The sequence below is a fragment of the Pectobacterium peruviense genome (assembly GCF_002847345.1).
GTDB classification, from domain to species: Bacteria; Pseudomonadota; Gammaproteobacteria; order Enterobacterales; family Enterobacteriaceae; genus Pectobacterium; species Pectobacterium peruviense.
In genome coordinates this window covers 115,343-173,013 of record NZ_LXFV01000010.1, presented here as the reverse complement: position 1 = coordinate 173,013, position 57,671 = coordinate 115,343, and the positions used below count along the sequence as shown (strand labels likewise).

48 protein-coding genes (2 of these 48 running past the window's edge) are annotated in these 57,671 nt (G+C 53.2%); 37 read left to right on the top strand and 11 right to left on the bottom strand.

Annotated elements, in window-relative coordinates:
• Together A0G03_RS09315 and A0G03_RS09310 are read left to right on the top strand one after the other, a co-directional pair.
• Positions 1-1,591: the 3' portion of a class I adenylate cyclase gene (locus tag A0G03_RS09315; RefSeq protein ID WP_048262901.1), read on the top strand. It extends 965 nt beyond the left edge of the window; the window shows 1,591 of its 2,556 coding nt (coding positions 966-2,556); the start codon falls outside the window, past its left edge; it ends in the stop codon at positions 1,589-1,591.
• Between the two features lie 48 nt (positions 1,592-1,639).
• Positions 1,640-2,806 (top strand): MFS transporter, encoded by a 1,167-nt coding sequence (locus tag A0G03_RS09310; protein ID WP_048262899.1) that lies wholly within the window; start codon positions 1,640-1,642, stop codon positions 2,804-2,806.
• A gap of 52 nt (positions 2,807-2,858) precedes the next feature.
• Here A0G03_RS09310 and cyaY read toward each other — a convergent pair whose 3' ends face one another.
• Positions 2,859-3,179 carry an iron donor protein CyaY gene (gene cyaY / locus A0G03_RS09305; protein ID WP_048262897.1) on the bottom strand — a complete coding sequence of 107 codons (321 nt, stop codon included), beginning with the start codon at positions 3,177-3,179 and terminating at the stop codon, positions 2,859-2,861.
• Between the two features lie 59 nt (positions 3,180-3,238).
• Here cyaY and lptM point away from each other — a divergent pair, with 59 nt between their 5' ends.
• The 10 genes from lptM (at position 3,239) to A0G03_RS09260 (ending at position 12,399) form a co-directional block, all read left to right on the top strand.
• On the top strand, positions 3,239-3,424 hold the full coding sequence (lptM, locus tag A0G03_RS09300) for an LPS translocon maturation chaperone LptM (RefSeq protein ID WP_048262895.1): 186 nt from the start codon (positions 3,239-3,241) through the stop codon (positions 3,422-3,424).
• 77 nt (positions 3,425-3,501) lie between these two features.
• Positions 3,502-4,326: a diaminopimelate epimerase gene (gene dapF / locus A0G03_RS09295; RefSeq protein WP_048262893.1), complete on the top strand. Its 825-nt coding sequence runs from the start codon at positions 3,502-3,504 to the stop codon at positions 4,324-4,326.
• A complete protein-coding gene (locus A0G03_RS09290; RefSeq protein WP_048262891.1) occupies positions 4,323-5,027 on the top strand; it encodes a DUF484 domain-containing protein in 705 nt (234 codons plus the stop codon). Before dapF ends, A0G03_RS09290 begins: the two co-directional genes overlap by 4 nt.
• Positions 5,024-5,959: a tyrosine recombinase XerC gene (gene xerC, locus A0G03_RS09285; protein WP_048262890.1), complete on the top strand. Its 936-nt coding sequence runs from the start codon at positions 5,024-5,026 to the stop codon at positions 5,957-5,959. Before A0G03_RS09290 ends, xerC begins: the two co-directional genes overlap by 4 nt.
• On the top strand, positions 5,959-6,675 hold the full coding sequence (gene yigB / locus A0G03_RS09280) for a 5-amino-6-(5-phospho-D-ribitylamino)uracil phosphatase YigB (RefSeq protein WP_048262888.1): 717 nt from the start codon (positions 5,959-5,961) through the stop codon (positions 6,673-6,675). The genes xerC and yigB overlap by 1 nt, the downstream gene beginning before the upstream one ends.
• 82 nt (positions 6,676-6,757) lie before the next feature.
• Positions 6,758-8,920 (top strand): DNA helicase II, encoded by a 2,163-nt coding sequence (gene uvrD, locus A0G03_RS09275; protein ID WP_048262887.1) that lies wholly within the window; start codon positions 6,758-6,760, stop codon positions 8,918-8,920.
• A 128-nt stretch (positions 8,921-9,048) separates the two neighbouring features.
• Entirely contained in the window at positions 9,049-9,795 is a 747-nt protein-coding gene (locus A0G03_RS09270) for a cyclase family protein (RefSeq protein ID WP_048262885.1), read from the top strand.
• Between the two features lie 187 nt (positions 9,796-9,982).
• On the top strand, positions 9,983-10,039 hold the full coding sequence (gene ysgD / locus A0G03_RS22110; RefSeq protein ID WP_349814568.1) for a YsgD/CorL family protein: 57 nt from the start codon (positions 9,983-9,985) through the stop codon (positions 10,037-10,039).
• 166 nt (positions 10,040-10,205) lie between these two features.
• Complete coding sequence (gene corA / locus A0G03_RS09265) at positions 10,206-11,156, top strand: magnesium/cobalt transporter CorA (protein ID WP_048262883.1); 951 nt, start codon at positions 10,206-10,208, stop codon at positions 11,154-11,156.
• Positions 11,157-11,340: 184 nt separating this feature from the next.
• The gene (locus tag A0G03_RS09260; protein ID WP_011095647.1) at positions 11,341-12,399 is read left to right on the top strand and encodes an AbrB family transcriptional regulator; all 1,059 of its coding nucleotides are present in this window, start codon (positions 11,341-11,343) and stop codon (positions 12,397-12,399) included.
• On the opposite strand, the gene rarD is transcribed toward A0G03_RS09260, so the two are convergent.
• Both rarD and A0G03_RS09250 read right to left on the bottom strand, forming a co-directional pair.
• The gene (gene rarD / locus A0G03_RS09255; protein ID WP_048262882.1) at positions 12,365-13,294 is read right to left on the bottom strand and encodes an EamA family transporter RarD; all 930 of its coding nucleotides are present in this window, start codon (positions 13,292-13,294) and stop codon (positions 12,365-12,367) included. The genes A0G03_RS09260 and rarD overlap by 35 nt on opposite strands.
• A 133-nt stretch (positions 13,295-13,427) precedes the next feature.
• On the bottom strand, positions 13,428-13,916 hold the full coding sequence (locus tag A0G03_RS09250; RefSeq protein ID WP_048262880.1) for a thioesterase family protein: 489 nt from the start codon (positions 13,914-13,916) through the stop codon (positions 13,428-13,430).
• 251 nt (positions 13,917-14,167) lie between these two features.
• On the opposite strand from A0G03_RS09250, the gene pldA reads away from it, so the two are divergent.
• The 3 genes from pldA (at position 14,168) to rhtC (ending at position 17,625) form a co-directional block, all read left to right on the top strand.
• Complete coding sequence (pldA, locus tag A0G03_RS09245; RefSeq protein WP_048262878.1) at positions 14,168-15,034, top strand: phospholipase A; 867 nt, start codon at positions 14,168-14,170, stop codon at positions 15,032-15,034.
• Positions 15,035-15,132: 98 nt separating this feature from the next.
• Positions 15,133-16,959, top strand: coding sequence for an ATP-dependent DNA helicase RecQ (gene recQ / locus A0G03_RS09240; protein WP_048262876.1), 1,827 nt, complete (start codon positions 15,133-15,135; stop codon positions 16,957-16,959).
• 42 nt (positions 16,960-17,001) lie between these two features.
• Complete coding sequence (rhtC, locus tag A0G03_RS09235; protein WP_011095642.1) at positions 17,002-17,625, top strand: threonine export protein RhtC; 624 nt, start codon at positions 17,002-17,004, stop codon at positions 17,623-17,625.
• A gap of 71 nt (positions 17,626-17,696) precedes the next feature.
• On the opposite strand, the gene rhtB is transcribed toward rhtC, so the two are convergent.
• A complete protein-coding gene (gene rhtB, locus A0G03_RS09230) occupies positions 17,697-18,317 on the bottom strand; it encodes a homoserine/homoserine lactone efflux protein (protein WP_014701754.1) in 621 nt (206 codons plus the stop codon).
• A 132-nt stretch (positions 18,318-18,449) separates the two neighbouring features.
• Between rhtB and pldB the strand changes: the two genes are divergently transcribed.
• Both pldB and yigL read left to right on the top strand, forming a co-directional pair.
• Positions 18,450-19,487: a lysophospholipase L2 gene (gene pldB, locus A0G03_RS09225; protein ID WP_048262873.1), complete on the top strand. Its 1,038-nt coding sequence runs from the start codon at positions 18,450-18,452 to the stop codon at positions 19,485-19,487.
• A 100-nt stretch (positions 19,488-19,587) separates the two neighbouring features.
• Positions 19,588-20,388 (top strand): sugar/pyridoxal phosphate phosphatase YigL, encoded by an 801-nt coding sequence (gene yigL, locus A0G03_RS09220; RefSeq protein ID WP_048262871.1) that lies wholly within the window; start codon positions 19,588-19,590, stop codon positions 20,386-20,388.
• 178 nt (positions 20,389-20,566) lie between these two features.
• Here yigL and glpQ read toward each other — a convergent pair whose 3' ends face one another.
• Together glpQ and glpT are read right to left on the bottom strand one after the other, a co-directional pair.
• A complete protein-coding gene (gene glpQ / locus A0G03_RS09215) occupies positions 20,567-21,652 on the bottom strand; it encodes a glycerophosphodiester phosphodiesterase (protein ID WP_048262870.1) in 1,086 nt (361 codons plus the stop codon).
• Positions 21,653-21,727: 75 nt separating this feature from the next.
• Positions 21,728-23,077 (bottom strand): glycerol-3-phosphate transporter, encoded by a 1,350-nt coding sequence (glpT, locus tag A0G03_RS09210; protein ID WP_048262867.1) that lies wholly within the window; start codon positions 23,075-23,077, stop codon positions 21,728-21,730.
• A gap of 320 nt (positions 23,078-23,397) precedes the next feature.
• Between glpT and glpA the strand changes: the two genes are divergently transcribed.
• From glpA to gntR, 7 genes are all read left to right on the top strand, one after another.
• On the top strand, positions 23,398-25,068 hold the full coding sequence (gene glpA, locus A0G03_RS09205) for an anaerobic glycerol-3-phosphate dehydrogenase subunit A (RefSeq protein WP_048262866.1): 1,671 nt from the start codon (positions 23,398-23,400) through the stop codon (positions 25,066-25,068).
• Positions 25,058-26,320 (top strand): glycerol-3-phosphate dehydrogenase subunit GlpB, encoded by a 1,263-nt coding sequence (gene glpB / locus A0G03_RS09200; protein ID WP_048262864.1) that lies wholly within the window; start codon positions 25,058-25,060, stop codon positions 26,318-26,320. The genes glpA and glpB overlap by 11 nt, the downstream gene beginning before the upstream one ends.
• The gene (glpC, locus tag A0G03_RS09195; protein WP_048262862.1) at positions 26,317-27,528 is read left to right on the top strand and encodes an anaerobic glycerol-3-phosphate dehydrogenase subunit GlpC; all 1,212 of its coding nucleotides are present in this window, start codon (positions 26,317-26,319) and stop codon (positions 27,526-27,528) included. The genes glpB and glpC overlap by 4 nt, the downstream gene beginning before the upstream one ends.
• Before the next feature lie 628 nt (positions 27,529-28,156).
• Entirely contained in the window at positions 28,157-29,467 is a 1,311-nt protein-coding gene (locus tag A0G03_RS09185; protein WP_223250559.1) for an alginate lyase family protein, read from the top strand.
• Positions 29,464-29,802 carry a fascin domain-containing protein gene (locus tag A0G03_RS21970; RefSeq protein ID WP_223250558.1) on the top strand — a complete coding sequence of 113 codons (339 nt, stop codon included), beginning with the start codon at positions 29,464-29,466 and terminating at the stop codon, positions 29,800-29,802. The genes A0G03_RS09185 and A0G03_RS21970 overlap by 4 nt, the downstream gene beginning before the upstream one ends.
• Before the next feature lie 207 nt (positions 29,803-30,009).
• A complete protein-coding gene (locus A0G03_RS09180; protein WP_048262860.1) occupies positions 30,010-30,705 on the top strand; it encodes a pirin family protein in 696 nt (231 codons plus the stop codon).
• Between the two features lie 165 nt (positions 30,706-30,870).
• The gene (gene gntR / locus A0G03_RS09175) at positions 30,871-31,866 is read left to right on the top strand and encodes a gluconate operon transcriptional repressor GntR (protein WP_048263003.1); all 996 of its coding nucleotides are present in this window, start codon (positions 30,871-30,873) and stop codon (positions 31,864-31,866) included.
• Between the two features lie 9 nt (positions 31,867-31,875).
• On the opposite strand, the gene A0G03_RS09170 is transcribed toward gntR, so the two are convergent.
• A complete protein-coding gene (locus A0G03_RS09170) occupies positions 31,876-32,388 on the bottom strand; it encodes a gluconokinase (protein WP_039474158.1) in 513 nt (170 codons plus the stop codon).
• A gap of 158 nt (positions 32,389-32,546) precedes the next feature.
• On the opposite strand from A0G03_RS09170, the gene A0G03_RS09165 reads away from it, so the two are divergent.
• Positions 32,547-33,923: a GntP family permease gene (locus A0G03_RS09165; RefSeq protein WP_048262858.1), complete on the top strand. Its 1,377-nt coding sequence runs from the start codon at positions 32,547-32,549 to the stop codon at positions 33,921-33,923.
• A 378-nt stretch (positions 33,924-34,301) separates the two neighbouring features.
• Here A0G03_RS09165 and A0G03_RS09160 read toward each other — a convergent pair whose 3' ends face one another.
• Complete coding sequence (locus A0G03_RS09160) at positions 34,302-34,895, bottom strand: YhgN family NAAT transporter (protein ID WP_011095628.1); 594 nt, start codon at positions 34,893-34,895, stop codon at positions 34,302-34,304.
• Positions 34,896-35,192: 297 nt separating this feature from the next.
• On the opposite strand from A0G03_RS09160, the gene asd reads away from it, so the two are divergent.
• Both asd and A0G03_RS09150 read left to right on the top strand, forming a co-directional pair.
• Positions 35,193-36,296, top strand: coding sequence for an aspartate-semialdehyde dehydrogenase (gene asd / locus A0G03_RS09155; RefSeq protein WP_048262856.1), 1,104 nt, complete (start codon positions 35,193-35,195; stop codon positions 36,294-36,296).
• 104 nt (positions 36,297-36,400) lie between these two features.
• Positions 36,401-36,886, top strand: a complete 486-nt coding sequence (locus tag A0G03_RS09150) for a GNAT family N-acetyltransferase (RefSeq protein WP_080965272.1) — start codon at positions 36,401-36,403, stop codon at positions 36,884-36,886.
• A gap of 92 nt (positions 36,887-36,978) precedes the next feature.
• Here the strand turns inward: A0G03_RS09150 and A0G03_RS09145 are convergent, their stop codons facing one another.
• Entirely contained in the window at positions 36,979-38,697 is a 1,719-nt protein-coding gene (locus A0G03_RS09145) for a sensor histidine kinase (RefSeq protein ID WP_048262854.1), read from the bottom strand.
• Positions 38,698-39,068: 371 nt separating this feature from the next.
• On the opposite strand from A0G03_RS09145, the gene glgB reads away from it, so the two are divergent.
• The 5 genes from glgB (at position 39,069) to glgP (ending at position 48,527) form a co-directional block, all read left to right on the top strand.
• Positions 39,069-41,246: a 1,4-alpha-glucan branching enzyme gene (gene glgB / locus A0G03_RS09140; RefSeq protein ID WP_048262852.1), complete on the top strand. Its 2,178-nt coding sequence runs from the start codon at positions 39,069-39,071 to the stop codon at positions 41,244-41,246.
• Positions 41,247-43,223, top strand: a complete 1,977-nt coding sequence (gene glgX, locus A0G03_RS09135) for a glycogen debranching protein GlgX (RefSeq protein WP_048262850.1) — start codon at positions 41,247-41,249, stop codon at positions 43,221-43,223.
• A gap of 35 nt (positions 43,224-43,258) precedes the next feature.
• Positions 43,259-44,536 (top strand): glucose-1-phosphate adenylyltransferase, encoded by a 1,278-nt coding sequence (glgC, locus tag A0G03_RS09130; RefSeq protein WP_048262847.1) that lies wholly within the window; start codon positions 43,259-43,261, stop codon positions 44,534-44,536.
• 28 nt (positions 44,537-44,564) lie between these two features.
• On the top strand, positions 44,565-46,004 hold the full coding sequence (glgA, locus tag A0G03_RS09125; protein ID WP_048262845.1) for a glycogen synthase GlgA: 1,440 nt from the start codon (positions 44,565-44,567) through the stop codon (positions 46,002-46,004).
• Between the two features lie 75 nt (positions 46,005-46,079).
• Positions 46,080-48,527 (top strand): glycogen phosphorylase, encoded by a 2,448-nt coding sequence (gene glgP, locus A0G03_RS09120; protein WP_048262999.1) that lies wholly within the window; start codon positions 46,080-46,082, stop codon positions 48,525-48,527.
• An 86-nt stretch (positions 48,528-48,613) separates the two neighbouring features.
• Here the strand turns inward: glgP and glpD are convergent, their stop codons facing one another.
• Positions 48,614-50,116 carry a glycerol-3-phosphate dehydrogenase gene (gene glpD, locus A0G03_RS09115; protein ID WP_048262844.1) on the bottom strand — a complete coding sequence of 501 codons (1,503 nt, stop codon included), beginning with the start codon at positions 50,114-50,116 and terminating at the stop codon, positions 48,614-48,616.
• A 309-nt stretch (positions 50,117-50,425) separates the two neighbouring features.
• Between glpD and glpE the strand changes: the two genes are divergently transcribed.
• The 5 genes from glpE (at position 50,426) to malQ (ending at position 57,087) form a co-directional block, all read left to right on the top strand.
• Positions 50,426-50,743, top strand: coding sequence for a thiosulfate sulfurtransferase GlpE (gene glpE / locus A0G03_RS09110; RefSeq protein ID WP_048262841.1), 318 nt, complete (start codon positions 50,426-50,428; stop codon positions 50,741-50,743).
• Positions 50,744-50,817: 74 nt separating this feature from the next.
• Complete coding sequence (gene glpG, locus A0G03_RS09105) at positions 50,818-51,651, top strand: rhomboid family intramembrane serine protease GlpG (RefSeq protein WP_048262838.1); 834 nt, start codon at positions 50,818-50,820, stop codon at positions 51,649-51,651.
• Positions 51,652-51,675: 24 nt separating this feature from the next.
• Positions 51,676-52,434, top strand: coding sequence for a DeoR/GlpR family transcriptional regulator (locus A0G03_RS09100; protein ID WP_005969330.1), 759 nt, complete (start codon positions 51,676-51,678; stop codon positions 52,432-52,434).
• A gap of 42 nt (positions 52,435-52,476) precedes the next feature.
• Positions 52,477-54,999, top strand: a complete 2,523-nt coding sequence (gene malP, locus A0G03_RS09095; protein ID WP_080965271.1) for a maltodextrin phosphorylase — start codon at positions 52,477-52,479, stop codon at positions 54,997-54,999.
• A gap of 12 nt (positions 55,000-55,011) precedes the next feature.
• A complete protein-coding gene (malQ, locus tag A0G03_RS09090; RefSeq protein ID WP_048262836.1) occupies positions 55,012-57,087 on the top strand; it encodes a 4-alpha-glucanotransferase in 2,076 nt (691 codons plus the stop codon).
• 108 nt (positions 57,088-57,195) lie between these two features.
• Here malQ and nfuA read toward each other — a convergent pair whose 3' ends face one another.
• Positions 57,196-57,671, bottom strand: partial view of a Fe-S biogenesis protein NfuA gene (gene nfuA / locus A0G03_RS09085; RefSeq protein ID WP_048262834.1) — the 3' portion only. It continues 100 nt past the right edge of the window; 476 of the gene's 576 nt are visible here — the last part of the coding sequence; its start codon lies beyond the right edge, outside the window; the stop codon is at positions 57,196-57,198.

Sequence of the window (57,671 nt, the reverse complement as noted above, 5' to 3'; positions counted from 1 at the left end):
CGATCTGGCGCGTCGATGTTTCTATTTAAAAGTGTGTGAAAAGCTCTCCAGAGAACAAGCCTGCGTCGGCTGGCGTCGCCAGATTCTGAGCCAACTAGTACAAGAGTGGGGCTGGAGCGACGAACATCTGGCAATGCTGGATAACCGCGCTAACTGGAAAATCGAACAGGTACGCGAAGCGCATAATGAGCTGTTGGATGCGATGATGCAGACTTACCGCAACCTGATTCGCTTCGCTCGCCGTAATAATCTGAGCGTCAGCGCTAGCCCCCAGGATATCGGTGTGTTGACCCGTAAACTGTACGCCGCGTTTGAAGCACTGCCGGGTAAAGTTACCCTGCTGAACCCACAAATTTCGCCCGATTTGTCAGAGCCAAATTTAACCTTTATTTATGTTCCGCCTGGTCGAGCGAACCGTTCCGGCTGGTACCTGTACAATCAGGCTCCGTCGATGGATGCGATCATCAGCCATCAGCCGCTGGAATATAACCGTTACCTGAACAAGCTGGTGGCGTGGGCGTATTTTAATGGTTTGCTGACGCCGAGCACGCGTCTGTACATCAAAGGTAATGAACTGTGTGACATCACGCGCCTGCAAGCGCTGGTGGACGATGTCGCCAGCCACTTCCCACTACGCCTGCCTGCACCAACGCCGAAGGCGCTGTACAGCCCGTGTGAAATTCGTCATCTGGCGATTATCGTCAATCTGGAACACGATCCGACGGCAGCTTTCCGCAATCAGGTGGTGCATTTCGATTTCCGTCATCTGGACGTGTTCAGCTTCGGCCAACAGCAGCAGTGTCTGGTTGGCAGTATCGACCTGCTGTATCGCAACTCGTGGAACGAAGTGCGTACGCTACATTTCAGCGGCGAGCAGGCGGTGTTGGAAGCATTGAAAACCATTCTGGGCAAAATGCATCAGGATGCCGCGCTGCCGGAATCACTGGAAGTGTTCTGCTATAGCCAGCACCTACGTGGGTTGATCCGTACTCGCGTGCAGCAGCTGGTTTCCGAATGCATTGAGCTGCGTTTGACCAGTACACGTCAGGAGCCAGGTCGCTTCAAAGCGGTGAAAGTCGCAGGCCAAACCTGGGGGCTGTTCTTTGAGCGGCTGAGTGTGTCGGTACAGAAGCTGGAAAATGCCGTAGAATTTTATGGCGCGATTTCCAACAACAAGCTGCAAGGCCAGCCGGTTCAGGTTGAAACCAACCATGTGCATTTACCGCCAGTAGTCGATGGTGTTGCTAGCGAAGGGATCATCCAATTCTTCTTTGAAGATCTGACGGAAAATCAGGGCTTTAATATCTATATTCTGGATGAGTCGAATCGCGTCGAGGTGTATCACCATTGTGAAGGCAGTAAAGAAGAGCTGGTGCGCGATGTCAGCCGCTTCTATTCGTCTTCGCATGACCGCTTTACTTACGGTTCTAGCTTTATCAATTTCAACCTGCCGCAGTTCTACCAGATCGTACAGTTGGACGGCCGCACGCAGGTGATTCCGTTCCGCAGCAGCGCGCTTTCTCATCTGTGCATTACGCCCGTGGTGGATGATGAGGTGATGACGATGAAGCAGCGGCTACAAATCTTATAGTCACGTCCTGACACTCGGCTTTCAGCGCATTCAGAAAAGGATGTATTGATGGATTCGTTGCAACGCCGAAATCTGATACTGCTGGCGCTCGGACAAGGGCTGACCGGCAGTATTATTTCCCTGATGACGCTGTGTTCCACGCTGGTTGGCGTATCGATGACGCCAGTTCCGCTGCTGACTACATTACCGATTACTGCGACGGTATGTGGCGCGGCGCTGATGATTTACGCCGTTTCTTCATTGATGACGAAATATGGCAGGCGCAATACGTTCATCATCGGCACGCTACTGGGGCTGGCGGGGGCGCTTTTGGCGGCGCTGGCGATTGTGCTACACAGCTTCTCATTCTTTGTGTTTTCAACGTTTGTTCTGGGGATGTCCTGCGCCTTCAATCAATATTATCGTTTCGCGGCTGCCGAAATCTTTACTGAGAATCAGCAGAAAAACCGGGCGATATCATGGGTGATCAGCGGGGGTATCTTGGGCGGCTTCCTTGGCCCGTTCGCGGCCAGTCAGGCTTCTCAGCTTTGGACTTCATACCCGTTTCTCGGCAGTTTTATCGCTGCTGGGGTTATCTGCGTTATCACGTCATTGCTGCTGCTTGGCCTTAAGTTACCCCCGATGCCGATTGTTACGGCTAGTGCTCAGCGTAGTGAGTCGCTGGCGGCGATCCTGAAAAATCGGGCGTTTGTGTTAGGCACGGTAAGCTGTTCTGTCGGATTTGTGGTGATGACACTGCTCATGAACTCAGCGCCGCTAGCGATGCATCAGCACCATTTTTCCGTCAGCCATAGCGCGACGGTTTTGCAATGGCATTTTGTTGCGATGTATGCCCCCGCTCTGTTGCTCGTGCTGTTGGCGAAGCGGCTGACGCCGGTTCAGGTCGTGGCGATCGGCATGGTATGTAACGTTGTCGGTGTGGCGGTAGCGCTGAGTGGTTTAACGTTTTGGCACTTCCTTTTTGCGCTGGTGCTGTTTGGTATCGGGTGGGCGTTTATGTTCAACGGCGGGACATTTATGCTGAACGCCTTTACGCATTCAGTGCATAAATCCCGTTTGCAGGGCATTAACTCGCTGGTGGTGTATGTGCCTAACGCGTTGGCTTCGCTGTCTGCCGGTAGCATGATGGCGCTGGCCAGCGGCTGGCCGCTGGTGAATATGGTCGGTATCGGCATGCTGCTGGTACTGGCGCTGATAGTGCTGGGACGGCGCTGATGTTCGAGGCATCGCAATACCATGAGTTGCGGTGCCATGAAGACAGAGAAGGTTACTCGAAGTGGACGGTTTCCCCAGCCTGAGCCGAACAGGCTGATGACAGCAGCGCGATAAAATCCTCACCGCTGCGATCGCATATCCAGCGCGTTTCCTGAAGGCTAAAGTGATAACCGCCCGTTTTGGTCGCCAGCCAAATTTGGTGCAGAGGTTCCTGCCGATTAATCACGATTTTGCTGCCGTTCTCAAAACTCAGCGTCATCACGCCGCCGTTGATCTCGTAATCAATGTCGGCATCACCCTCAAATCGATCCAGCGTTTCTTCCAACTGAAGCATGAGTTCGTCGGCTAATTGGTGGAACTCGCTATCGTTCATTTTCGATTCCTATTGATTTTCATGATCCACCTGCGATTATAGAGAACATACGAGTATTAATGACAGGTCTTAACGTGATGAAGAACGTACTTCGCCCATTTTTTCTGGTGTTAGCAGTAGTGAGTTTATTGGGTTGTGGCCTGAAAGGTCCGCTGTATATGCCTGCCGACGGCAAATCCGGTGCGTCAACGACTCAGCAGAATGAGAACCAGCCGCCACAAAATAAAGCGTCAATACGTCCTTAATGCGTGACGGTAATAATAAATAACAGGTCACGTAGATGTTTATCGCGCCCGGTTAAGCAAGCGGGGGAGTCAGGATAATGCAGTTCGCTAAGATGCACGGGTTAGGCAACGATTTCATGGTTGTTGATGCCGTTACGCAAAACGTTTATTTTTCACCCGAATTGATTCGCCGCTTGGCGGATCGACACTGTGGTGTGGGATTCGATCAACTGTTGGTGGTTGAGCCGCCCTACGATCCTGAGCTGGATTTTCATTACCGTATTTTTAATGCGGATGGCAGCGAAGTGGCGCAGTGCGGTAATGGCGCGCGCTGCTTTGCTCGCTTTGTTCGCTTGAAAGGGTTAACCAACAAGCGTGATATCGCCGTCAGTACGCAGACTGGCCGAATGGTGCTGTCTGTGACCGACGATGAACTGGTTCGCGTCAACATGGGCGAACCGAATTTCGAGCCGCAACAGGTGCCTTTTCGCGCGGTCAAGGCGGAGAAAACCTACATCATGCGTGCCGACGAACACACGGTACTGTGTGGCGTGGTGTCGATGGGCAACCCGCACTGTGTGATTCAGGTTGAGGATGTGGCAACAGCGAAGGTGGAAACACTAGGGCCGCTGCTGGAAAGTCACGAGCGTTTTCCTGAGCGCGCCAATATCGGTTTTATGCAGATCGTCGATAGCCAGACTGTCCGTCTGCGTGTGTACGAGCGCGGTGCGGGAGAAACGCAGGCGTGTGGTAGCGGTGCGTGTGCGGCCGTGGCGGTTGGGATCCAGCAGGGGTTATTGTCCGCGAAAGTTCGCGTATCGCTGCCGGGCGGGGAGTTGGATATTCAGTGGGATGGGCCGGGACATCCGTTATTCATGACCGGGCCTGCAACGCATGTCTACGATGGATTTATTCATTTATGAAGAATGTCGAGGAACAGGCAGAACGCGAGATCGCACTCAGTGACGAGATGGTTTTGCAGTTCCTGCAACAAAATCCTGATTTTTTTATCCGCAATGCGCGTCCCGTCGAGCAGATGCGTGTTCCTCATCCTGTCAGGGGAACCGTGTCGCTGGTGGAATGGCAACTAGCACGCCAGCGTAACCACATCACTCAGCTTGAGGAAGAAATCACGCTGTTGATGGAGCAAGCGGGCGCAAACGAGGTGCTGTTCAATCGCCTGCTTGGGCTACAAACTGAATTGGCATCGGCGGAAAGCCTGACAGACATGTTGGACCGCTTGCAGCGCTGGGCGCGTCAGCTTGGTCTGGCGGGGGCAACGGTTCGTCTGTTTAGCGACAAATGGCGCATTGGTGCACCTTCCGGCTTTACCCACCTTGGGTTAAACCGTTCCACGTTTGAGCCGTTGCGCATTCAGCGCTTCGGACAACAGAACCACTACCTTGGCAGCCTGAATGGGCCGGAGCTGTTGCTTCTGCTACCGCAGGCTCGGCAGGTTGGTTCGGTTGCGCTGTCGCTGATGGGAAACTATCACGATTTGGGCGTGCTGATTTTCAGCAGCCGTGACAGCCATCATTATCAGGATGGCATGGGAACCGTACTGCTACAGCAAATGGCCATGATGCTACCAGCGATGCTGGCGCGCTGGGTTGAGCGGGTATGAGCCGACAGCCTGCATCATCGGAGGCACCTTCCTCTTCTCCTCTACAAACCGATGTTGATGCGTTCCTGCGCTATCTGAAAGTAGAACGCCAGTTAAGCCCGTTGACACTGACCAGCTATTCGCGCCAATTATCTGCGGTTATCACAATACTCTCCGCTGCAGGTGTCGCTGACTGGCGCAAGCTGGATGCTTCTGGCGTGCGCGCCGTGGTGTCCCGCAGTAAGCGCGATGGGTTACATTCAGGAAGTCTGGCGCTCCGTTTATCGGCGTTGCGCAGCTTTCTCGACTGGATGGTGTCACGCGGTGTACTGACGGCAAACCCAGCCAAAGGGGTATCCACGCCGAGAGCCGGACGTCCTTTGCCAAAGAATATGGATGTCGATGAGGTGAATCGCCTGCTGGAGATCGATCTGGACGATCCCCTTGCGGTGCGTGACCGTACGATGCTGGAAGTGATGTACGGCGCGGGCCTTCGTCTGGCAGAGCTGGTCGGCATGGATTATCAGCATATCGATCTGGCAAGCGGCGAAGTCTGGGTAATGGGGAAAGGCAGCAAAGAGCGAAAATTACCGATAGGAAAAACGGCAGTAACCTGGCTGGAACGCTGGCTGGCGCTGCGCGAACTGTTCGGTCCACAGGATGATGCCGTGTTTATCTCCAATCAGGGGCGACGCATTTCGATGCGCAACGTGCAAAAGCGTTTTGCCGAATGGGGCGTTAAGCAGGGTATCAATAGCCATGTTCACCCGCATAAGCTACGCCACTCCTTTGCGACGCACATGCTGGAATCCAGCGGTGATTTACGTGCAGTTCAAGAGCTGCTCGGTCATGCCAATCTGACTACGACGCAGATTTATACCCATCTTGATTTTCAACATTTAGCCTCCGTGTACGATGCTGCGCATCCACGCGCCAAACGAGGGAAACCCTGATGCATTTTTACCGATCTCTTGGCCCGATCCGTGCGATCACGTTCGATCTGGATGACACGCTGTACGATAACGCGGACGTCATTCGACGCACGGGGCAAGAGTCAATCCGCTTCTTGCAAGAGTACCATCCTGCGCTTCGTGATTTTCAGGCGGATGATTTCCAAAACTTACGCCAGACCTTGCTGGAACGCGAGCCGGACATCTATCACGACGTCACTGAATGGCGTCGCCGTGCGGCTGAGCTGGCAATGTTAGAACGTGGCCTGAGTGCCGCGGAGTCGAAGAGTGGCGCAAAAGCGGCAATGGAAAACTTTGCCCACTGGCGTAGTCAGATTACGATTACGGAAGAGACGCACCAGACGTTGGCAGCATTAGCCGAGAAAGTGCCGCTGGCGGCGATTACCAATGGCAATGCTGAGCCGCATCGGTTTGGTCTCGATCGCTATTTTTCTTTCATCCTGCGTGCCGGCCCGCACGGTCGCGCCAAGCCGTTTGACGATATGTACCATCTGGCGGCGGAAAAACTCAACCTGCCTTTGCATGAGATCCTGCATGTCGGCGACGATCTCACGACCGATGTCGCGGGGTCGATCCGCTGCGGTATGCAAGCCTGCTGGATTAACCTGCGTGAAGGCAGCCTGACACAGATTGGTGACGCTCGGCTGCTACCGCATATTGAAATTTCGCGGTTGGCATCGCTGTCGGCATTGCTATAATCACCGCATTAGTCTGTATAAATTACCAGTGGAAACGCCCCTTATGTGCGCGGTGTTTCCCGTCACCGGATAACCCGTACCTATGGACGTTTCTGATCTGCTCGATGGCCTCAACGACAAACAGCGTGACGCGGTAGCCGCGCCGCGCAGCAATTTATTGGTGCTGGCAGGGGCAGGCAGCGGCAAGACTCGGGTACTGGTTCATCGTATTGCCTGGCTATTGTCCGTCGAAAACTGTTCGCCGTACTCCATCATGGCGGTGACGTTTACCAACAAAGCCGCAGCGGAGATGCGTCATCGTATCAACCACTTGATCGGCACCAGTCAGGGTGGCATGTGGATTGGCACCTTCCATGGATTGGCACACCGTCTGCTGCGCGCGCACCATATGGATGCCAATCTGCCGCAGGATTTCCAGATTCTGGACAGCGACGATCAGCTGCGCCTGCTAAAACGGCTCATTCGGGCGCTGAATCTGGATGAGAAGCAGTGGCCGCCGCGTCAGGCGATGTGGTTCATCAACGGTAAGAAAGACGAAGGTTTACGTCCGCAGCACATTGAAAGCTACGGCAATCCCATAGAGCAAACGTGGCAGCGTGTCTATCAAGCCTATCAGGAAGCGTGCGATCGCGCCGGATTGGTGGACTTCGCCGAACTGCTGCTGCGTGCGCATGAACTGTGGCTGAACAAGCCGCATGTGCTGAATCACTATCGTGAGCGTTTTACCAATATTCTGGTGGACGAATTTCAGGATACCAACCGTATTCAATACGCCTGGATCCACATGCTGGCGGGTGATAGCGCCAAGGTCATGATCGTTGGAGATGACGATCAGTCGATTTACGGCTGGCGTGGAGCGCAGGTCGAAAATATTCAACTGTTCCTGAAAGATTTCGCTGGCGCAGAAACGATCCGTCTGGAGCAGAACTATCGCTCGACCAGCAATATCCTGAAAGCAGCGAATGCCCTGATTGCCCACAACGGCGGGCGGCTTGGCAAGAACCTATGGACGGATGGTGTCGAGGGTGAACTGATTTCGCTTTACTGCGCGTTCAATGAACTGGATGAGGCACGCTACGTCGTCAACCGGATTAAAGCCTGGCAGGAAAACGGTGGTGCGCTGCAAGATAACGCCATTCTGTATCGAAGCAACGCCCAGTCGCGCGTACTGGAAGAGGCGCTGTTGCAGCAGAGTATGCCGTACCGCATCTACGGCGGAATGCGCTTCTTCGAACGTCAGGAAATTAGAGATTCGCTATCTTATCTGCGCCTAATCGCCAATCGTAATGACGATGCGGCGTTCGAGCGTGTGGTGAATACGCCGACGCGCGGAATTGGCGATCGCACGCTCGACGTGGTGCGCCAGACGGCGCGCGATCGTCAACTGACGCTGTGGCAATCTACTCGCGTGCTGTTGCAGGAGAAGGTGCTGGCCGGACGTGCGGCGGCATCGCTGCAACGCTTTATCGAATTGATCGATGCGCTGGCCTATGAAACCTCTGAACTACCGCTGCATGTGCAAACCGACCGGGCGATTAAAGATTCTGGCCTGTGGAGCATGTACGAACAGGAAAAAGGCGAGAAAGGACAGGCGCGAGTAGAAAACCTGGAGGAACTGGTGACGGCTACGCGCCAGTTCAGCTATCAGGAAGAAGATCAGGATCTGATGCCGCTTCAGGCATTCCTGTCGCATGCTGCGCTGGAAGCGGGTGAGGGTCAGGCGGATGCCAATCAGGACGCGGTGCAGCTTATGACGTTGCACTCGGCGAAAGGGCTGGAGTTCCCGCAGGTGTTTATCGTCGGCATGGAAGAAGGCATGTTCCCTAGCCAGATGTCGCTGGATGAAGGCGGACGTCTGGAAGAAGAGCGTCGTCTGGCCTATGTTGGCGTCACGCGCGCGATGGAAAAGCTGACGATAACCTACGCTGAATCCCGCCGTTTATATGGCAAAGAAGTCTATCATCGGCCTTCCCGATTCGTCGGGGAACTGCCTGAAGAGTGTGTTGAAGAAGTGCGGTTACGCGCCAGCGTCTCCCGCCCGGTCAATCACCAGCGCCTTGGCACGCCGATAACGCAAAATGACAGCGGCTACAAATTGGGACAACGAGTTCGTCATGCGAAATTCGGCGAAGGTACCATCGTGAATCTGGAAGGCAGCGGCGATCACGCCCGTCTTCAGGTCGCGTTTCAGGGGCAGGGTATTAAATGGCTGGTTGCCGCCTACGCCAGACTGGAAACGATGTGATCGTCACGCGTGTGGCAGCATAACTTATAAAAATCCTGTATTAATCTTTCTCGTCATTTTCGACAATGCTAGGTGGCCTGCCGCGTATCCATGGATGTGTGGTATCACAATAAAAAAGGAGCATGCCCATGACGTTAGACCAGATTATTGCCGAGTTACAGAAGAAAAAATGGGTCGATCTTACGCATACGATTACAGAGTCGATCCCTATTTTTGGTGCGTTTGAAGGCGTGTTGCAGCGCAAGACCTTATTCAATGTTGAAGATCATGGGTTTTATGCACAGGCCGTGACGTTTGCCACACAGACAGGGACGCACATTGATGCGCCGGGGCATTTTGTGGCGGGCAAACGTTATTTGGATCGGATTGATAATAAAGAACTGTTGTTGCCGCTGGTGGTGATCCACAAACAAGACGCGGTCGCGCTCGATCCCGATTATCGCCTTTCTGTCGAAGACATTCTGACGTTTGAACGTGAGCACGGGGACATTCCGTCAGGAAGTTTTGTCGCGTTTGCCAGCGGCTGGAGTACGCGCTGGCCTGATATTGACGCCTTTGCGAATAAAGACGAACAGGGAAACAGTCATACGCCGGGGTGGTCACTTGAGGCGCTAACGTTCCTGTTTGAAGAGCGCGGTATTAGCGCGGTAGGGCACGAAACGCTGGATACAGATTCCGCTGCCGATTTCCGTCGTAACAATGGGCTTATTGGCGAGTTCTTCGTGCTGAACCAAAATGCCTGGCAGGTCGAGGTGCTGAATAATCTGCATCAACTGCCGCCTACTGGCGCTTATATTCATGTCAGCTACCCTAATTTCGCCGGTGCACCTGGCTTCCCCGTCCGTGCCATTGCCTATTTACCGGACAACGCTTAGTACATATACGCGGTTCCTTTTTGTTTTGGGGGACTGCGTTTTTACTGATTTCAGCGACGGATTTACTGGATAAAGCTCATCCATTTGACCAATATTTTACAGCGTGTTTCAGCCGCGGTTTTAAAGTTGAAGTCTTTTTCATCTCAGCGTAACATGCGCGCATCATTATTCTCGGAGGACTAACGCCTTGGACACACCCAGTCGATACTGGCTCACTAACCTGTTCATTAGGTACAACTTCTAAGGTTATCTTCCTCTGCTGATACCCTTCGTGGTTGTCAGCGATGCTGTTTTTGTCGCTATGAGTCAGATCCGTCGAACGGACTGAAACCTGCTGGTGACACCTCACCTCTGTTTCTGTGCTTCAATTGCGTTGTCCATCTCTGCTACTGAAAGGGGAGCTATGGCCCATGCTGAGCGCATTTAAACTGGATAATTGCCGTTTATCTCGTCTGGAATTGGATGACTCCGATGATCTCACCACGTCAATTTGGGTTGATTTGATCGAGCCGGAAGACGATGAGCGTGAGAAAGTACAAACCGAACTGGGACAAAGCCTGGCAACCCGTCCGGAACTGGAAGACATTGAAGCGTCGGCACGTTTTTTTGAAGATGAAGACGGCCTGCATATTCACTCCTTTTTCTTTTTTGAAGACGCGGAAGATCACGCCGGTAACTCTACCGTGGCGTTTACCATTCGCGATGGTCGCCTGTATACCTTGCGCGAGCGTGAACTGCCTGCGTTCCGTCTGTACCGCATGCGCGCCCGTAATCAAACGCTGGTTGACGGTAATGCTTACGAACTGCTGCTCGATCTCTTTGAGACGAAAATTGAGCAGTTGGCGGATGAAATCGAGAACATCTACAGCGATCTGGAATCGCTGAGCCGCATCATTATGGAAGGGCGTCAGGGTGAAGAGTACGACGACGCGCTGTCCACGCTGGCGGAACAGGAAGACGTGGGCTGGAAAGTTCGCCTGTGTCTGATGGATACTCAGCGTGCGCTGAACTTCCTGGTGCGTAAAGCTCGTTTGCCATCCGGCCAGTTGGAGCAGGCGCGCGAAATTCTGCGCGACATCGAATCTCTGCTGCCGCACAACGAATCCCTGTTCCAGAAGGTTAACTTCCTGATGCAGGCGGCGATGGGTTTCATCAACATCGAGCAGAGCCGGATTATCAAGATCTTCTCGGTGGTATCCGTGGTATTCCTGCCACCGACGCTGGTGGCATCAAGCTACGGGATGAACTTCGAGTTTATGCCGGAGCTGAGGTGGTCGTTTGGCTATCCAGGTGCGATTGTACTGATGATTCTTGCCGGACTGGCACCGTACCTCTATTTCAAACGTAAAAACTGGCTTTAAATTTTTACCGATGCGCTTGATGGAGATTACCCATCAGGCGCATAACGCTCCTTCCCTTTAATGTAAAACCCCTTTCCTGCCTGATCGTTTGCGACCTTACTATTCCTGTTTATTCTCCAATTATTCTGTTTAGAATGGCGAATCGCTTTTCTGTTCTTACTTTTATTAAAAACAGGTCGTGTACATGAAAGGGATGTCACCGTGGGTGCAATGGGGAATCCTGCTGTCGGTCTCATTAATTCTGGGGTTTGGGCTACAGGTTTACCACGTTCCTGCCGCGCTGTTGCTGGGGCCAATGATGGTCGGTGTCGTCATGGGGCTAAATGGCGCGACGATTCGCATCCCGCCCGTCGGCTTTGCGGGCAGTAATGCCGTTTTGGGCTGTCTAGTTGCACAAAGTCTGTCATTTTCTATCCTGACGCCTTTGCTGAACGAATGGCCGCTGGTGCTGTTCATTCTGTTGGCGACGCTGGCTGCCAGCGGATTATCTGGCTGGTTACTGGTCAAATTTAGCGAACTGCCCGGAACGACTGGGACCTGGGGAGCATCGCCGGGCGGTGCGTCTGCCATGGTCGCGATGTCTGGAGAGTTCGGCGCGGACGTGCGGCTGGTTGCCTTCATGCAATATTTACGGGTGTTGATGGTGACCGCTTCGGCCGCGTTCGTGGCACGCCTGAGTTTGGGCGACGACGCGGCAGAAAACAGCGCGATGCTAGTGTGGTTCCCTTCGCTGGACTGGCGTTTTCTCGCGACGCTCGGTGTGGCATTCGGTAGCGCTTGGTTAGCAAGGCGTTTACGTATTCCCTCTGGGGCGTTACTGGGGCCGATGATTATCGGGTCGATGCTGCATGCCAGCGGTACATTACAACTGCAAACGCCGGAATGGCTGCTGGCGTTGGCCTATGCCGTGATTGGATGGAGCGTGGGTTTATGTTTCACCCGCCCGATCTTTTTGCTGGCGATACGTACGTTGCCTTACATGATGACGTCGATTGTCGGATTGATGCTGCTGTGTGGCGGGATGGCGTGGATGGTGACGAAAATGATGCCGGTGGATATGCTGACCGCCTTTCTGGCGACCAGCCCTGGCGGGCTGGATTCGATTGCGATTATCGCCGCAGGCAGTCGGGTCGATATGGCGTTTGTTATTGCCATGCAGACGCTGCGGCTGTTTTCGACACTGTTGTTCAGCCCGATCTTATCGCGCTTTATTTCCCGTCGTGTTGAGGCTGGGACGCTGTAGCTGGCGTGCGCCGTAGCTTACGCTGCGTATAAAGCGCATCCAGAATAAATAGGCCCAGTGCACCCCAGATGAAGGCAAACGTCACCAGCTTATCGCTGCTGAATGTTTCACCGTAGAACACCACTGCCAGCATGAACATGATGGTGGGGCCGAGATACTGGAAAAAGCCGAGCGTCGACAAGCGCAGGCGCATGGCCGCCGAGGTAAAGAACAACAGCGGTACTGTGGTGACGATACCCGCCGAGAGCAGCAGCAGATTCAGCGACCAGGGGTTGGCTGTCAGATGGCTGCTCGGCGTGTCGGCAATAAAAAACAGATAAATGACGGCAACTGGCAGCAGCCACAGCGTTTCGATCAGCATGCCGGTTTGGCCGTCGATACCAATTTTTTTACGCAGCAGGCCGTATAACGCGAAGCTGAATGCCAGCCCGAGCGCGATAACCGGCAGCGAGCCGAATGTCCACAGCTGAATCAGTACGCCAGTCACGGCAAGCAGCACGGCCAGCCATTGCAGGCGGCGGAAGCGTTCGCCCAGAAAGATCATACCTAGCATGACGTTGACCAGCGGGTTGATAAAATACCCCAGACTGGCTTCCAGCATGTGATGATTGTTAACCGCCCAGATATATAACAGCCAATTCCCGCCAATAAGCACCGCCGTTAATGCCAGCAGAAACAGGTGTTTGACGTTGCGGCAGGCATGGCTCACCTGACGCCATTTCCGACCGACCGTCAGCAGGATCAGCATAAAGAAGAATGACCAGATAATACGGTGCGTCAGTATTTCATTGGGCGGAACGTGCTCAAGCAGCTTGAAGTAAACGGGAGCAATTCCCCAAATAAAATACGCGGCGAGGGCGAAAAAGATCCCCTCACGGGTTTGTTGCGCGTTCATGGGTGACTCGATAAGGACGGCGGGAAAACGCTAAGTTTACCCAAAACTGTGAGCGCTTTCACGTAAAGTGTTCATGACACGGTTTGCCAATGAAGGATGTTCGCTAATAACGGATGTTCGCCAACGATAAATGCTATCCGACAATATAGGTTGCGGTGGCGCTGGCCAGATGCGAACCCTGTTCGTTATGCAATTCGGCACGTGCGACGGCGATTTTATTACCACCGCGCAGCAGTGTGCTGGTAATGGTGAAGCGTTCCCCGTAGCCCGGACGTAGATAATCCACCCGCATGTCGATGGTGCCCATGCGTGCGAGCCGGTGATGAAACTCCTGATCGCTGATCGTCTCATGGCGCAGCAGCGTGTTACCGACGCAGACTAATCCAGCGGCAACGTCCAACCCCGCAGCAATCACGCCGCCGTGCAGAATCTTTTGTGCCGCATTGCCAATGAGTTTATCTTGCCGAGCGAACGTCAAGACGGCTTTGTCGGCTTCAAACTGCTGTAATTCAAGGCCAAGCTCGATGTTGAACGGCATCTTGTAAATGAAAATCTCACCCACGAGCTGGCGCACAGTATCTCTGGTTAATGTGGTTCCCTGAAATGATGGTACGTCAGCCATAGTCGTTTCCCGTCCGGATAAGAGATACGCAATAAATGTGTTTTATTTGATGCAATAAAGTTATTCAGGTGTTTATTTTATGCGTTGTTTTTGTTTCTTTCCAGAAAAAGCCAAGAAACGAGGGAACGGTAATTCAAACGCCGCTGAACTGTGTAGAATGGCGGGTTTGAGTGGGGAAATACTCACCACAAGCTGGTTAAACGAACGTCGGTTAAAACGAACGTCGTATAAAAAAATGGCGGAGAAAATGAATGCGTAAAATAGTACTCGCACTGGCAGCATTATTGATGGCACAGGCTCATGCTGAAGATATAACAAATGCACCTGCGCCGAACCAACCGGCGGTACGTGGCAGCATTATCGCCAGCTTGTTACAAGAGCACGACACCCCGTTTATTCTTTATCCTTATGAAAGCAACTACTTACTTTATACCTATACCAGTAACATCAATAAGACGGCGATACAGAGCTATAACTGGGGTGATGAAGCGCGTAAAGACGAAGTGCACTATCAACTGAGCCTCGGGTTCCCGATCTGGCGTGGAATTTTGGGTGATAATTCGCTGCTGGGCGCGTCCTATACACAGCGTTCCTGGTGGCAACTGTCTAATAAAAGCGAGTCTTCTCCGTTTCGTGAAACCAACTATGAGCCACAGGTCTTCCTGGGCTGGGCAACCCACTACACATTAGCAGGCTGGACGCTGCGGGATGTAGAGATGGGCTTTAATCACCAGTCTAACGGCCGTTCTGATCCAACGTCCCGCAGTTGGAACCGTGCTTATATGCGTCTGATGGCGCAGAACGGCAACTGGCAGGTTGATGTGAAGCCGTGGGTGCGTTTCTCCGACAGTCAGGACGATAACCCAGATATCATTAAATACATGGGACATTATCGTTTACGCGTCGGTTATGTGTGGGGCGACAGCGTGTTTAGCGCGGAAGGCCGTTATAACTGGAATAGCGGTTACGGCGGCGGCGAACTGGGCTGGAGCTATCCACTAACGCGTCATGTCCGTTTTTACACCAAGGTCTTTAGCGGCTACGGTGAATCCCTGATTGACTACAATCATCGTCAAACCCGCTTCGGCGTTGGGGTGACGTTGAACGATATGTTCTAACTAACGTGTGTTTTAGCGATTGCGGTTTTTAACCATTGCAGTTTTACCCGACGGCGCTGAAAATAGCGCCTGTTTGATTTCATTGAATTGGGGAAGGCGTGTCTACGGCGGAAGTATTGAATAAGGAAGCGCTGGCGGTTCAGGTTCTACGGGACACGTTCGGCTACCAGCAATTCCGACCGGGTCAGCAGGAAATTATCAGCGCGACGCTCAGTGGGCAGGATTGTCTGGTTATTATGCCGACAGGCGGCGGTAAATCGCTGTGCTACCAAATCCCCGCCTTGGTGATGGACGGGCTGACGCTGGTGGTGTCGCCACTAATTTCTCTGATGAAAGATCAGGTCGATCAGCTCCAGGCTTACGGCGTCTCCGCAGCGTGCCTCAATTCGACGCAGACGCGCGAACAGCAGCTTGAGGTGATGGCGGGCTGTCGTACTGGTCAGATTAAGCTACTTTATATTGCGCCAGAACGCCTGACGACAGAAAGCTTTCTCGAACACCTCGGCTACTGGCAGATTTCACTGATCGCGGTGGATGAAGCGCACTGCATTTCCCAATGGGGACACGATTTCCGTCCTGAATACCGCGCGCTGGGGCAGATTAAACAGCGTTTCCCTCATCTTCCTTTTATTGCGCTGACGGCTACCGCCGACGAGACCACGCGGAACGATATCGTTCGCTTGCTGGATCTTCAGTCGCCGCTGATTCAGATCAGCAGTTTTGACCGCCCGAATATTCGCTACACGCTGGTGGAGAAGTTCAAACCGCTCGATCAGCTCTGGATGTTCGTGCAGGCGCAGCGCGGAAAAAGCGGCATCATCTACTGTAATAGCCGTTCCCGCGTGGAAGATATCAGCGCCCGTTTGCAGGCCCGTGGGCTGAGTGCGGGGGCTTATCATGCCGGGCTGGATAATGAACGACGCGCACAGGTACAAGAAGCGTTCCTGCGTGACGATCTTCAGGTGGTGGTGGCGACCGTCGCGTTTGGTATGGGTATCAACAAGCCTAACGTGCGATTCGTGGTGCATTTTGATATTCCGCGCAACATCGAATCTTACTATCAGGAAACGGGACGTGCCGGGCGTGATGGCCTCGCTGCCGAAGCCGCACTGTTCTACGATCCGGCGGATATGGCGTGGCTGCGTCGCTGTCTGGAAGAGAAACCCGCCGGGCCGCAGTTGGATATTGAACGTCATAAGCTCAATGCGATGGGCGCGTTTGCCGAGGCGCAGACCTGCCGCCGTCTGGTGCTATTGAACTATTTCGGTGAAGGACGCCAAGAGGCCTGCGGCAACTGCGATGTTTGTCTTGATCCGCCGAAGCGCTACGACGGGCTGGTTGAGGCACAAAAGGCACTTTCCTGCGTGTATCGGGTCGGACAGCGCTTTGGCCTGGGGTATATCGTCGAGGTGCTGCGCGGTGCGAATAACCAACGTATCCGCGATTTCGGCCATGACAAATTGCCGGTCTACGGGATTGGTAAGGATAAATCGCAGGAACATTGGGTCAGCGTGCTGCGCCAACTGATTCATCTGGGTTTGTTGAACCAAAATATTACGATGCACTCTGCCGTACAGCTTACTGAATCTGCACGTCCAGTATTGCGGGGGGAAATGTCGCTACAACTGGCTGTGCCGCGTGTGATTAACCTGAAACCTCGCGCTAATCAAAAATCTTACGGTGGGAATTACGACCGCAAGCTGTTTGCCAAATTGCGTAAACTGCGTAAATCCATCGCGGACGAAGACAACATTCCGCCTTACGTGGTATTCAGCGATGCCACGCTGCTGGAGATGGCAGAACTGATGCCGATCACGGCGGGCGAGCTGCTGAATATCAACGGGGTCGGCCACCGCAAACTTGAACGTTTCGGCGCGCCTTTCATGAACATGATTCGCGATCATGTCGATAATGATGACGAGTGATGCTCGTCTTGTCTGATTGCATTTAAATACAGGAAAACCAACATGCTGATGCTATTTCTGACGGTGGCGCTGGTGCATTTCATTGCGCTGATGAGCCCGGGGCCGGATTTCTTTTTCGTTTCACAAACCGCAGCTAGCCGGTCGCGCCGTGAAGCGATGATGGGTGTGTTGGGCATTTCTCTGGGTGTGGTGGTCTGGGCGGCTATCGCGCTGTTGGGGCTGCACCTGCTGTTGCAAAAAATGGCCTGGCTGCATACGGCAATTACCGTCGGTGGCGGACTGTATCTGTGCTGGATGGGTTGGCAGATGCTGCGTTCTGCACGGAGTAAAGCACAGTTGGAAACCACGCAGGAAACGGCGGTTGTGCTGCCGCAGCGCGGTAAAACCTTTATGCGTGGATTATTGACGAATCTGGCGAACCCAAAAGCACTGATCTACTTCGGCAGCGTGTTTTCACTGTTTGTCGGCGACAGCGTTGGCAGTGGTGCGCGCTGGGGGCTGTTTGCGCTGATCTCAATTGAAACGCTGTTGTGGTTTAGTCTGGTCGCAATCGTGTTCGCACTACCTACGATGCGTCGTGGTTATCAGCGTCTGGCGAAGTGGGTGGATGGTGTGGCGGGCGTATTGTTTACCGGTTTCGGCTTGCACCTGATCTTCTCTCGCTAACCTTCCCCCTTAGAGAGTGTCCGGTGGAGAAATAAAAGCGCGCCGTGATTTGATACGGCGCGCTGTCTTAATCAGGCCTTTCTCGCTGTGGCGAGTAACGCGCCGACCAGCACGAACAGCGATCCAAATATCCGGTTGAGTGTTTTCATCTGCCGTGGACCTTTCAGCCATCCGGCGATACGTGTGGCTAGCGTGGCGTAACCAATCATCACGATAATATCAACAACAACGGTGGTGATCCCCAACACCAAATACTGTGCGGCCTGCGGCTGGTGAGGGATAATGAACTGTGGGAACAGCGCTGCCAGAAACACAATACTTTTGGGGTTGGTCAGGTTCACCAATATTGCACGTTTAAAGAGTTTGCGACGCGGCATCGCACTGGCGAGCGCCTGAAGATCGAGTGCCCCGGCGGCACGCCACTGCTGAATCCCTAGCCAAATCAGATAAGCCGCGCCCAGCCATTTCAGCACATCGAAAGCCAGCACAGACTGGTTAAGCAATGCGCCTAACCCAATACCGACCAGCACGATATGAATAGCCAGCCCGACCTGTAAACCACAGATCGAGGCCGCCGCGCCGCGATAGCCGTGACTAATCCCCGTACTCATGGTGTTGATGGCACCCGAACCGGGCGACAGGCTGAGAATAAGTGTTGTGAGTAAGTAGGTTAACCACCAATCCAATGTCATGAAATCCTGCTCCTGAATCACGTTCTGTATTACGAGAGTCTGTCTGTTTTTTATGTCACAATACGCTCGTGATCCACCGCTTGTCATGTTCTTCCGCTAGCTTTGTTTTCCCTGTGTCACCGGAGAGGTGTGATGATTCAACGCCGCAATACGTTGTTTACGTCGGAACGGTTAACACCTGAATCGTTAACGGCAGGCCTGTTAACGCGAGAAGCGCAGTTTGCCGCTTTTGCTACCGGAGAATTACTGGATTTCTGGCGTCAGCGCGAAGAGGGTGAATTCTCTGGCGTGGATGATGTGCCGATCCGGTTTGTTCGCTTTACCGCGCCGCAGCACGACAAAATTGTCGTAGTTTTTTCTGGCCGCATCGAAAGTTACGTTAAATATAGTGAAGTGGCGTATGACCTCTTTCATTGCGGCTATGATGTGCTCATCATGGATCACCGTGGGCAGGGGCGGTCTGGGCGGGTGCTGCAAGATGGCCATCGCGGACACGTACAACGTTTCAGTGATTATGTCGATGATGCTGAAACGCTGTGCCAGCAGCACATTGATCCGGCGCGATATATCCGCCGGTTTGCGCTGGCGCATTCCATGGGCGGCGCGATTTTGGGACAGCTTTTGGTTCGCCAACCTACGATGTTTGATGCGGCGGCGCTGTGTGCGCCGATGTTCGGCATTCGTTTACCGCTTCCTCATTGCGTGGCCGAGTGGATCGTCGATTGGGCGGAACGTCGCCCAGCGATACGTGATTATTACGCTATAGGCACGGGACAGTGGCGTCCTCTGCCTTACCGAATGAATGTGCTGACGCACAGCCGCGAACGCTACCAGCGTAGTATTCGATTTTACGCGGATTCGCCAGATTTGCGTGTTGGTGGCCCTACTTACCATTGGGTGCGTGAGGCGATACAGGCTGGGAAACAGCTGTTGGCACAGGCCAGCGCCGTGACGACGCCGCTTCTGCTGCTACAGGCGGGAGAGGAGCGGGTGGTGGATAATCGCAGTCAGAATGCGTTTTGCCAGACACTGACGCAGAGCGGTGATGCCAATTCGAACGGCGTTTTGCAGGTTATCCACGGCGCGCGGCATGAAATTCTATTTGAGACGGATAGTCTCCGCGCTCATGCATTTGCGCTGATTTTTGCGCACTTTGCGCGCTATCATTAATTTTAGACTGTTGGCAAATCGCTCAACGGATACTGCCAGCAACCTCGTTCATTTTTTGCGGCGCGTGCCGCCAATACACCAGAAGTGAGATCTCATCGTTATGTACCATGTCGTTGCTTCCGATTTAGATGGCACACTGCTGTCACCTGACCACTCGCTGTCCCCGTATGCGAAAGAAACCCTCAGGCTGCTGACGGAGAAAGGGATTCACTTTGTGTTCGCGACTGGACGGCATCACATGGATGTCGCGCAAATCCGCGATAATCTCGGTATCAGCGCGTTTATGATTACCTCGAATGGCGCGCGCGTACACAACTCGCAGGGCGAGCTGATTTTCAGTCACAATCTGGATCAGGATATTGCCCGCGACCTTTACAGCATTGTGCACACTAACCCCGATATGCTGACGCACGTTTACCGTGATGACGAATGGTTTATGAACCGTCCGCGTGCGGAAGAAGAGCGTTTCTTCAAAGAGTCGATCTTTAAATACAAGCTGTTCGAGCCTGCACTGCTTGAGACCGATGGCGTTAGCAAGGTGTTCTTTACCTGCGATTCTCATGAACAGCTGCTTCCGTTTGAAGAAGCGATCAACGCGCGTTGGGGCGACCGCGTCAACGTGAGTTTTTCGACCCTCACTTGTCTGGAAGTGATGGCAGGCGGCGTGTCTAAAGGCCATGCGCTGGAGCAGGTAGCGAAGATTATCGGATTCTCGCTCAAAGAGTGCGTAGCGTTTGGCGATGGCATGAACGACTACGAAATGTTGTCGATGGCCGGGAAAGGCTGCGTCATGGAGAACGCGCATCAGCGCTTGAAAGATTTGCTACCGGATCGCGAAGTAATTGGTTCTAATGCAGACAGTGCGGTGCCGAATTACCTGCGGGAATTGTTTCTGAAGTAAGCGGTGCATTATTGAAACGATGTATCATCGGGCACGCGATGCCCGATGATAACTTTGAACTTCAGCGCTCGTTTGAGGATCGAGATACCGAGGGCGACCACGGTGCGAGGCATCCCTGCGGGAGCCTCATCATCGTGTTTCCCTCTAAATCCATGCTTAAGTGACCAGCATGATAACTTCAGCGCGGCTTTTTCAGAAAATCGACTGCTTTGTCGGGAAAATCGGTAAACAGGCCGTCAACGTCCGCCTGATAGTAGAGAATGTCATAGAGCTGATCGATATCTTTGGCGTACGTCGGTAGCCTGTCGGCTCTTGCCGTAAACGGGTGCACCTGAAGTTTGTGCTGATGGGCTTCCTTCACCATATCGGTAAAGGTGATGTTGCCAGGCGTCGACCCTTTTTGAACTAGCATGTGGTAGTCCGGGCCGATACCGTCGGCATAGGTCGCAATCTGTTTCATTGCACCGGGCTTTTGCATCCAATCGTAGTTGTAATTCACCCACGCCCCATCGGCCTGTTTTTCGTAGGTTTCATGCCAGTCGGTATAGGCGACCAGTTGAATCAGATTCAGATCCATCTTCATCTGTGGCTGTAATTCGGTTTTGATGCGCTTTAACTCTGCAACATCAAACGATTGCAGGAAGACCTTATCGCTTTTCTCCGTATAGCCATACTGCTTCAGCACGGTCAGCGTTTCGCGTGCGATGTCTTTCCCTTCCTGATGGTGAAACCACGGTGCTTTGATTTCAGGATAGAGGCCGATGTTCTTGCCAGTTGAGTGGTTCATACCCTGAATAAATTCAATCTCTTCCTGAAAGGTATGAATGCGGAAGTCGGATTTCCACATCGGGAAACGGTTTGGGTAGCTCTGTACATGCTTGCCGTCTTTGATGTCGAACCCTTCGGTGAATTTCAGTGATTTGATCTCTTTCAGCGTAAAGTCGATAGCGTAAAAACGTCCATCTTTGCGGGCACGCTGTGGGAAACGTTCTGCCACATCGGTAACGCGATCCAGATAGTGATCGTGCAGGACAATAAGCGCGTTATCTTTAGTGAGTACCAAATCCTGTTCCAGATAATCGGCACCCTGAGCGTAGGCCATCGCCTTCGCCGGAAGCGTATGCTCAGGCAGATAACCGCTGGCACCACGGTGGGCAATGACAATTTTATCGGTTGATGAAGCGGAAGTGTCGGCGTTACTAGAAGCACTAAAGGACACGGAGAGCGCGAGGGCGGAGATCAGAGATGTTACGGTAACGTTCATGCGATCAAACCTCTTTCTGTTGAGAGAAAGGCGGCGTCATCAGGACGCCGCCAGAGGGATGCTTACAAGAGCGGGTTAGGCGCGATTGGCTAACTCTGCTTTATGTTTTTTCTCATTCAGCATAACAACAATCAACAGAAGCACAGCCATAATGCTGCCGCCAATCATCACCATGAAGCCGCCGTCCCAACCGAAGAAGTCAACGGTGTAGCCGACTATGGCGCTGGCGGCAACGGAGCCACCGAGGTAGCCGAACAGACCGGTGAAGCCTGCCGCTGTGCCTGCCGCTTTCTTCGGTGCCAGTTCCAGCGCGTGCAGACCGATAAGCATAACCGGGCCGTAAATCAGGAAGCCGATGACGATCATACATGCCATATCCACACCCGGATTACCGGCTGGGTTCATCCAGTAAACGATGGTGGCGATGGTAACGAGTACCATGAAGAATACGCCCGTTGCACCACGGTTACCTTTGAACACCTTATCAGACATCCAGCCGCACAGCAGCGTGCCCGGAATACCCGCGTATTCATACAGGAAGTACGCCCAGGACGATTTATCCAGTGCGAAGTGTTTAACTTCTTTCAGGTAAGTCGGTGACCAGTCGAGGATGCCGTAACGCAGCAGGTAAACGAAGACGTTGGCGATAGCGATGTACCACAACAGTTTGTTCGGGAAAACGTACTGCATGAAGATCTGCTTAGCTGTCAGTTCTTCTTCATCTTTTTCATTGTAATCAACTGGATAGTCGTTTTTGTACTCTTCAACTGACGGTAGACCACAGGATTGCGGGGTATCACGCATTAAGGCAAATGCGATGAGTGCAACCAGAATGGCGGCGAAGGCAGGCATGTAGAGTGCTGCTTTCCAGTCGTTAAACCAGGCCATACCCAGCAGGAAGAGCAGAGGTGGAAGTCCGCCGCCGACGTTATGCGCACAGTTCCATACGGACACGATGCCACCACGTTCTTTCTGTGACCACCAGTGAACCATAGTACGTCCGCACGGTGGCCAGCCCATACCCTGGAACCAGCCGCACAGGAACAGCAGGACGAACATGACGGCAATGCTGGAGGTTGCCCACGGTACAAAACCCATGAACAGCATGACGGCAGCCGCCAAAATTAGACCAGCAGGCAGGAAAACCCGTGGGTTTGAACGGTCAGAGACCGAACCCATGATGAATTTGGAAAAACCGTAGGCGATGGAGATGCCGGACAGTGCAAAGCCAAGGTCACCGCGCGAGAAGCCCTGTTCAATCAGATAAGGCATCGCCAAGGTGAAGTTTTTGCGTACCAGATAGTAGGCGGCGTAGCCAAAAAAGATCCCCATGAAAATCTGCCAACGCAGGCGACGATAGAGCGGATCGACGTGATCTTGCGACACGCGTGGCTGGTGGGCGGCGGGCCTAAAAATACTCAGCATAGATATCTCCAATGCGAAAAAAAACGATAGCTTTTTTGTTCTATTACGAACGTTATTGTAAGGGGCTAGCGTACAAATGAGTGTGATTCATGACGCTAATGTTACACTTTTATGAAACTGTGACGATTTTTGCGCTCATGTTAACAGAATAGGAAAATTCCACAGTGTGGTTTTAGTGACCCAAATCACACTTATTGTTTTTAAACTCCCCTTTGCTTTCGTTTAGTGTTCGTTTTTGCTCTTTATCAAACATTAACCCTTCTTTTTGTGTCCCAATAGCAACATACATACCCTCTATATCCTCCGCCTGGAGCGAGAATATGAAGCAAAACACTGGGAACTGGCGTGAAACTGACGTGGTTGTCATTGGCGGTGGTGCGACGGGCGCGGGTACAGCACGGGACTGTGCCCTGCGCGGACTGCGCTGCCTGTTACTTGAACGTTATGATATTGCGACCGGTGCGACCGGGCGTAATCACGGCTTATTACACAGCGGCGCCCGTTATGCAGTGACGGATGGTGAATCTGCCCGCGAATGTATTGAAGAGAACCAAATTCTTCGGCGGATCGCCCGGCACTGTATTGAGCCTACTGACGGTCTGTTTATCACCTTGCCGGAAGACGATCTCGGTTGGCAGGCGCAATTCATTACCGCTTGCCAGCAGGCTGGGATTGGCGCGCAGGCGCTGGATCCGCAGGAAGCGCTGCGGCTGGAACCCGCAGCAAACCCGACACTGATTGGCGCGGTGCGCGTGCCGGATGGCTCTGTGGATCCTTTTCGCCTGACAGCGGCCAACATGATTGATGCCTGCGAGCACGGTGCGGAAGTGTTGACCTATCATGAGGTCATCGGGCTGATTCGTCAGGGTGACCGTATTACCGGCGTGCGCGTTTTCGACCATAAAAAAGGTGTAGAAACAGAAATATACGCGCAGGTAGTGGTTAATGCCGGTGGTATCTGGGGACAACACATTGCGGAATATGCCGATTTGCGTGTGCGCATGTTCCCGGCAAAGGGCGCGCTGCTGATTCTCGGGCACCGCATCAACAACATGGTGATCAACCGTTGCCGCAAACCGGCCGATGCCGACATTCTGGTGCCGGGCGATACCATTTCGCTGATTGGTACCACCTCAACCCACATCGACTACGATCAGATCGACAATATGCTGGTGACGCCTGCTGAAGTGGAAACGCTGATGCGGGAAGGTTCGATGCTGGCTCCCTCGCTGGCAAGCACGCGAATTCTACGCGCCTATGCGGGCGTCCGACCGCTGGTTGCCAACGATAGCGATCCCAGCGGGCGTAGCGTGAGTCGCGGCATTGTGCTGCTCGACCATGCCAGCCGCGATGGGCTGGAAGGATTTATTACCATCACTGGCGGCAAGCTGATGACCTATCGCCTGATGGCGGAATGGGTGACGGACGCTATCTGCAAAAAGCTGGGTCATGACGTCGCTTGTTCGACGGCGCAGACGCCGTTACCCGGTTCTGAATCGCTGAGTGAAGTGAAAACCGCCCCCCACGCTCTGTCAGCGTATCCCGCGGCAAAACCGCTCTCTGCGCCGCTACGTGGTTCGGCGATCTATCGCCACGGTGAACGCGCTGGGCGAATGCTGTCCGGTGAACGTCTGGACCGCAGTCTGGTGTGCGAATGTGAGGCCGTGACGGCGGGGGAAGTGCGCTACGCCGTGGAATCATTGCAGGTGAATAACCTGATTGATTTACGTCGGCGTACTCGTGTTGGCATGGGCACCTGTCAGGGTGAGCTGTGCGCCTGCCGTGCGGCAGGTCTGTTGTGCCGTCTGGGCACCGCGACACCAGAGCAGTCGCTCACGCAGCTCAGCCAGTTTTTGAACGAACGTTGGAAAGGCATTCGCCCCATCGCGTGGGGTAATGCGCTGCGCGAAAGCGAGTTTACCAGCTGGATTTATCAGGGATTGTGCGGCTTGACGGCCAGCGACAGTCAGGAGGATCGTCATGCGCTATGACGTTGTGATTATTGGCGGCGGACTGGCAGGGCTGACCTGCGGCATCCGCTTGGCAGAACAGGGAAAACGCTGCGCGATTGTCAGCGCTGGGCAGAATGCACTGCATTTTTCTTCCGGCGCGCTGGATTTACTCTCTCATCTCCCTGACGGACAGCCCGTTAGCCAGCCACTCGATGCGCTGGGCGAGCTGGCGCGTCAGGCACCTCATCACCCTTATTCTCGTATGGGGGCGGCGGCAGTTGCCGCACTGTTACCACAGGTCGAGGCATTGTTGGAACGCAGCAATATTTCCCTGTTGGGCAATCATCAGCAGAATCACTGGCGTATGACGCCGTTAGGTAAGTTTCGTGCATGCTGGCTAAGCCCGGTTGACGGTGTCACACGTGGCCTGCCGGATTCTCATTTTGGTGACAATCCGCTCATTGCTGGTATTGAGGGCTTTCTGGATTTTCAGTCCCGAATTGTGGCTGGCACGCTTCAGACGCAGGGTATCGCGGCACGTAGTGATGAACTCAAACTGCCCGTGCTGGATCGGTTGCGTCAAAATCCTAGCGAATTCCGCGCGGTAAATATTGCCCGCGTGCTGGATCGACCAGAAAACCGCGCGGCGCTGGTGGAAGAGCTATCGCTTCTGGCTAACGGTAACGATGCCATCATCATGCCTGCCTGTCTGGGATTGGACAGCCCTGAGATCGTGCGTGAACTCTCTGATGCGTTAGGTAAACCGGTGCTGCTGTTACCGACATTACCGCCGTCAGTACTCGGGTTACGTTTGCATCAGGCGCTGTCACAGCGTTTTCGCCAATTGGGTGGCATGGTGATGCCGGGCGATCGCGCGGTGCGCGCCTCGCTGTCTCCGCAAGAAATTGCGATTCATAGCCATCATCACCGCGATATTCCGCTGCGGGCGAAACACGCGGTGCTGGCGAGCGGTAGCTTCTTCAGTAACGGGCTAGTGACACAGTTTGATCGGGTGACTGAGCCGGTCTTTGGGCTAGACATTCGGTTTGCTGAGCAGCGCGAGGGCTGGAGCCAGCAGGACGTGTTTGCACCTCAGCCCTATATGCAATTTGGTGCGATCGTCGATGAACATCTGCATCCGCGTATCGCGGGTGAGACGGTCAACAATCTGTACGCGATTGGCGCAGTACTGGAAGGTTTCGACCCGATTGTGCAGGGATGTGGGGCTGGCGTTTCCTTACTCAGCGCGCTCCATGTTGCCGAACAGATCCTGAAGGAGGGCAACCCATGAGCCTGCTTAGCGATAACAGTTTTGAAGATTGCATCAAATGTACGGTCTGTACCACGTACTGTCCGGTTTCGCGTGTGAATCCGCTTTATCCTGGTCCGAAACAGGCTGGGCCGGACGGCGAGCGCCTGCGCCGCAAGGATCCGGCGCTGTACGACGATGCGCTGAAATACTGCACCAACTGCAAACGCTGTGAAGTCGCGTGCCCGTCGGATGTCAAAATTGGTGACATCATTCAGCGTGCGAAAGCGACGCACAGTAATCATAAGCCGACGCTGCGCGACGCGATTCTTAGTCATACCGACTTCATGGGGTCGATTGCCACGCCGTTTGCGCCGCTGGTCAATACGGCTACCAGCCTGAAACCGGTGCGCCAACTGCTGGATAAGGCGTTGAAAATCGACCACCGTCGCCAACTGCCAAAATACTCGTTCGGCACCTTTCGGCGCTGGTATCGCCAGCAGGCAGCAAAGCAGCAGGCTTATGATGAGCAAGTCGCTTATTTCCACGGCTGTTATGTGAACTACAACCATCCGCAACTGGGTAAAGATCTGGTTCAGGTCTTTAATGCGATGGGGATTGGCGTTCAGTTGCTGAATAAAGAGAAATGCTGTGGTGTGCCTCTGATCGCCAATGGTTTTCACGACAAAGCCAGAAAGCAGGCGCACGCGAATATCAAATCACTGGATGAGGCGATCAATCAGAAATCCCTGCCCGTAGTCGCAACGTCATCCAGCTGTACGTTCACGCTGCGGGACGAGTATCCACATCTGCTGGGTGTGGACAACGGCCACGTGCGTGATGGTATCGAACTCGTGACGCGTCAGCTCTATCGCCTGCTGGAAGAAGAAGGGCGAACGCTACCGCTGCGTAAATTGCCGCTGCGGGTGGCATATCACACACCTTGCCACTTGGAACGGATGGGCTGGACGGCGTATACCTTAGCGCTGCTGCAACGCATCCCCGGTCTTGAACTGGTGATGCTGGATTCCCAGTGCTGCGGTATTGCGGGTACTTACGGCTTTAAGAAAGAGAATTACGCCACGTCGCAGGGCATTGGCGCTCCGCTGTTCCAGCAGATTGAAGAGAGCGGCGTCGATATCGTGGTGACGGACTGCGAAACCTGTAAATGGCAGATTGAGATGTCGACCAGCAAACGGTGTGAGCACCCGATCACGCTGCTGGCGAGGTCATTAGCGCAGCCAGAGTAAAAAGCAGAAGCGGAGCAAAACGGTTAATGCAGCTCACGTAATCCTCATTTTAGGAGAAACACGGGGATGAGGTTCCCGTAGGGATACCTCGCCCCGTGGTCGCTCCGTGTATCTCGGTTTTTAAACGATCGGTATGGAGTAAAACGGGCTGTTCTGCAGTCCGTATTGAGAATAAGAATTTATCGCAAAAAGCACTTTACAAGTGCGAATGATAATGATTATTATTGCTGTGCGTTCCGGGGAACGATGTCATGTACCTGTGTTAATGATGAGTTGTTTAACGATAAATTGTTTAACGATGATTTGTTAAGGGTGTTCACGACGATCCAGCTTCCCTGTGAAGGCACGACATTGCTCACATTGCTTCCAGTATTATTTAGCCAGCTCGGGTGCTGGCTTTTTTTTGCCTGTCGAACAACGCTCCCAGACAGACAACCCTGCTTTGATCTTCCGAAACCCCTTGCCTTGATTCCATCGCTATCAATTATTCTCTGGTGTCGAACCGATACATCGTGCTGGCGATTGCCCTGCCGCGCGATTATTGATGATACTGTTCTGGAAAAATGGACTGGTATCGCTTCGGCATAGACATCTATTGATAAAAGGGAAACTGTGTATGGATATCTGCATGAGTAGGAAAAAAAGTGTATTTGTCTTAATAATTATGTTGTTGAGTCTGTTTTTAGGCGGACTAACTGTGAGCCACGCTGCGGCTAATGATAAAGCGTTCCTGCACCCAGGTATGCTTTATACGCAAGCCGATTTGGAGCGGATGAAGGCAGGGGTCAATAATAAGCAGGAACCTTGGTATTCAGATTGGCAACTGCTGCAATCTCACTATTTGGCAGGTTCCACTTATTCGGTCACGCCTAAAGCGGTGGTATACCGAAACGACCCCACAAATGGAAGTGCGGGAAATGGCGAATTACAGAATAGTGCTTCAGCCGCATTGTCCCTTGCAATTGAATGGGCGATTACCAAAAATCCCGCTTATGCTAATGCGGCGATAAAAATTCTTAACGGCTGGTCAGCAACATTAACGGAAATTAAGGGCAACGACGCACAACTTGCCGCCAGCCTTTATGGCTATAAATTGCTTAATGCGGCTGAAATTTTACGCTATAGCGGCAGCGGTTGGTCGTCGGCTGATATTGCGCAGTTTAGTAAAATGATGACCAACGTATTTTACCCATTAACCAAAACGTATGGTCAGGTGAATGGCGGTTGGGCGAATGGCAATTGGGATGCGGCCGACACGGTATTTAACTTGAGCTTAGGTGTCTGGCTGAACGATTCTGAAATATATGATAATGCCGTAACGTATTTTAAACAGGGTGAAGGCAACGGTTCGGTTATCCATTATATACAAAATGATAATGGCCAACTGCAGGAGAGTGGTCGGGATCAGGCGCATGCGCAAGGGGGATTAGGATTATTAGTGATGGCCGCACAGATTGGCTATAACCAGCGTCAATATCACACTAATGGCGCAGAGATGGTGAGCTACCCGAATAATAGCTATCCACTCGTTAAGGCGGCGGAGTATACAGCGAAATATAACTTGGGATATACGGTTCCCTATACGCCGATTCCTGGTAAAGGTTATACGCTTGCTGATATGGGAAAAGGACGTTCATGGATCCCCGGCCTGACTATCTCTTCTGCGTTTCGTGGCGAGTTCAGACCAATATATCGGGGGATTCTCAGCTTATTTACTGCTGCCGGCGTTGCTGAAACCAAGCTACCGTACACGAAAGAAGTCATTAGCCGTATGCCGATAGGGAAATTCTATTTTGACCATCCTTCCTATGAAGGATTAATTAATGCCATGAATTCTTCTTCATCAAGCAATATTTATATTGTGTTGCAGTCCGTCAGTAAATCTCTGAATAAGGATAATACGGGAACGCTGGCTGCCGTCACCGGTGCATTACCGTGAATGGGGTCAATCCGTCGGTAAATAGTGGGATTCAAGCTGTTTACATTAATCAGAATAGATTCGCTTTTCGTTCGATACAGACGGGTAAATATATTTCTGTTTCTGCTGAAGGGCGTTTATTAGCGTCTGCTGACAATGTGACCGACAGCGAGTCGTTCATTTATACCGATTCTGGTAATGGCAACGGTACGTTGCTTGCTCTGTCTAATCGTCGCTATGTTGTAATGAATGCGGATACCTATCAACTTTCAGCGACCGGAACCAGCGTTAACAATGATAATGGTCGGTGGACTATGTTATATCCCGACCCAACAGCGGTAGGTGTTGTTAAGTAATCATCAAACACGGAACTGGAGTTAATCTCTGGTTCCGTGCGAAATTGTTCCATATACAATTTTCCATACAAATGAGTGTGTGTTGTACCCCATTCCCCAATGCAGCATCCCGTTCTGATTTTTCGAACAGAGCGGTGAGTTTTTTGCGCTATCTTATTTTCCTCCGCCCGTTACACTTTCCTTATCAGAAACGCAGGAGGAAAGAACATGATCTATTTACGTCAAGCGCAAGATCGCGGACATGCTAATCACGGCTGGCTCGACAGCTGGCATACATTCTCATTCGCTGATTATTACGATCCTGATTTCATGGGATTCTCAGCACTGCGCGTTATTAACGAAGACTTTATCGAAGGTGGTCAGGGCTTTGGCACGCACCCGCATAAAGATATGGAAATTCTGACCTATGTTTTATCCGGTGCGGTTGAGCATCAGGACAGCATGGGAAATAAAGAGCAGGTGCCAGCGGGCGAATTCCAGATTATGAGCGCGGGAACGGGCATTCGTCACTCTGAGTACAATGCCAGTAAGGATGAACAGCTGCACCTGTATCAAATCTGGATTATCCCGGAAAAAACCGGGCTGACGCCGCGCTACGAGCAGAAGCGCTTTGATGTGCTTCAAGGTCGCCAACTGGTGCTCTCCCCAGATGCGCGTGAAGGCTCGCTGAAAGTCTTTCAGGACATGACGCTGTGGCGCTGGGCGCTGAAAGCGCAGGAACAGGCGGAGTATCAGATTCAGGCCGATCGTCGCGTTTGGGTTCAGGTGGTGCGTGGCAGTGTAGAGATTAACGGCCAGAAAGCCGAAACCAGCGATGCATTTGCGGTCTGGGATGAAACGGCTATTTCCGTACACGCCAGCGAAGACAGTGAAATTCTGCTGTTTGATTTACCGCCGGTATAACGACGGCGAAGGAATAACGGATAAGCCCGCGTAGGTAAGGACGCGGGCTTTTTATTCTCTTAAAAGCTTCACGCTATCCTTTAGATTCTGTTTCTTTGCCTTTACTTTCTTTACGTTTTTTTTGCTAGACTTAGAGCACTGTTTTTCAGACGCTTTTAGTCGATGATGAAGAAAAAAAGACCCGTTCTCCAGGATGTTGCCGATCGCGTTGGGATTACCAAAATGACGGTAAGCCGCTATTTGCGTAATCCCGCTCAGGTGTCAGCCGCGTTGCAGGAAAAGATCGCCATTGCGTTGGATGAGCTGGGCTATATCCCTAATCTCGCACCCAATATGCTCGCCAGCTCGACCAGTCGGGCGATTGGCGTACTGCTGCCATCATTAACCAATCAGGTTTTCGCTGAGGTACTGCGCGGGATTGAGCGCACGGCAGAAGCGCACGGTTACCAGACCATGCTGGCGCACTATGGCTACCATCCTGACAAAGAAGAGCAGCGTCTGACTTCACTGCTGTCGTATCACATTGACGGGCTTATTCTGGCTGAGCGCACCCACACGCCGCGAACGCGTCAGATGCTGGACGTCGCCGGTATTCCGGTGGTGGAGCTGATGGATTCCGTTTCACCCTGTCTGGATATGGCTGTCGGATTTGATAACGTCGAAGCCGCGCGACAGATGACGCTGCGCATGGTCGCACTGGGGCATCGTCATATTGTCTATCTCGGCGCGCGACAGGATGAGCGTACGATTATGCGCTGTCGCGGCTACGAGCAGGCGATGTGGGAAAGCGATCTCAAGAGTTATTGCGTGATGAGCGAGCGGGCGTCTTCTTATTCGCTCGGTGGTGAACTACTGCGGCAGACGCAGGCGGAATACCCGCAGGTCGATAGCGTGTTTTGCACCAATGACGACTTAGCCGTCGGCGCGATGTTTGAATGCCAGCGGCAGGGGCTACGCGTGCCGGAAGACATCGGCGTCGCTGGTTTCCACGGTCACGATATCGGGCAGGCGATGGTGCCGAAGTTGGCTAGTGTATTGACGCCGCGTGAACACATGGGACGCGTCGGCACCGAGCGCCTGCTGGCCCGCCTGCGAGGCGAGCCGGTGGAGCTGGAAATGGTCGATGTCGGTTTTACCGTGCTGGACGGCGAAAGCCTCTAAGCCTTGGCGTTAGCCTGCTGCGCGCAGTGCTTCAACGCAGCGCTGCACCACATCTTCTCGAGTGCCGTCAATATCGACCTTCAGGACATCCGGCTCATCGCTGCCCGGTTCTTCCAGCGCATCGAACTGGCTTTTCAGCAGGTCTGTCGGCATGAAGTGTCCTGCTCTGGCTTTGTGACGCTCCAGAACCAGTTCAAAGCTGCCTTTCAAATAGATAAACACCATCTTTTCGTTCCCTTCGCGCAGGCGATCGCGGTAACGCTTTTTCAGCGCGGAACAGACGATGATGCCAGTCTCGTTTTTGTGCGCCAGGCTGTAGGCGACATCGCTGAGCCGCTCCAGCCACGGAGCGCGGTCATCGTCATTCAACGGTGTACCGCTGGCCATTTTCTGAATATTGGCGCGCGGATGCAGATCGTCACCGTCAATAAATTTTGCCTGAATGGCGCGGCCAAGTTCAGCGCCAACTGAGGATTTTCCACTGCCTGATACGCCCATCAGAATAATGCTTCGACCTGACATAATTTGATCTCTATCGCAAACTGTAAATTAAATGATACTTAATGGTTCCAGACTTTAACATGTTACCCGTATCATGTTACCGGTATCAAATGATGATGTGATACACCTCACAAACAATCAGCCAATCCAGACTGGGTGCCCTAAAGAGATTATTAACGATGACAGAAATAACATCCGCTTATAGCGCCAGTGTGCTATTAACCATCGCCGCAGGTTCGGTCGCACTGTTACTGGTGCTGATTATGCGCTTCCGTGTCCACGCATTCCTAGCGTTGACGCTGGTGAGCTTGATCACGGCGCTGGCGACAAAAACGCCTTTCGAGAAACTTGTTCCTACGTTGCTCAGTGGTTTCGGCAGCACGTTGGCATCTGTTGCCCTGTTGGTTGGTCTGGGGGCAATGATTGGCCGCCTGTTGGAAGTCACCGGTGGTGCGAATGTGCTGGCGGATACGCTAATTAATAAATTTGGTGAGAAACGCGCGCCTTTCGCGCTGGGCCTTGCCTCTCTGCTGTTCGGCTTCCCGATCTTTTTCGACGCTGGGCTGATCGTGATGTTGCCGATTATTTTCAGCGTGGCGAAACGCTTTGGCGGTTCAACGCTGACCTATGCGTTCCCAGCGGCGGGTGCCTTTGCCGTTATGCACGCCTTGCTGCCGCCACATCCCGGCCCGGTTGCTGCCAGTGAATTGCTGGGTGCCAACATTGGTCTGCTGGTGTTGGTGGGGGCCGTGATTGCTTTCCCTACCTGGTATTTTGGCGGTTATCTGTTCGGCCTGTGGGCGGGTAAAAAATTCCATTTACCATTGCCGTCAACCTTCCTGACTGAAGTCAAAGCGGATGAGCAGCATACGCCGCCTCCGTTCAGCGTGGTGATGTGGGTGCTGTTGCTGCCACTGATCCTGATTTTCCTCGATACGGGATTGAATACCCTGACGGTAATGGGTGTCATCAGTGATGATAGCAGTCTGGTGCAGTTCCTGCGAATGCTGGGGAAAACGCCGGTTGCGCTGCTGATTACCGTCTTGTTTGCCATGATTATGTTTAGCGGCCAGCATAGCCGTAGACACCTTGAGAAGATCTGTGAAGGCGCACTGGGGCCTGTTTGCTCGATTATTTTGGTAACCGGTGCGGGCGGGATGTTCGGTGGTGTTCTGCGTTCTAGCGGTATTGGCGATGCGCTGTCTGGCGTGTTGGCGGATACAGGTATGCCAGTGATTGTGGCCGCGTTTGTGGTCTCTGCGGCACTGCGTGTCGCGCAGGGTTCGGCGACGGTGGCATTGACGACCACGGCGGCGCTGATGGCGCCTGCGGTTGCGGCGACCCCCGGCCTGAGCCAGTTCGATCTCTGCTTTATTGTGGTGGCGATTGCGGGTGGTGCGACCGTGCTGTCGCATGTGAATGACTCAGGCTTCTGGCTGGTTGGCCGTTTCCTCGAAATGGACGAGAAAACAACCCTGAAAACCTGGACGGTGATGGAAACGCTGCTCGGCACCATCGCCTTCCTGATCGCGTTAGTGGGGAGTATTTTCCTCTAATGTGTTTAACCCCCACCTTGTGGCGGGGGGATTTTAGTCACATTTTTTATGCCGACTAAGAGATGGTTTCGTGCGCGAGAATGTCGTTATTTTCATGCTACTTCGTAGCACGCGCCCGACATGGGACGGCTCAAACGCCGCTCGCCCCATGACCCCCAGGCTTCTGGCATAAATTATGCCGCTACGCGGTGCCATCAGCGTTCATGACCACCTTTCGAGCCGACGGTGACGCGCTCCCGGCGCGGCACCGTCTTTCGCGGCGTCCCTGCCGCTCACTCGGTGGTCATGCCCACCGCTGCATAATTTTTACGCCGGATAACGTCAACCCTCATAATAATTTGCGCAGTTATGTATAAGACACAGGGGAGAATGACGCGGCTATAACTTCATATAAGCACGTATGCCGTCGAGGAACATCTGCGTCGATAGCATCACCAGAATCAGGCCCATCAATTTCTCCAGCGCGCTCACGCCTTTCTCACCCAGCAACCGCAAGAACAAATCAGACATCAGCAGGATGATGAAGGAGATCGTCCAGGCGATAAACAGCGCCAGCGTCAGGTGGGATAACTGATTGGGATACTGGTGGGAAAGCAGCATCAACGCTGCCAGAATCGATGGCCCCGCCACCAGTGGAATCGCCATTGGCACCAGAAACGGTTCTTCTCCTGCTGGCAATCCGCTGCTGTTGCCTTCTTGCGAAGGAAAAATCATCCGAATTGCGATGAGGAACAGCACGATACCGCCGGAAATAGACACGGTTTCGGTGCGCAGATTCAGGAACGCCAGAATGTGTTCACCGGCGAACAGGAAAATCAGCATTAGCCCGAGTGCAATCAGCATTTCGCGGATCAGCACCACACGTCGGCGTTTAGGGTCGAGGTGCTTGAGTACGGACATGAAAATCGGCAGGTTGCCGAGTGGGTCCATTATGAGCAACAGTAGTACCGTTGCGGAGATCATTTCTGTCATGTTGGTTCTTTACTCCCAAAACCGTGTTTCCTGACCGGGGCCATCTTTATGGACTGGCCAACGTTATTATCCTGTGTCAGGTTGATGATATTAGAATGACTGCTGAAAAATGCCGTACTATCGAATAAATTCACTTGCGACTTTATGTACATTTTGTAAGGTTGAACGACACGATAATTTACAGGTTTACGACACGACACGCGCAGCCTCTGCGGCAGATCACTGAGTCAGCAATAACTAAGCGCTATCGACGTTAGCCAGAATTCTTTTTGTTACCCCCAAAGCAGGACAGTTACCATGAAAAATGTTGGTTTTATTGGCTGGCGCGGTATGGTCGGCTCGGTTCTCATGCAGCGCATGGTCGAAGAACGCGACTTTGATGTGATTCACCCGGTATTCTTTTCGACTTCTCAGCATGGCGAACCCGCACCTGCGCTGGGCGGCCATCAAGGCGTGTTGCAGGATGCTTATAATATCGAAGCATTGCGCGCGCTGGACATCATCATTACCTGTCAGGGCGGCGATTATACCAATGAAGTGTACCCAAAGCTGCGTGAAAGTGGCTGGCAGGGTTATTGGATTGATGCCGCATCCTCACTGCGTATGAAAGATGATGCGATTATTATCCTGGATCCGGTGAACCACGGGGTGATTCAACAGGGTCTGGATAAAGGTATCAAAACCTTTGCAGGCGGTAACTGTACCGTCAGCCTGATGCTGATGTCATTGGGCGGCCTGTTTGCTAACAATTTAGTGGAGTGGGTTTCTGCTGCGACGTATCAGGCGGCTTCTGGCGGCGGTGCGCGTCACATGCGTGAACTGCTTGCTCAGATGGGCGCCCTGCACGGCGAAGTCGCGAAAGAGCTGCAAGATCCGGCTTCTGCGATTCTGGATATCGAACGTAAAGTGACAGCGCTGACCCGTAGCGGTTCGCTGCCGACCGATAACTTCGGCGTACCGTTGGCAGGTAGCTTGATTCCGTGGATCGACAAACAGCTGGATAACGGCCAGAGCCGTGAAGAGTGGAAAGGTCAGGCGGAAACTAACAAGATTCTGAGCACCAGCAGCGTCATTCCTGTTGATGGTCTCTGCGTGCGCGTCGGCGCACTGCGCTGCCACAGCCAGGCGTTCACCATCAAACTGAAAAAAGACGTCGCGCTGCCGGAAATTGAACAACTGCTGGCAACCCACAACGACTGGGTGAAAGTGGTCCCGAACGATCGCGATATTACCATGCGTGAACTGACACCTGCCGCGGTAACCGGCACGCTTTCTACGCCGGTCGGTCGTCTGCGTAAGCTGAACATGGGGCCGGAATACCTGTCCGCCTTCACGGTCGGCGATCAGCTGCTGTGGGGAGCCGCTGAACCGCTGCGCCGTATGCTGCGCATCCTGTTGTAGTTATCTCGCTATAGTTATCTTGCTATAGTTCTCCTGCTTTCTGGCGCGACATCGATTGGTGTTGCGCCAGTTTCATACTCAGGTCATATCGAGAACATCAACGAATGCATACCAACAGTGAACAGGATATGTCACGAGTATTGACATGGAAAAATCAGAAATTTGTTGTTACGACGAATAATGATCTATTGGATATTCATGCCATACATTGTTATTTAACGCGTTCAAGTTGGGCAGAAGGCATTGATATCGATACGGTTCGGGAATCTATCACTAACAGCCTTAATTTCGGTTTATTTACTGACGATAAGCAGATTGGGTTGGCGCGAGTCGTGACGGATTTTGCGACTTTCGGTTATCTCTGTGATGTTTATATACTGGAAGAATATCAGCAGCAAAAGTTGGGAAGCTGGTTAATGGAATGCTGCCTCGACCACCCAGTACTTAAGCGGTTGCGGCGTATTATGCTACTAACATCAACTGCACCATGGCTCTATGAAAAAGCAGGATATTCTCCGATTAACAAAGAAAACTATGTCTGGACGATTACGCGTCCCGATATATATCAATCGAAGATGCATCCGGCTTGAATCACCCGTCAGACTAAGCGTCGTCTCCTGCTTTCAGGCAGTTTTCATTAGCCTGATTTTATTCTGACGACCTGACATGTTTATCCACCTCGTCACGCCACGCTATCCAGTTTTTCCAATGCCTTGCGCGCTGAAATCAGCGGGACGCGTACTTCGACCCGGGTGAATTTATCTGTTTCGCTGACTACCGTGATGCCATAGCGGTTGCCGTAGCGCGCTTTAATACGGCGGTCGACCAGATTCATGCCTAGCCCATCGCCACCGCTGCGGGGTTGATAGGTGCCAGCATTATCTTCTACTGACAGTTCCAGCGTGTTGGCGTGCAGACGTCCGCTAATGTGGATGTGTCCGTGTTCAATCATCTGCGAGGTGCCGTGCTTAATCGCATTTTCGACAATCGGTTGCAGGGAAAATGCCGGTAGTCGCGCTTCACGCAGCGCCTCCGGTAGCGAGATTTCTACCGTCAGGTGATCGGCAAAGCGTGCCTTTTCGATTTCCAGATAGGCGTTAACGTGCTCCAGCTCGTCATTGAGCGACACTTCATCGTTGCTGCGCTTGAGATTTTTACGGAAAAACGTCGACAGAGACAGCACCAACTGGCGGGCGTGATCGGGATTGCGTCGTATCACTGCGGACAGCGTATTGAGTGCGTTAAACAGAAAATGCGGGTTGACCTGTGCGTGCAGTAGCTTGATTTCCGACTGCGCCAGCAGCTGTTTCTGTTGTTCAAAACGGCCTGTCAGAATCTGTGCGGAAAGTAGATGAGCGATCCCTTCTCCCAGCGTACGGTTAATGCTGGAAAATAGCTTATTCTTGGGCTCATAAAGCTTGATCGTGCCGACAACGCGCTGATCTTCGCCGCGTAGCGGAATCACCAGCGTGGAGCCGAGTTTGCAGTGTGATGACACTGAACAGGTATAAGACACCTCGTTACCGTCGGCGTACACCACCTGATTATTGTCTATCGCCCGGCGCGTGTGTGATGACGTGATGGGCGCACCGACATTGTGGTGGTCATCACCCAACCCAATGAAGGCCAGCAGTTTGTCGCGATCGGTAATCGCCACGGCACCGACACCCAGCTCTTCATACAAAATACGGGCAACGCGCATACTGTTTTGCGGGTTGAACCCCTGACGCAGTGCCCCTTCGGCGCGTGCCGCGATTTGCAACGCCTTGGCGGAAAAAGCGGAGGTGTATTTTTCGAAAATAGCGCGCCTGTCGAGCAGGATGCGCATGAACATGGCGGAACCAATGGTATTGGTGATCATCATCGGTAGCGCAATATCCCTCACCAGTTCAACGGCGTTATCAAACGGTCGAGCAACCAGCAGAATAATCGCCATTTGTAGTATCTCCGCAACCAGCGCGGTCAGGCCAACGACGAGGGGCTTAAAGAGCAGATCGATACGGTTACGGCGTGCCAGATAGCGATGTAGCAGCCCGCCGAGCAGACCTTCGGCAATGGTCGATAGCATACAGGCCAGCGCTGTCATACCGCCCATCGAATAGCGGTGTAACCCGCCAGTCAACCCGACAAGAAAGCCAACGGAAGGGCCGCCCAACATACCGCCGAGCACTGCGCCCGTCGCGCGGGTATTGGCAATAGAATCGTCTATATGCAGACCGAAGTAGGTTCCCATAATGCAAAACACGGAAAAAACCAGATAGCAGACCAGCTTGTGCGGCAGGCGGATGGTGACCTGCATCAGCGGGATAAACAGCGGTGTTTTACTGAGCAGATAGGCGATAACCAGATAAACACACATCTGCTGTAACAGGGAAAGAATCAGATCAACCTGGCTAACCATGGACGGGGTCTCAACATGCACAATCGCCAAATTGTACTGCTTTTTGCTAGCGGACGAATCGATCTTTAAACAAAAGATGCTAATTATCCCGCGTCATAACTTATTCATATAAATATAAACGGAAAAATTTCATCAGTTCTCAGATATTTCTCCGTTCTTTGACTACGCTAAATTAGGGCGCGTTGTTCAAGAACTCTTTCATAGTATTCATTATTTTTACACGTCGCCGTTATTCATTAGCAAGCTAATAACTCATTATTTTTATTGGATTTTTGTTAAAAATAAGTGACGGAAGAATATAAACGCAACGTGATGCGTTTTTTATATAGCTTATTTATTTAATTCAAATGGTTAATCAGAGGATGGATACCATGTCAGCGTTTTCTGAGGCGATTAATTCACTTATTTCCGGGCATTATGCCGATCCGTTTTCGCTGTTAGGTATGCATCATTCCTCCAAAGGTCTTGAAGTTCGAGCGTTACTGCCGGATGCGGAGGCTGCCTGGGTTGTTGATGCCAGCAATGGACAAAAAATTGTCGAGCTGGAACGTGTCGATGGACGCGGTTTTTTTTGTGGTCTTGTGCCGCGTCGGAAACACGCTTTTCACTACCAGTTGGCTGTGACCTGGCGTGAAGAAACCTGGGTGATTGAAGATCCTTACCGTTTTGGCCCGCTGTTGCAGGATATGGACATTTGGCTTTTAGCCGAAGGTACCCACCTGCGACCTTACGAGCGGCTAGGTGCACATCTGGAAACGCTAGATGGCGTTGAAGGCACGCGCTTTGCCGTCTGGGCGCCGAACGCTCAACGTGTTTCGGTGGTGGGGCAGTTCAACTTCTGGGACGGCCGACGTCACCCGATGCGGCTACGCAAGGAAAACGGCATTTGGGAGCTGTTTCTACCTGATGTGAAAGCAGGCCAGCTCTACAAATACGAAATGATCGACAGCCACGGTAGCGTCCGGCTGAAGGCCGATCCTTATGCATTTGAAGCGCAAATGCGCCCAGATACCGCATCGCTGATTACGCCGCTGCCTGAGAAAGTCCCAACTAATGAGGCTCGTCGCGAGGCGAATAGCCTGCGCTCTCCTATCTCCATTTATGAAGTCCACCTCGGTTCCTGGCGGCGGCATACGGATAACAATTTCTGGCTGAGCTATCAGGAATTGGCGAACCAACTGATTGATTATGTGCAGTACATGGGCTTCACCCATGTTGAGTTGATGCCGATTAACGAACACCCGTTCGATGGCAGTTGGGGTTATCAGCCGCTAGGGCTGTATGCACCAACGCGCCGTTTCGGTACAGCATCAGAGTTTAGAGCGTTTGTTGATGCGCTTCATGGTGCGGGAATCAACGTCTTGCTGGACTGGGTGCCGGGGCATTTTCCCGGTGACGAATACGGCTTGGCACAGTTTGACGGCACTGCGCTCTATGAGTACGCCGATCCGCGCGAAGGTTATCATCAGGACTGGAACACGCTGATTTATAACTATGGCCGCCATGAGGTGCGTAACTATCTGGCGGGTAACGCGCTGTTCTGGATGGAGCGCTATGGCATTGATGGGCTGCGGGTAGACGCCGTGGCCTCCATGATTTATCGCGACTACAGCCGCAGTGAAGGCGAGTGGGTGCCGAACCATTACGGCGGTAAAGAGAACCTCGAAGCCATCGCGTTTCTACGCTACACCAACCACATGCTGGGTCATGCGGCACCCGCTGCGATTACGCTTGCCGAAGAGTCCACTGATTATCCGGGTGTCACGCTGCCGCCTGACTGCAACGGTTTGGGCTTTCACTACAAGTGGAATATGGGCTGGATGCACGACACGCTGACCTATATGCAGCTCGATCCGGTTCACCGCAAATACCATCACGATCTGCTGACATTCGGCATGTTATACGCCTATAGCGAGAATTTTGTGCTGCCGCTGTCTCACGACGAAGTGGTACATGGCAAGCGTTCGCTGCTGGATCGCATGCCCGGTGATGTGTGGCAGAAATTCGCTAATTTACGTGCCTATTACGGCTTTATGTGGGCCTATCCCGGCAAGAAGCTGCTGTTTATGGGCTGCGAATTTGCGCAAGGGCGTGAATGGAATCACGACGCCAGTCTGGATTGGCATCTGTTGGATGAACCAGAAGGGTGGCATCGTGGTGTGCAGGCGCTGGTGCGCGATCTTAACCATTACTATCGCCAGCAGCCGTCGCTGTATCAGCTGGATTTTCAGCCGCAGGGCTTTGAATGGCTGGTGGTGGACGATCGGGAAAACTCGGTCTTCGCTTTTATTCGACGCGATGAACAAGGCAATGAAGTGCTGGTGATCAGCAACTTTACGCCTGTGCCACGTTACGGCTATCGGATTGGCATCAACCAGCCCGGCGGCTGGCGTGAAGTCATGAACACCGATTCTGTTCACTACAACGGTAGCGATCAGGGCAATGTCGGGACGATTTATAGCGAGGAGTGGGGTAGTCATCAACGCCAGCACTCCCTTGTTCTGACCATTCCACCGCTCGCCACGCTGTATCTGGTGAAGGAGACGTAAATGGCGGAATTGCAGACGGGTAAGCCGACGCCGCTGGGGGCAAGTTTTGACGGTAACGGCGTGAATTTCGCTCTGTTTTCCGCCGATGCCGAGCGGGTAGAGCTGTGCGTGTTTGATGAGCGTCAGCAGGAACAGCGCATCGTGCTGACCGCGCGCAGCGGCGATATCTGGCACGGCTATCTTCCCGATGCGCAGCCTGGCTTGCGTTACGGTTTCCGGGTCGATGGGCCGTTCGAGCCGTCACAGGGTTTACGTTTCAACCCGCATAAGCTGCTGTTAGACCCGTGCGCCCGCCAGCTTGATGGCTGGGTGGTGGATGACGCTAGCCTGCAAGGCGGAATTGACCAGCGGGATGAACGCGATAGCGCTGAGATTATGGCGAAGTGCGTGGTTACGGTAGAGGATTACGACTGGCAGGATGACCAACATCCACAAACGCCTTGGAACCAGACGGTAATTTATGAGGCGCATGTTCGCGGGTTGACGCAACTGCACCCTGATATTCCCGAAGATATTCGTGGCAGCTATGCGGCGTTGGGTCACCCGGTGATGATTGATTATCTGACATCGCTGGGCATCACCGCGTTGGAACTGCTTCCGGTGCAGCAGCATGCCGATGAACCCCGACTTCAACAGATTGGGCTGCGTAATTACTGGGGCTATAACGTATTGCTGCCGTTTGCGGTGGATAACAGTCTGGCCGCAGGCGATGACGCGCTGAACGAATTCCGAGATGCAGTGAAAGCGCTGCATAGCGCGGGTATTGAGGTCATTCTGGATGTGGTATTCAACCACAGCGCGGAACTGGACGTTGAAGGCCCTACGCTGTGCCAGCGCGGCATCGACAACCGCAGTTATTACTGGCTGGGCGAAAGCGGTGAGTACCACAACTGGACTGGCTGCGGCAATGTGCTGCGCCTGAATCATCCAGCGGTGATCGACTGGGTGATGGACTGCCTGCTCTTCTGGCGTGAGGTCTGCCACGTTGATGGTTTTCGTTTCGATCTGGCAACGGTGCTGGGTCGCACTCCTGACTTTACCGCTGCCGCGCCGCTGCTGTCCGCTATGAAAAACGATAGCCGCTTGCAGGGCTGCAAGCTGATCGCCGAACCGTGGGATATCGGGCATGGCGGCTATCAACTGGGTCAATTTCCGACGCCGTTCGCCGAATGGAGCGACCGTTATCGTGACGATATGCGCCGCTTTTGGCTGCATGGTGACATTTCCCTCGGCGCATTTGCCTGCCGTTTTGCCGCCTCCAGCGACATCTTCCAGCAGCGCGACCGCCTGCCTTACGCCTCGATCAACAAACTGACGGCCCATGACGGCTTTACGTTGCGCGATCTGGTGAGTTTCAACCACAAGCACAATGACGCCAACGGCGAGGGCAACCGCGACGGCACAGACAGTAACTTCAGCAATAACCACGGCACAGAAGGGCTTGAGGCAGACGACGATATCCGTCAACGCCGACTGGCGAGCCAGAAGGCACTGCTGACGACGCTGATTCTGTCGCAGGGAACACCGATGCTGCTGGCGGGTGATGAACTGGGGCATAGCCAGCAGGGTAACAACAACGCTTACTGTCAGGACAACGAATTAACCTGGCTGCATTGGGATCATGCGGATCGTGGCTTACGTGAATTTGTCGCCGGATTGATCCAACTGCGTCGCACGATCCCGGCGTTACAGCAGGAAACGTGGTGGCAAGAAGGGGACGGCGCGGTGCAGTGGCTGAATAGAGAAGGACAGCCTTTGACGCCGTCGCAGTGGGAGCAGGGGGAGCATCAGCTACAGATTTTGCTTTCTAGTCGTTGGCTTGTGCTGGTTAACGCCAGCCTGCATGCCGGCGCATTCATTTTGCCAGAAGGCCACTGGCAGGTTTCACCGCCGTTTGATGAGACGAACCCGCCTGAGGGCGGAATCTGGCACGGACAAGCGCAGGCGGTAGGCGTCTTGATAAAACAGACCGCCTAAGCGCAAGCCATTAAAAGAATAATCAGGAGATAGCCATGGTGAACAACGACAAGCATGACCCTCTGATGTTGGCAAGACAGCTCCCTTTAAAATCCGTGGCATTAATTTTGGCCGGAGGCCGTGGAACGCGACTAAAAGGGCTGACGGCACTGCGTGCCAAGCCCGCCGTCCACTTTGGCGGCAAGTTTCGCATTATTGATTTCGCGCTCTCTAACTGCCTGAACTCCGGCATACGCCGCATTGGCGTGATTACGCAATATCAGTCGCATACGCTGGTGCAGCACATTCAGCGCGGCTGGTCGTTTTTGAATGCAGAGATGAATGAATTTGTGGATTTACTCCCCGCGCAGCAGCGTCATTCTACCGATCACTGGTATCGGGGAACGGCGGATGCAGTTTGCCAGAATCTCGACATTATCCGGCGCTACCGTGCGGAGTATGTGGTGATCCTCGCGGGCGATCACATCTACAAGATGGACTACTCACGTATGCTGATTGATCACGTGGAAAAGGGGGCGGAATGTACGGTCGCCTGCTTGCCCGTGCCGCTGGAAGAAGCTAGTGCCTTTGGCGTAATGAGCGTGGACAAACAGCATCGTATCCTCGATTTTTCCGAAAAACCGGATAACCCGACACCGATGCCGGATAACCCGGATATGGCGCTCGCGAGCATGGGGATCTATGTTTTTAATGCGGACTATCTTTATCAATTGCTGGAGGGGGATCGCAACGCACCGGACTCTAACCACGATTTCGGCCAGGATCTGATCCCGAAGATCGTTTCGCAGCGTTTGGCCTGGGCCCATCCTTTTACCCTGTCGTGCGTGACGTCGGGTGAGGATGAACACCAGTATTGGCGGGATGTCGGCACGCTAGAGGCTTACTGGCGCGCCAATCTCGATCTGGCGTCAGTCACGCCGGAGCTGGATGTGTACGATCGACACTGGCCGATTCGTTCCGCGATTGAATCGCTGCCGCCAGCCAAATTTGTTCAGGATCGTTCCGGCAGCCATGGCATGACGATGAATTCGCTGGTATCGGGGGGCTGCATCGTCTCCGGTTCGGTTGTCACGCATTCGGTGCTATTCCCGCGTGTGCGGGTCAATTCGTTTTGCAGCATAGATTCGACGGTGATCCTGCCAGATGTCAACGTGGGGCGCTCCTGTCGTTTACGCCGTTGCGTGATCGATCGCGCCTGCCACTTGCCAGAAGGCATGGTGATTGGTGAAAACGCGGAAGAGGATAGCCGCCGTTTTTACCGTTCGGAAGAGGGGATCGTACTGGTCACGCGATCGATGTTGGAAAAGCTATAAACACCATCGGAACAAAACGGGAGTAATAATGCGGGTCTTACATGTTTGTTCAGAGCTATTTCCACTACTGAAAACCGGTGGACTGGCGGATGTGGCTGGTGCGTTACCCGGCGCGCAGATTGCGGCGGGGATGGATGTCCGCGTCATCTTGCCTGCCTTCCCCGATCTGAAAAAAGGCATCGCTAACCTACAGGTCGTGCGTGAGCTGGATACGTTCGCCGGACACGTGACCTTGCTGTTTGGCCATTTTAACGGCGTCGGTATTTATTTGATTGATGTGCCCGATCTCTATGAACGCGCGGGTAGCCCTTATCATGACCCGGCGCTGTACGCTTATGCCGATAACTACCTGCGATTCGCGCTACTGGGGTGGATGGGATGCGAAATGGCGTGCGGTCTGGATCACTATTGGCGGCCCGATATTGTGCATGCCCATGATTGGCATGCGGGGCTGACCTGTGCCTATCTAGCGGCGCGTAACCGTCCGGCGAAGTCGATCTTCACTGTTCACAACCTTGCCTATCAGGGGTTGTTTGATGCCCGACATATGGAGAATCTCCACTTGCCGAGCGACTTCTTTCAGGTCTACGGACTGGAGTTTTACGGCCAGATTTCCTACCTCAAAGCGGGATTGTTCTACGCGGATCATATTACGACCGTGAGCCCGACCTACGCGCATGAGATCACGTTGCCAGCCTATGGTTACGGCATGGAAGGCTTGCTACAGGCGCGTGAAGAGGAAGGGAGGCTGTCCGGTATCCTCAATGGTGTAGACGAGACGATTTGGAATCCGGAGCACGATCCTTTACTCACCAGCCACTACAGCCGCGATGCGCTGGCAAACAAAGCGGAAAACAAACGACGTCTGCAAACGGCGATGGGCTTGAAGGTAGACGAAAAGGCACCGATTTTTGCCATCGTCAGTCGCCTGACCAGCCAGAAAGGGCTCGATATCGCGTTAAGTGCGATACCGGATTTGCTGGAGCAGGGTGGGCAACTGGTGGTGCTGGGTGCAGGGGATGCCGATTTGCAGGAAGGTTTCTTAGCCGCCGCTGCGGAATATCACGGTCAGGTTGGCGTACAGATTGGCTATCACGAAGCCTTCTCGCACCGCATCATTGGCGGGGCGGATGTCATCATGGTGCCCAGCCGATTTGAGCCCTGCGGGCTAACGCAGCTCTACGGCTTGAAATATGGCACGTTGCCGCTGGTGCGCCGAACCGGCGGGCTGGCAGATACGGTATCAGACTGTTCGCTGGAGAATCTGGCAGATGGTCTGGCAAGCGGGTTTGTCTTTAATGATTGCAGTGTGGGATCGCTATCCCGCGCGATTCGTCGTGTGTTCGTGTTGTGGTCCCGACCTACGCTATGGCGCTATGTGCAGCGTCAGGCGATGGCGATGGACTTTGGTTGGCAGGTTTCTGCTCAGGCTTATAGTGCGCTATATCAACGCTTGTATACCCACTAGCTTTCTCGCTGCCCGTCATCCGTGTGCAACCTGAAAACGACAGGGTAGGGTAACACTCACTTGGGAATGAATATTATGAACTCGCCGTTTATCTATACTTCACCAACGCTCAGTGTGGAAGCGCTGAAACACTCTATTGCTTACAAGCTCATGTTTAGCGTAGGGAAAGATCCCTCGATTGCGAATAAACATGACTGGCTGAACGCTACGCTGCTGGCCGTGCGCGACCGAATGGTAGAACGTTGGCTGCGCTCGAACCGCGCGCAACTTTCGCAAGATGTGCGGCAGGTGTATTACCTGTCGATGGAGTTTTTGCTGGGGCGGACGCTGTCGAACGCGCTGCTGGCGATGGGATTGTATGATGATCTGAAAGCGGCGCTGGATGGTATGGGGCTGGAACTGGACGATCTGCTACAGGAAGAAAATGACCCTGGCTTAGGTAACGGTGGTCTGGGGCGTCTGGCGGCCTGCTTCCTTGATTCGCTGGCGACGATGGCGCTGCCGGGGCGCGGCTACGGTATTCGCTACGAATACGGCATGTTCAAACAGAACATTGTTAATGGCAAACAGGCGGAGTCACCGGATTACTGGTTGGAATACGGTAATGCGTGGGAATTCCCGCGTCACAGCACGCGATACAAAGTGCGCTTCGGCGGTCGAATCCAGCAGGAAGGCAGCAAAATGCGCTGGCTGGAAACGGAAGAGGTTATCGCCTGTGCCTACGACCAAATCATTCCCGGTTTTGATACCGACGCCACCAATACCTTGCGTCTATGGGGGGCGCAGGCCAGTAACGAAATCAATCTGGGTAAATTCAATCAGGGCGACTATTTTGCGGCGGTGGAAGATAAAAACCACTCGGAAAACGTGTCGCGCGTGCTGTATCCCGATGATTCCACCTACTCTGGCCGCGAGCTGCGCCTGCGTCAGGAATACTTTCTGGTTTCCGCCACGGTGCAGGACATTCTCAACCGCCACTGGATGATGCATAAGACCTACGCCAATCTGGCGGAAAAATTTGCTATCCACCTGAATGATACTCACCCAGTACTGGCTATCCCAGAGCTGATGCGTTTGCTGATCGATGAGCATAAATTCAAATGGATAGAGGCGTGGACCGTGGTGAGGAAAGTCTTCTCCTACACCAACCACACGCTGATGCAGGAAGCGCTGGAAACCTGGCCGGTTGATATGCTGGGTAAAATCCTGCCGCGCCATCTGCAATTGATTTTCGAAATTAACGAACATTTTCTGGAGTACGTGCAGAAAGAAGTCCCCGATGACAACGAACTGTTGGCGCGGGTTTCCATCATTGATGAAAACAACGGGCGTAAAATACGCATGGCGTGGCTGGCCGTAGTTGCCAGCCATAAGGTGAACGGCGTATCGGAGCTGCATTCGGATCTGATGGTGCAGTCTCTGTTTGCTGATTTCGCCCGTCTCTTCCCTAACCGGTTCTGCAATAAAACCAACGGTGTGACGCCGCGGCGCTGGCTGGCGCTGGCCAACCCGTCGCTCTCCAAGCTGCTGGATGACACCATTGGGCAGACCTGGCGTACCGATCTGAGCCAATTGAGCGAACTGAAACAGCACATCGATTATCCGGCATTTGTGCAGAAAATCCGCAAAGTGAAGCTGAAGAACAAAGTGCGTTTAGCGACCTATATGGCGGAAAATCTGAATATTGTGGTTAATCCAGAATCACTGTTTGATGTGCAGATTAAGCGTATTCACGAATACAAACGGCAACTGCTGAACGTGTTACACGTCATCACACTCTATAACCGCATTAAGGATGACCCAGAGGTTGAGCGTGTATCGCGCGTCGTCATCTTTGCGGGCAAGGCGGCATCGGCCTATTACATGGCGAAGCACATTATTAACTTGATCAACGACGTTGCGAAGGTGATCAACAACGATCTGACACTGCACGAGCGGCTGAAAGTCGTCTTCATTCCTAACTATAGCGTGAGCCTGGCACAGCTGATCATTCCGGCGGCGGATCTTTCTGAACAGATCTCGCTGGCGGGAACGGAAGCGTCTGGGACCAGTAACATGAAGTTTGCACTGAACGGCGCGCTGACGATCGGCACGTTGGATGGGGCGAATGTCGAAATGCTGGAACATATTGGCGAAGAGAATATGTTTATCTTCGGCAACACGGCCGATCAGGTCGAAGCACTACGCCAGAACGGCTATAACCCACGGCAATATTACGATCAGGATGAAGAGCTACACCGTGTGCTGACGCAAATCACCACGGGTGTCTTCAGCCCTGATGATAGCCGACGCTACAGCGATCTGTTTGATTCACTGGTGAATTTTGGCGATTACTACCAGCTATTGGCAGACTATCGCAGCTATGTGGATACGCAGGATCGGGTTGATGAGCTGTATCAGAACAAAGACGAGTGGGCGCGCTGTGCTGTCCAGAATATTGCCAGCATGGGCTATTTCTCGTCTGACCGCACCATCGGCGAATATGCAGAAGATATTTGGAATATCAAACCGATACGGTTGTGATTGCGCGTTGATGATATGAAAAAGCGCCGTAGGCAAAACCTACGGCGCTTTTATATTTGAAGTAAAAGGAGCGCGGTAAGGGCTAATTAACCCGCTTTTGCCATTTGCTGTTGGCGGTAGCTGGCTAACCAGTCGCCGATGCGCTGTTTCTGCGCGTCATCAAAGCGCATGCCCAGTTTGGTGCGGCGCCAGATGACGTCGTCCAATGTGACGGCCCATTCTTTCTCAACCAGATAGCGCAGTTCCGCTTCATACAGGTCATGACCGAAATCTTCACCCAGATCGCCGAGGCCTTTCACGTTTGTCAGAATCAGTTCGCTGTTTGAACCGTAGGTACGGCTGTAACGGCGCGTCAGTGATTCCGGCAGATTGAAGCGGCGACGCAGCGCAGCGGCGTAGTCATCACGTGTGCCAGCGATATCACCGCCCGGCAGTACCGCACCTTTCGTCCAGGCTTTACCCGCTTGCGGATAGTATTTGTTCAGCTTTTCCAGCGCGTGCTCTGCCAGCTTACGGTACGTCGTCAGCTTGCCGCCAAACACGGAAAGCAGCGGAGCCTGACCGTTATCATCATCGACTGACAGCGTGTAATCGCGGGTAATCGCCTGTGGAGAATCGGACTCGTCATCACACAGCGGACGCACGCCGGAATATGTCCAGACGATATCGTCACGCGTGAGCTGCTGTTTGAAATGATCGTTATATACATCCAGCAGGTAACCGACTTCGTTGTCATCGATCTTCACATCGTGCGGATTACCTTTGTACTCCACGTCGGTCGTACCGATGATCGAGTAGTCATCCTGCCACGGGATCACGAACACAATACGGTGATCTTTGTTTTGCAGAATATACGCCTGCGGCTGGTTATGGACTTTTGGCACCACGATGTGGCTGCCTTTGATCAAACGGATGCCGTAAGGTGATTTCAGCTGCAAGCCGTCATCAAAGAATTCTTTCACCCACGGGCCAGTTGCGTTCACCAGACCTTTAGCTCGCCAAGTGAAGGTTTCGCCGGTCAGTGAGTCAACGGCATCCACAATCCACACGCCTTGTTCACGGCGAGCGCGGGTGACTTTGGTGCGGGTACGGACTTCTCCGCCGCGTTTTGCTACTTCCTGCGCGTTTAACACCACCAGACGCGCATCGTCTACCCAGCAGTCAGAATATTCAAAGCCCTGCTTTAGCTCAGGCTTAAGAACGGAATCTGCACCGAATTTCAGTCCTTTACTGGCAGGCAAGCTGACGCGTTTGCCGATGTTGTCATACATGAACAGGCCGATACGAATCATCCAGGCCGGGCGCAGGTGCGGCTGATGGGGCAAACGAAAACGCATGGGGAAAATAATGTGCGGAGCCATTTTCAGCAGCGTTTCGCGCTCAGACAGCGCTTCGCTGACTAAACGAAACTCATAGTGCTCAAGGTAGCGCAAGCCGCCGTGAATCAGCTTAGAGCTGGCAGAGGACGTGGCACAGGCAAGATCCTGCGCTTCCAACAACAGGACTGATAGCCCTCGCCCAGCCGCATCTGCGGCGATGCCTGCCCCGTTAATTCCGCCGCCGATAACGATGAGATCTTTGGTTTCCACGTTTCTTCCTCCACCCTCGAATAAATCAAAATGTTCGTTTTCGAGCATTATAATAATCGAAAACAAACAAATCAGCTAATGGTTAACCAAATAAAAACATTTATGCGTGATGAAGCTAACAATATGATGATAGTTGTCACATTAAAATAAGGGTTATTAGGCTGAATTGCCGTCACGCTTCACGTTAGTGACGCACTGTTTTTATAAATAACCTTATAATCATATGGGTTTTATGCCGCCGAAGGCGGGTTACAATGACGTCAGTTGTTACTAACACCCTGTCCATTATTAACAAGGTTGTCACTTTCGATGGAACAATTTGAAGCTATTAGTATTGAGCAAGCCCATTCCCGCTGGCAGGAAGGGGGCGTTGTCGTTGATATTCGCGACCCACAGAGCTTTGCCGTTGCCCATGTTCCCGGCGCGACGCACCTGACGAATGAAACGCTGTCTGACTTTATGCGCGGAGCTGACTTAGAAGCACCGGTCATGGTGATTTGCTACCACGGTATTAGCAGCCGCAATGCCGCACAGTACCTGATTAGCCTAGGATTTGATTCGGTGTATAGCATCGATGGTGGCTTTGAAGCCTGGCAAAATCGCTACCCGCAAGACACACAGGCGTAAGTCTGATCGCATGACGATGAAAGAATCTTTATTATCATGTTCCTAACTCAACCTACCCACTGGCGCTTTCCGCTATGATGATTCGCGTTATCGCTCTCTCCAACCCGCGTCTGGCTCAGGCATTTGTTGATTACATGCGTACGCAGCAGGTCCATCTGGAGATGCGGCCTCAAGGGCATGAAGCTGAACTGTGGCTGGAAGATGAAACTCAACTGAGTAAGGTTCAGGAAGCGCTGGAGGTTTTCCTGCGCGACCCAACAAACCCGCGCTATCTGGCGGCGAGCTGGCAAACGGGATCGATGGATACCGGTATTCAATACCAGCGTTATTCTTACTTGCAGACGCTGAAGCAAAAGGCCGGACCGCTGACGCTATCCGTGATGGTCGTGACGATTGCGGTGTTCATCCTGATGCAGATTTCAGGCTATGAGAACGTGATGACGTGGCTCGCGTTCCCGGCAGAAGGACAGCAACTACAGCTGTGGCGCTGGTTCAGTCATGCTTTGTTGCACTTTTCTCTGCTGCACATTTTGTTCAATCTGATGTGGTGGTGGTATCTGGGTGGGCCGGTTGAAAAAGTGTTGGGAACCGGCAAGTTACTGGTCATTACATTGGTTTCCGCGCTGGTCAGCGGCTGGGCGCAGTCCTGGTTTAGCGGCACCTATTTTGGTGGCCTGTCTGGCGTGGTTTATGCCCTGATGGGGTATGTCTGGCTGCGAGGGGAAAGAGAGCCTGACGGTTATTTATCCATGCCGCGCAGTCTGATGGCCTTCGCTTTACTGTGGCTGGTCGCTGGATATTTCGATATTTTAGGTATGTCGATCGCGAATGCGGCGCATGTGGCTGGGCTGGTTGTCGGGCTATTGATGGCCTTTTGGGACACGTATAATAAAACAAACCCCCAGTAAATCGGGGCGTCTTAGGGGATAAATGTGAAGCAGACACAACGGCATGACGCCATTATTGAACTGGTGCGTCGGCAGGGGTATGTCAGTACTGAAGAGCTGGTGGATCATTTTGCGGTGAGCCCGCAGACCATCCGCCGCGATCTGAACGATCTGGCCGAACAGAATAAAATCCATCGTCACCACGGTGGCGCGGCCTTACCGTCCAGTTCAGTGAACACGGCCTATCATGACCGTAAAATGATGTGGTCGGATGAAAAAGCGCGCATTGCCCGTCGGGTGGCGAGCCAGATTCCAGACGGCGCTACCTTGTTTATCGATATTGGCACCACGCCTGAAGCGGTGGCCTATGCGCTGATGCAGCATAAGGATCTGCGTGTGGTCACCAACAATCTGAACGTGGCAACGCTGCTGACTGCAAAAGAGGATTTTCGCCTGATTTTGGCCGGTGGCGAAGTGCGCACCCGTGATGGCGGTATCATGGGGGAGGCGACGCTCGATTTTATCTCTCAGTTCCGTCTGGATTTCGGTATTTTAGGCATCAGTGGTATTGACATGGATGGGTCATTACTGGAGTTTGATTACCATGAAGTGCGCACAAAACGGGCGATTATTGAAAATTCTCGCTGCGTCATGCTGGTAACGGATCATTCCAAATTTGGCCGGAATGCGATGGTGAATTTGGGCAACATGGATTTGATCGACTATCTTTTTACCGATCAGTCACCACCACCCAGCGTACTGAAAATCATTGAACAACATAAGGTACAGTTGGAGTTGTGTTGAGTCCGATGTGCCTTTTCCATGATGGACAAAGGAGGAGGCACGATGTCAGATTCTTCAAACCAGTCTGGTTCTTCACAAAAGTCAGGATTGTCAAAACGTTCAGTGGCTGCAAAAAAGTCAGATGCTTTGACGCAGCCTGCTTCCCCCACTCATTCTGCCATCGCCTTTGATGCACCACAGTTTGCCGCCGCATTGCTCCGTCAACAGCGGCTCAGTGGAGTTACTTCCCTAAAGGCGATGACGCCGGTGCAGTGCTGGCGCGCCGTTAGCCTTGCGCTGGCCGAGCAGTTACTGACGCACACCCCGACGCCAACGTCTCCTGTTCCCAATACGCCTCAGCGCCATGTGAACTACCTGTCTATGGAGTTTCTGCCCGGCCGTCTGACGGGTAACAATCTGCTGAATCTGGGATGGTATGACGCCGTCACCACTGCCTTGGCCGAGCAAGGGCTGAACCTGAGCGATATTCTGGAGCAGGAAACCGATCCGGGTTTAGGCAACGGTGGATTAGGTCGGCTGGCATCCTGCTTTCTGGACTCGATGGCGACGGTGGGGCAGCCAGCAACGGGTTACGGCCTCAATTATCAATATGGCCTGTTTCGTCAGCACTTTGCGCAAGAACAGCAGCAGGAAACGGCTGATGACTGGCAACGTGACAGCTATCCGTGGCTTTTACCGCGAGCAGAGCTGGCGGTGGATGTTGGGTTTGGCGGGCGTCTCCAACCTCAAACAGACGGGAGCCTGCGTTGGCTACCGGATACCGTTTTCAGGGGCGAAGCCTGTGACTTACCCGTGATTGGCTATCACAACGGTGCCGCGCAGCCGCTGCGCCTGTGGCGTGCGACGCACCGCGACCCGTTTGATTTAACCTTATTCAATGAAGGTCACTATCTGCGCGCGGCGCAGGCGGGTATTTCCGCCGCCAGCCTGACCAGCGTGTTGTATCCGAATGACAATCATGCAGCGGGCAAACGCTTGCGCCTGATGCAGCAATATTTCCACTGCGCCTGTTCGGTAGCTGACATCCTGCGCCGTCACCTTAACGCGGGACGGGCGCTATCGGCGTTGCCGGACTATGAAGTCATCCAGCTTAATGATACTCACCCGACGCTGGCGATCCCTGAATTGATGCGTCTGCTGCTGGATGAACACCAGATGTCGTGGGATGAAGCGTGGTCGATAACTGGACGCACTTTTGCCTATACCAACCATACGCTGATGCCCGAAGCGCTTGAGCGCTGGGATGAACGGCTGTTTAGCCGCCTGCTTCCTCGTCACCTGTCGATTATCCGGCAGATTGATACGCAGTTTAAGGCGCAGGTTGAACGCAAATGGCCCGGCGATCGGCTGGTGTGGGCGAGGCTTGCCATTCGCCACCAGCGCCAGATTCGCATGGCGAACTTGTGTGTCGTGAGCTGCTTTGCGGTTAACGGTGTAGCGGCACTGCACTCGGAACTGGTGGTAAAAGATCTGTTCCCTGAATACCACCAGCTGTGGCCGACCAAATTCCACAATGTGACCAACGGCATTACGCCACGCCGCTGGCTGAAGCAGTGTAACCCCGCGCTGTCTGCGTTGATCGACGACACGCTGCATACGCCGTGGGTGAATGATTTACCTGCGCTCCAAGGGCTGGAACCCTACGCGGACGATGCTGGCTTTCGTGAGCGTTATCGACAAATCAAGGCCGATAATAAAACGCAACTGGCGTCCTACCTTCGCCAGCAGTACGACATTGTGGTCGATCCACAGGCGCTGTTTGACGTGCAAATCAAGCGATTGCATGAATACAAGCGTCAGCATTTGAATCTACTTCATATTCTCGCGCTATATCGTCAATTGCGTGACAATCCGCATCTGGATATAGTGCCGCACGTCTTTTTGTTCGGTGCCAAAGCGGCACCGGGCTATGTATTAGCGAAAAACATCATTTATGCCATTAATCGGGTCGCTGCGGTCATTAATCAGGATCGCCGGGTTAACGATCGCCTAAAGGTCATCTTCCCAGCGGACTATCGTGTATCGCTGGCGGAACGGATGATTCCTGCTGCCGATGTGTCTGAGCAGATTTCGACGGCAGGTAAAGAAGCGTCCGGTACTGGCAATATGAAGCTGGCGCTGAGCGGGGCGTTGACCGTCGGTACGTTGGACGGGGCGAATGTAGAAATGGCGCAGCAGGTCGGTGAAGACAACCTGTTTATTTTCGGCCACACCGTGGAACAGGTCAAAGCGTTACAGGCTCAGGGCTACGAACCGTCTGACTACCTTGCTGCGACGCCGCTGCTGCGTGAAATACTGAGCGAGCTGGCGAGCGGCGCGTTTAGTCAGGGGGATAAAGAGGCATTTGCCCCACTGCTGGATAGCCTGCTGAAGCTGGGCGATCCCTATATGTTAATGGCCGATTTTGCACCGTATTGTGAGGTGCAGCAGCGTGTTGATGCGCTTTACCGTGAGCCGGATGAATGGACGCGCCGCTGTGTGCTGAATACCGCCAGAATGGGGATGTTCAGTTCGGACAGGGCGATTCATGATTACCAGACGCGTATTTGGCAGGCGCATCGTTAGGAAAAGGAGAGGGTGTTCAAGGTGGATAAACTGGCAAGCCAACAGACAGGCATCGCGGAAAGCTATACCGATGCCTATGGCAAAGAGCACATTGTTGCGGCCGCAATCAGAAATCAGATTCAGGCAATGATGGACGTTTCTGATAGCGGCAATGCGCCCTTGCCGCCTGTTCGTGTCTTTTTGCAAGGCCGGGATGCGGTCATCGAGCTTGCTGGTCACGGTGAATACCTCTGGACGCTGATGTATGAGAACGGCGGTCAAATCCAAGGACAGATAACGGGTGGCTCAACGCTAGCTCTGCCGGGTGTGCTGCCGCTGGGTTACCACTACCTAACGCTGACGCAGGCTGACCAACGTTGGAGTTGCCGGATTATTGTCGCGCCGCATCGTTGCTATGAACCCGAAGCCTTACTGCAGGGAAAACGCTGGTGGGGCGTTACTGTCCAACTTTACACCTTGCGTTCACAGAACAACTGGGGCGTGGGGGATTTTGGCGATCTGCGCCAACTGGTGGAACAGATTGCCCGGCGTGGCGGTGCCTTTGTGGGGCTGAACCCACTGCACTCGCTGTATCCCGCGCTGCCAGAAGCGGCGAGCCCTTACAGTCCTTCATCCCGACACTGGCTGAATATTATTTATATCGATGTGAATCGGATCGATGATTTTCAGCAAAGCGGAGAAGCGCAGGAATGGTGGCGTCGTGAGGATACGCAAAGCGCGGTTACGTCGCTGCGGGCGGGTCGCTGGGTTGATTATGAACCGGTTACACAACTTAAGCTGACGGCCTTGCGGCTGGCGTTCCGCTACTTTACTACCCGTAGTCTGCTGGATCCTCGCATTAGCGCCTTTCGTCAGTTTGTCGTCAGCGGCGGGCAAAGCCTGCAACTTCAGGCGACGTTTGATGCATTGCAGGCCTACCTGAAAAAACAGGGCGAGAACTACGCGGACTGGCACCAGTGGCCCGCCAGCTATCATGATGTACATAGTGAAACCGTGAAATCATTCCGCCGTGATAACAGCGATGAGATTACGTTCTACAGCTGGCTGCAATGGGTGGCGCATGAGCAATTAGCAGACTGCTATGCGCACAGTAAGCAGCTTGGCCTGCCGTTAGGTCTGTATCGCGATTTGGCCGTTGGCGTCGCACAGGGCGGCGCGGAAACCTGGGACGAACGACAGCTATACTGTCTCGATGCTTCTATCGGTGCACCGCCGGATCCGCTGGGGCCGCAGGGACAAAATTGGCAGCTTGCGCCGATGAACCCCACGATGATGCAGCTTCGCGGCTATCAACCTTTTATCGACGTACTGCGCAGCAACATGGCGCACTGCGGTGCATTGCGCATCGATCATGTGATGGCGCTCTTGCGCCTATGGTGGATCCCCAAAGCGGAATCGGCGAGCAGCGGAGCTTATGTGCACTATCCGGTTGACGATCTGCTGGCGGTGCTGGCGCTGGAAAGCCAGCGTCATCGTTGCCTGATTATCGGTGAGGATTTAGGCACGGTGCCGCCGGAAATTGTCAGCAAACTGAATGACTACGGCATCTATTCCTACAAGGTGCTGTTCTTTGAAAAGGACGAAGAGAATCACTTCCGCGCACCTGAAGACTATCCACGTCAGGCGATGGCAACCATCACCACTCACGACCTTCCGACGCTACGCGGCTACTGGCAAACGGTGGATTTATCGCTTGGGCGCGAGTTAGGGTTGTATCCTACGGAGACATTGTTGCAGGAGCAGATGCAGCAACGTGAGAAAGCGAAACAGGGGCTACTTAATGCGCTGCACGAATTTGGACTATTACCGCAGCGTGTTGGCCGCAATTCGGCGCTGACGACGATGGGTGCACCGCTGAGCCGTGGCGTTCACCGCTATGTTGCGGACAGTGCGTGTGCACTCGTTGGGTTTCAACTGGAAGACTGGCTGGATATGGCGACGCCGGTCAATGTACCGGGTACCAATCGCGAATACCCCAACTGGCGACGCAAGCTGACACGTCCGCTGGAATCGATCTTCGCTGACCGCTGCCTTGAACGACTGGTTCGGGATATGGACTTACGTCGTGGCGTACCGCTAAAAGGCTAACGACGGCGGAACGGCAGAATAGTAATCCTCCCCTGAATCGGGGAGGATTAAGACGAATAAATCAGCAGGAAAAATCAGTAGCAGAAGAAATTACAGTAGCGGAAGCCATTAATAGTAAGAGTGCTCGCCGCGCTGGTGTTCGGTGAGGTCTCTCACGCCTTTCAGCTCAGGGAATTTTTCCAGCAACTCTTTCTCGATTCCTTCTTTCAGCGTCACGTCGACCATAGAACAGCCGTTACAGCCGCCGCCAAATTGCAGAATTGCCAAACCATCATCAGTAATTTCCATCAGCGTCACGCGGCCACCGTGGCCAGCCAGCTGTGGGTTGATCTGCGATTGCAGAACATACTCAACGCGTTCCATCAACGGGGCGCCGTCGTCCACTTTACGCATTTTGGCATTCGGCGCTTTTAGCGTGAGCTGAGAGCCTAATTGGTCAGTCACGAAGTCGATTTCAGCGTCTTCCAGATAAGGTGAGCTGAGTTCGTCCACGTAGGCGGAAATTTTCTCAAACTTCAGTACGGTATCGCTGGCTTCTACGGCATCCGGCGGGCAGTAAGAGACACCACACTCGGCGTTTGGCG

What these genes read in the sequence shown, in the direction of transcription:
- glgB (WP_048262852.1), top strand. Translation starts at nt 39,069, where the DNA reads ATGTCAGCGTTTTCTGAGGCGATTAATTCACTTATTTCCGGGCATTAT.
- A0G03_RS09165 (WP_048262858.1), top strand. Translation starts at nt 32,547, where the DNA reads ATGACAGAAATAACATCCGCTTATAGCGCCAGTGTGCTATTAACCATC.
- lptM (WP_048262895.1), top strand. Translation starts at nt 3,239, where the DNA reads ATGACAGGTCTTAACGTGATGAAGAACGTACTTCGCCCATTTTTTCTG.
- A0G03_RS09150 (WP_080965272.1), top strand. Translation starts at nt 36,401, where the DNA reads ATGCATACCAACAGTGAACAGGATATGTCACGAGTATTGACATGGAAA.
- asd (WP_048262856.1), top strand. Translation starts at nt 35,193, where the DNA reads ATGAAAAATGTTGGTTTTATTGGCTGGCGCGGTATGGTCGGCTCGGTT.
- yigB (WP_048262888.1), top strand. Translation starts at nt 5,959, where the DNA reads ATGCATTTTTACCGATCTCTTGGCCCGATCCGTGCGATCACGTTCGAT.
- gntR (WP_048263003.1), top strand. Translation starts at nt 30,871, where the DNA reads ATGAAGAAAAAAAGACCCGTTCTCCAGGATGTTGCCGATCGCGTTGGG.
- pldB (WP_048262873.1), top strand. Translation starts at nt 18,450, where the DNA reads ATGATTCAACGCCGCAATACGTTGTTTACGTCGGAACGGTTAACACCT.
- rhtC (WP_011095642.1), top strand. Translation starts at nt 17,002, where the DNA reads ATGCTGATGCTATTTCTGACGGTGGCGCTGGTGCATTTCATTGCGCTG.
- glgX (WP_048262850.1), top strand. Translation starts at nt 41,247, where the DNA reads ATGGCGGAATTGCAGACGGGTAAGCCGACGCCGCTGGGGGCAAGTTTT.
- A0G03_RS09260 (WP_011095647.1), top strand. Translation starts at nt 11,341, where the DNA reads ATGAAAGGGATGTCACCGTGGGTGCAATGGGGAATCCTGCTGTCGGTC.
- glpB (WP_048262864.1), top strand. Translation starts at nt 25,058, where the DNA reads ATGCGCTATGACGTTGTGATTATTGGCGGCGGACTGGCAGGGCTGACC.
- A0G03_RS09290 (WP_048262891.1), top strand. Translation starts at nt 4,323, where the DNA reads ATGAAGAATGTCGAGGAACAGGCAGAACGCGAGATCGCACTCAGTGAC.
- A0G03_RS09170 (WP_039474158.1), bottom strand. Translation starts at nt 32,388, where the DNA reads ATGTCAGGTCGAAGCATTATTCTGATGGGCGTATCAGGCAGTGGAAAA.
- glpA (WP_048262866.1), top strand. Translation starts at nt 23,398, where the DNA reads ATGAAGCAAAACACTGGGAACTGGCGTGAAACTGACGTGGTTGTCATT.
- xerC (WP_048262890.1), top strand. Translation starts at nt 5,024, where the DNA reads ATGAGCCGACAGCCTGCATCATCGGAGGCACCTTCCTCTTCTCCTCTA.
- uvrD (WP_048262887.1), top strand. Translation starts at nt 6,758, where the DNA reads ATGGACGTTTCTGATCTGCTCGATGGCCTCAACGACAAACAGCGTGAC.
- corA (WP_048262883.1), top strand. Translation starts at nt 10,206, where the DNA reads ATGCTGAGCGCATTTAAACTGGATAATTGCCGTTTATCTCGTCTGGAA.
- glgC (WP_048262847.1), top strand. Translation starts at nt 43,259, where the DNA reads ATGGTGAACAACGACAAGCATGACCCTCTGATGTTGGCAAGACAGCTC.
- yigL (WP_048262871.1), top strand. Translation starts at nt 19,588, where the DNA reads ATGTACCATGTCGTTGCTTCCGATTTAGATGGCACACTGCTGTCACCT.
- A0G03_RS09310 (WP_048262899.1), top strand. Translation starts at nt 1,640, where the DNA reads ATGGATTCGTTGCAACGCCGAAATCTGATACTGCTGGCGCTCGGACAA.
- A0G03_RS09185 (WP_223250559.1), top strand. Translation starts at nt 28,157, where the DNA reads ATGAGTAGGAAAAAAAGTGTATTTGTCTTAATAATTATGTTGTTGAGT.
- rhtB (WP_014701754.1), bottom strand. Translation starts at nt 18,317, where the DNA reads ATGACATTGGATTGGTGGTTAACCTACTTACTCACAACACTTATTCTC.
- A0G03_RS09180 (WP_048262860.1), top strand. Translation starts at nt 30,010, where the DNA reads ATGATCTATTTACGTCAAGCGCAAGATCGCGGACATGCTAATCACGGC.
- A0G03_RS09160 (WP_011095628.1), bottom strand. Translation starts at nt 34,895, where the DNA reads ATGACAGAAATGATCTCCGCAACGGTACTACTGTTGCTCATAATGGAC.
- glpQ (WP_048262870.1), bottom strand. Translation starts at nt 21,652, where the DNA reads ATGAACGTTACCGTAACATCTCTGATCTCCGCCCTCGCGCTCTCCGTG.
- pldA (WP_048262878.1), top strand. Translation starts at nt 14,168, where the DNA reads ATGCGTAAAATAGTACTCGCACTGGCAGCATTATTGATGGCACAGGCT.
- glpC (WP_048262862.1), top strand. Translation starts at nt 26,317, where the DNA reads ATGAGCCTGCTTAGCGATAACAGTTTTGAAGATTGCATCAAATGTACG.
- malP (WP_080965271.1), top strand. Translation starts at nt 52,477, where the DNA reads ATGTCAGATTCTTCAAACCAGTCTGGTTCTTCACAAAAGTCAGGATTG.
- glgP (WP_048262999.1), top strand. Translation starts at nt 46,080, where the DNA reads ATGAACTCGCCGTTTATCTATACTTCACCAACGCTCAGTGTGGAAGCG.
- glpE (WP_048262841.1), top strand. Translation starts at nt 50,426, where the DNA reads ATGGAACAATTTGAAGCTATTAGTATTGAGCAAGCCCATTCCCGCTGG.
- dapF (WP_048262893.1), top strand. Translation starts at nt 3,502, where the DNA reads ATGCAGTTCGCTAAGATGCACGGGTTAGGCAACGATTTCATGGTTGTT.
- rarD (WP_048262882.1), bottom strand. Translation starts at nt 13,294, where the DNA reads ATGAACGCGCAACAAACCCGTGAGGGGATCTTTTTCGCCCTCGCCGCG.
- A0G03_RS09270 (WP_048262885.1), top strand. Translation starts at nt 9,049, where the DNA reads ATGACGTTAGACCAGATTATTGCCGAGTTACAGAAGAAAAAATGGGTC.
- glgA (WP_048262845.1), top strand. Translation starts at nt 44,565, where the DNA reads ATGCGGGTCTTACATGTTTGTTCAGAGCTATTTCCACTACTGAAAACC.
- cyaY (WP_048262897.1), bottom strand. Translation starts at nt 3,179, where the DNA reads ATGAACGATAGCGAGTTCCACCAATTAGCCGACGAACTCATGCTTCAG.
- A0G03_RS09145 (WP_048262854.1), bottom strand. Translation starts at nt 38,697, where the DNA reads ATGGTTAGCCAGGTTGATCTGATTCTTTCCCTGTTACAGCAGATGTGT.
- glpG (WP_048262838.1), top strand. Translation starts at nt 50,818, where the DNA reads ATGATGATTCGCGTTATCGCTCTCTCCAACCCGCGTCTGGCTCAGGCA.
- glpT (WP_048262867.1), bottom strand. Translation starts at nt 23,077, where the DNA reads ATGCTGAGTATTTTTAGGCCCGCCGCCCACCAGCCACGCGTGTCGCAA.
- A0G03_RS09250 (WP_048262880.1), bottom strand. Translation starts at nt 13,916, where the DNA reads ATGGCTGACGTACCATCATTTCAGGGAACCACATTAACCAGAGATACT.